The organism is Mesobacillus persicus, assembly GCF_900109925.1.
GTDB lineage: Bacteria > Bacillota > Bacilli > Bacillales > Cytobacillaceae > Mesobacillus_B > Mesobacillus_B persicus.
In genome coordinates this window covers 1-57,671 of the sequence record NZ_FOBW01000012.1, presented here as the reverse complement: position 1 = coordinate 57,671, position 57,671 = coordinate 1, and the positions used below count along the sequence as shown (strand labels likewise).

53 protein-coding genes and 1 riboswitch are annotated in these 57,671 nt (G+C 41.1%); of the genes, 19 read left to right on the top strand and 34 right to left on the bottom strand.

What is annotated here, in order from left to right:
* Nucleotides 1-14: 14 nt before the first annotated feature.
* From BMX30_RS16200 to BMX30_RS16160, 10 genes are all read right to left on the bottom strand, one after another.
* Nucleotides 15-452, bottom strand: a complete 438-nt coding sequence (locus tag BMX30_RS16200) for a YkvA family protein (protein ID WP_090748039.1) — start codon at nt 450-452, stop codon at nt 15-17.
* Between the two features lie 15 nt (nt 453-467).
* Entirely contained in the window at nt 468-620 is a 153-nt protein-coding gene (locus BMX30_RS23610; protein WP_170843913.1) for a hypothetical protein, read from the bottom strand.
* A 204-nt stretch (nt 621-824) separates the two neighbouring features.
* A complete protein-coding gene (locus BMX30_RS16195; RefSeq protein ID WP_090748036.1) occupies nt 825-1,289 on the bottom strand; it encodes a BsuPI-related putative proteinase inhibitor in 465 nt (154 codons plus the stop codon).
* 136 nt (nt 1,290-1,425) lie between these two features.
* Nucleotides 1,426-3,402 carry an NAD(P)/FAD-dependent oxidoreductase gene (locus BMX30_RS16190; RefSeq protein WP_090748034.1) on the bottom strand — a complete coding sequence of 659 codons (1,977 nt, stop codon included), beginning with the start codon at nt 3,400-3,402 and terminating at the stop codon, nt 1,426-1,428.
* A gap of 382 nt (nt 3,403-3,784) precedes the next feature.
* The gene (locus tag BMX30_RS16185) at nt 3,785-3,928 is read right to left on the bottom strand and encodes a FeoB-associated Cys-rich membrane protein (protein WP_090748032.1); all 144 of its coding nucleotides are present in this window, start codon (nt 3,926-3,928) and stop codon (nt 3,785-3,787) included.
* The gene (gene feoB, locus BMX30_RS16180) at nt 3,928-5,883 is read right to left on the bottom strand and encodes a ferrous iron transport protein B (RefSeq protein ID WP_090748029.1); all 1,956 of its coding nucleotides are present in this window, start codon (nt 5,881-5,883) and stop codon (nt 3,928-3,930) included. Before feoB ends, BMX30_RS16185 begins: the two co-directional genes overlap by 1 nt.
* 119 nt (nt 5,884-6,002) lie before the next feature.
* Nucleotides 6,003-6,218 (bottom strand): FeoA family protein, encoded by a 216-nt coding sequence (locus BMX30_RS16175; RefSeq protein ID WP_090748027.1) that lies wholly within the window; start codon nt 6,216-6,218, stop codon nt 6,003-6,005.
* A gap of 419 nt (nt 6,219-6,637) precedes the next feature.
* Nucleotides 6,638-6,940 (bottom strand): EthD family reductase, encoded by a 303-nt coding sequence (locus tag BMX30_RS16170; protein ID WP_090748024.1) that lies wholly within the window; start codon nt 6,938-6,940, stop codon nt 6,638-6,640.
* A 158-nt stretch (nt 6,941-7,098) separates the two neighbouring features.
* Complete coding sequence (gene kduD / locus BMX30_RS16165; RefSeq protein WP_090748021.1) at nt 7,099-7,854, bottom strand: 2-dehydro-3-deoxy-D-gluconate 5-dehydrogenase KduD; 756 nt, start codon at nt 7,852-7,854, stop codon at nt 7,099-7,101.
* Nucleotides 7,855-7,912: 58 nt separating this feature from the next.
* Entirely contained in the window at nt 7,913-8,422 is a 510-nt protein-coding gene (locus BMX30_RS16160) for a hypothetical protein (protein WP_090748018.1), read from the bottom strand.
* 361 nt (nt 8,423-8,783) lie between these two features.
* On the opposite strand from BMX30_RS16160, the gene BMX30_RS16155 reads away from it, so the two are divergent.
* Complete coding sequence (locus tag BMX30_RS16155; RefSeq protein WP_090748015.1) at nt 8,784-9,068, top strand: hypothetical protein; 285 nt, start codon at nt 8,784-8,786, stop codon at nt 9,066-9,068.
* Between the two features lie 163 nt (nt 9,069-9,231).
* On the opposite strand, the gene BMX30_RS23605 is transcribed toward BMX30_RS16155, so the two are convergent.
* From BMX30_RS23605 to BMX30_RS16125, 7 genes are all read right to left on the bottom strand, one after another.
* On the bottom strand, nt 9,232-9,378 hold the full coding sequence (locus BMX30_RS23605; RefSeq protein WP_170843912.1) for a hypothetical protein: 147 nt from the start codon (nt 9,376-9,378) through the stop codon (nt 9,232-9,234).
* Between the two features lie 596 nt (nt 9,379-9,974).
* Nucleotides 9,975-10,748 carry a TPM domain-containing protein gene (locus BMX30_RS16150; RefSeq protein ID WP_090748012.1) on the bottom strand — a complete coding sequence of 258 codons (774 nt, stop codon included), beginning with the start codon at nt 10,746-10,748 and terminating at the stop codon, nt 9,975-9,977.
* On the bottom strand, nt 10,748-11,323 hold the full coding sequence (locus BMX30_RS16145; RefSeq protein WP_090748008.1) for a LemA family protein: 576 nt from the start codon (nt 11,321-11,323) through the stop codon (nt 10,748-10,750). The genes BMX30_RS16150 and BMX30_RS16145 overlap by 1 nt, the downstream gene beginning before the upstream one ends.
* Nucleotides 11,324-11,512: 189 nt before the next feature.
* Complete coding sequence (locus BMX30_RS16140) at nt 11,513-12,991, bottom strand: DUF5667 domain-containing protein (protein ID WP_090748005.1); 1,479 nt, start codon at nt 12,989-12,991, stop codon at nt 11,513-11,515.
* Between the two features lie 75 nt (nt 12,992-13,066).
* A riboswitch (cyclic di-GMP riboswitch) is annotated at nt 13,067-13,150 on the bottom strand.
* Between the two features lie 186 nt (nt 13,151-13,336).
* Nucleotides 13,337-14,800, bottom strand: coding sequence for a flotillin family protein (locus tag BMX30_RS16135; protein ID WP_090748272.1), 1,464 nt, complete (start codon nt 14,798-14,800; stop codon nt 13,337-13,339).
* A 324-nt stretch (nt 14,801-15,124) separates the two neighbouring features.
* Entirely contained in the window at nt 15,125-15,940 is an 816-nt protein-coding gene (locus BMX30_RS16130) for a DUF368 domain-containing protein (RefSeq protein WP_090748002.1), read from the bottom strand.
* Between the two features lie 286 nt (nt 15,941-16,226).
* Nucleotides 16,227-17,009, bottom strand: coding sequence for a transposase (locus tag BMX30_RS16125; protein ID WP_090747999.1), 783 nt, complete (start codon nt 17,007-17,009; stop codon nt 16,227-16,229).
* Nucleotides 17,010-17,511: 502 nt separating this feature from the next.
* Between BMX30_RS16125 and BMX30_RS16120 the strand changes: the two genes are divergently transcribed.
* Complete coding sequence (locus tag BMX30_RS16120; protein ID WP_342028081.1) at nt 17,512-18,168, top strand: DsbA family oxidoreductase; 657 nt, start codon at nt 17,512-17,514, stop codon at nt 18,166-18,168.
* Nucleotides 18,169-18,224: 56 nt separating this feature from the next.
* On the opposite strand, the gene BMX30_RS16115 is transcribed toward BMX30_RS16120, so the two are convergent.
* The 5 genes from BMX30_RS16115 to BMX30_RS16095 form a co-directional block, all read right to left on the bottom strand.
* On the bottom strand, nt 18,225-19,190 hold the full coding sequence (locus tag BMX30_RS16115; RefSeq protein WP_090747996.1) for a carbohydrate kinase family protein: 966 nt from the start codon (nt 19,188-19,190) through the stop codon (nt 18,225-18,227).
* A gap of 82 nt (nt 19,191-19,272) precedes the next feature.
* Complete coding sequence (locus tag BMX30_RS16110; RefSeq protein ID WP_090747993.1) at nt 19,273-20,751, bottom strand: glycoside hydrolase family 32 protein; 1,479 nt, start codon at nt 20,749-20,751, stop codon at nt 19,273-19,275.
* A 136-nt stretch (nt 20,752-20,887) separates the two neighbouring features.
* Nucleotides 20,888-22,342 carry a sucrose-specific PTS transporter subunit IIBC gene (locus tag BMX30_RS16105; protein ID WP_090747990.1) on the bottom strand — a complete coding sequence of 485 codons (1,455 nt, stop codon included), beginning with the start codon at nt 22,340-22,342 and terminating at the stop codon, nt 20,888-20,890.
* Between the two features lie 226 nt (nt 22,343-22,568).
* A complete protein-coding gene (locus BMX30_RS16100; RefSeq protein WP_090747988.1) occupies nt 22,569-23,570 on the bottom strand; it encodes a LacI family DNA-binding transcriptional regulator in 1,002 nt (333 codons plus the stop codon).
* Between the two features lie 331 nt (nt 23,571-23,901).
* Nucleotides 23,902-24,096 carry a hypothetical protein gene (locus BMX30_RS16095; RefSeq protein WP_090747985.1) on the bottom strand — a complete coding sequence of 65 codons (195 nt, stop codon included), beginning with the start codon at nt 24,094-24,096 and terminating at the stop codon, nt 23,902-23,904.
* 459 nt (nt 24,097-24,555) lie between these two features.
* Here BMX30_RS16095 and BMX30_RS16090 point away from each other — a divergent pair, with 459 nt between their 5' ends.
* The gene (locus BMX30_RS16090; protein ID WP_170843911.1) at nt 24,556-25,518 is read left to right on the top strand and encodes a siderophore ABC transporter substrate-binding protein; all 963 of its coding nucleotides are present in this window, start codon (nt 24,556-24,558) and stop codon (nt 25,516-25,518) included.
* Nucleotides 25,519-26,188: 670 nt separating this feature from the next.
* Complete coding sequence (locus BMX30_RS16085; protein ID WP_090747982.1) at nt 26,189-27,859, top strand: peptide ABC transporter substrate-binding protein; 1,671 nt, start codon at nt 26,189-26,191, stop codon at nt 27,857-27,859.
* Nucleotides 27,860-28,009: 150 nt separating this feature from the next.
* Here the strand turns inward: BMX30_RS16085 and BMX30_RS16080 are convergent, their stop codons facing one another.
* The 10 genes from BMX30_RS16080 to BMX30_RS16045 form a co-directional block, all read right to left on the bottom strand.
* Nucleotides 28,010-28,501, bottom strand: coding sequence for a UPF0158 family protein (locus BMX30_RS16080; protein ID WP_090747977.1), 492 nt, complete (start codon nt 28,499-28,501; stop codon nt 28,010-28,012).
* A gap of 491 nt (nt 28,502-28,992) precedes the next feature.
* Complete coding sequence (locus tag BMX30_RS16075; RefSeq protein WP_090747974.1) at nt 28,993-30,144, bottom strand: hypothetical protein; 1,152 nt, start codon at nt 30,142-30,144, stop codon at nt 28,993-28,995.
* A gap of 329 nt (nt 30,145-30,473) precedes the next feature.
* On the bottom strand, nt 30,474-30,596 hold the full coding sequence (locus BMX30_RS24110) for a hypothetical protein (RefSeq protein WP_280139981.1): 123 nt from the start codon (nt 30,594-30,596) through the stop codon (nt 30,474-30,476).
* A gap of 266 nt (nt 30,597-30,862) precedes the next feature.
* The gene (locus BMX30_RS16070; RefSeq protein ID WP_090747972.1) at nt 30,863-31,636 is read right to left on the bottom strand and encodes a PRC-barrel domain-containing protein; all 774 of its coding nucleotides are present in this window, start codon (nt 31,634-31,636) and stop codon (nt 30,863-30,865) included.
* A 223-nt stretch (nt 31,637-31,859) separates the two neighbouring features.
* Nucleotides 31,860-32,342: a DUF305 domain-containing protein gene (locus BMX30_RS16065; protein WP_090747969.1), complete on the bottom strand. Its 483-nt coding sequence runs from the start codon at nt 32,340-32,342 to the stop codon at nt 31,860-31,862.
* A gap of 64 nt (nt 32,343-32,406) precedes the next feature.
* A complete protein-coding gene (locus BMX30_RS16060) occupies nt 32,407-32,877 on the bottom strand; it encodes a hypothetical protein (RefSeq protein ID WP_090747966.1) in 471 nt (156 codons plus the stop codon).
* 215 nt (nt 32,878-33,092) lie between these two features.
* Complete coding sequence (locus tag BMX30_RS16055; RefSeq protein ID WP_090747963.1) at nt 33,093-33,380, bottom strand: thiamine-binding protein; 288 nt, start codon at nt 33,378-33,380, stop codon at nt 33,093-33,095.
* 100 nt (nt 33,381-33,480) lie between these two features.
* Nucleotides 33,481-33,606, bottom strand: a complete 126-nt coding sequence (locus BMX30_RS24105) for a hypothetical protein (protein ID WP_280139980.1) — start codon at nt 33,604-33,606, stop codon at nt 33,481-33,483.
* A gap of 415 nt (nt 33,607-34,021) precedes the next feature.
* Complete coding sequence (locus BMX30_RS16050; protein ID WP_090747960.1) at nt 34,022-36,637, bottom strand: leucine-rich repeat domain-containing protein; 2,616 nt, start codon at nt 36,635-36,637, stop codon at nt 34,022-34,024.
* Nucleotides 36,638-36,783: 146 nt separating this feature from the next.
* A complete protein-coding gene (locus BMX30_RS16045) occupies nt 36,784-37,011 on the bottom strand; it encodes a hypothetical protein (RefSeq protein ID WP_211482081.1) in 228 nt (75 codons plus the stop codon).
* Between the two features lie 101 nt (nt 37,012-37,112).
* Here BMX30_RS16045 and BMX30_RS16040 point away from each other — a divergent pair, with 101 nt between their 5' ends.
* Nucleotides 37,113-37,937 (top strand): Cof-type HAD-IIB family hydrolase, encoded by an 825-nt coding sequence (locus tag BMX30_RS16040; RefSeq protein ID WP_090747957.1) that lies wholly within the window; start codon nt 37,113-37,115, stop codon nt 37,935-37,937.
* 52 nt (nt 37,938-37,989) lie between these two features.
* Here the strand turns inward: BMX30_RS16040 and BMX30_RS16035 are convergent, their stop codons facing one another.
* A complete protein-coding gene (locus BMX30_RS16035; protein ID WP_090747954.1) occupies nt 37,990-39,027 on the bottom strand; it encodes an NAD(P)/FAD-dependent oxidoreductase in 1,038 nt (345 codons plus the stop codon).
* 350 nt (nt 39,028-39,377) lie between these two features.
* Between BMX30_RS16035 and BMX30_RS16030 the strand changes: the two genes are divergently transcribed.
* The 6 genes from BMX30_RS16030 (at nt 39,378) to BMX30_RS16005 (ending at nt 45,592) form a co-directional block, all read left to right on the top strand.
* Nucleotides 39,378-40,223 carry an ABC transporter ATP-binding protein gene (locus tag BMX30_RS16030; RefSeq protein ID WP_090747951.1) on the top strand — a complete coding sequence of 282 codons (846 nt, stop codon included), beginning with the start codon at nt 39,378-39,380 and terminating at the stop codon, nt 40,221-40,223.
* A complete protein-coding gene (locus BMX30_RS16025) occupies nt 40,174-41,103 on the top strand; it encodes an iron-hydroxamate ABC transporter substrate-binding protein (RefSeq protein WP_090747949.1) in 930 nt (309 codons plus the stop codon). The genes BMX30_RS16030 and BMX30_RS16025 overlap by 50 nt, the downstream gene beginning before the upstream one ends.
* 257 nt (nt 41,104-41,360) lie before the next feature.
* A complete protein-coding gene (locus BMX30_RS16020) occupies nt 41,361-42,371 on the top strand; it encodes a FecCD family ABC transporter permease (protein WP_090747947.1) in 1,011 nt (336 codons plus the stop codon).
* Nucleotides 42,368-43,375: a FecCD family ABC transporter permease gene (locus tag BMX30_RS16015; protein ID WP_090747945.1), complete on the top strand. Its 1,008-nt coding sequence runs from the start codon at nt 42,368-42,370 to the stop codon at nt 43,373-43,375. The genes BMX30_RS16020 and BMX30_RS16015 overlap by 4 nt, the downstream gene beginning before the upstream one ends.
* A 316-nt stretch (nt 43,376-43,691) precedes the next feature.
* Nucleotides 43,692-44,612: a polyisoprenyl-teichoic acid--peptidoglycan teichoic acid transferase TagU gene (gene tagU / locus BMX30_RS16010; RefSeq protein WP_090747942.1), complete on the top strand. Its 921-nt coding sequence runs from the start codon at nt 43,692-43,694 to the stop codon at nt 44,610-44,612.
* A 158-nt stretch (nt 44,613-44,770) separates the two neighbouring features.
* Nucleotides 44,771-45,592 (top strand): ion transporter, encoded by an 822-nt coding sequence (locus BMX30_RS16005; protein ID WP_090747939.1) that lies wholly within the window; start codon nt 44,771-44,773, stop codon nt 45,590-45,592.
* Nucleotides 45,593-45,779: 187 nt separating this feature from the next.
* Here BMX30_RS16005 and BMX30_RS16000 read toward each other — a convergent pair whose 3' ends face one another.
* Entirely contained in the window at nt 45,780-46,151 is a 372-nt protein-coding gene (locus BMX30_RS16000; RefSeq protein ID WP_090747937.1) for a hypothetical protein, read from the bottom strand.
* Between the two features lie 859 nt (nt 46,152-47,010).
* Between BMX30_RS16000 and BMX30_RS15995 the strand changes: the two genes are divergently transcribed.
* From BMX30_RS15995 to BMX30_RS15960, 8 genes are all read left to right on the top strand, one after another.
* Nucleotides 47,011-47,982, top strand: coding sequence for a sugar-binding protein (locus tag BMX30_RS15995; RefSeq protein WP_090747934.1), 972 nt, complete (start codon nt 47,011-47,013; stop codon nt 47,980-47,982).
* Nucleotides 47,975-49,417, top strand: a complete 1,443-nt coding sequence (locus BMX30_RS15990; protein WP_170843910.1) for a sensor histidine kinase — start codon at nt 47,975-47,977, stop codon at nt 49,415-49,417. Before BMX30_RS15995 ends, BMX30_RS15990 begins: the two co-directional genes overlap by 8 nt.
* A gap of 2 nt (nt 49,418-49,419) precedes the next feature.
* Nucleotides 49,420-50,979: a response regulator gene (locus BMX30_RS15985; RefSeq protein ID WP_090747928.1), complete on the top strand. Its 1,560-nt coding sequence runs from the start codon at nt 49,420-49,422 to the stop codon at nt 50,977-50,979.
* A gap of 263 nt (nt 50,980-51,242) precedes the next feature.
* Nucleotides 51,243-52,319 carry a multiple monosaccharide ABC transporter substrate-binding protein gene (gene chvE, locus BMX30_RS15980; protein ID WP_090747925.1) on the top strand — a complete coding sequence of 359 codons (1,077 nt, stop codon included), beginning with the start codon at nt 51,243-51,245 and terminating at the stop codon, nt 52,317-52,319.
* Nucleotides 52,320-52,634: 315 nt separating this feature from the next.
* Nucleotides 52,635-54,164 carry a multiple monosaccharide ABC transporter ATP-binding protein gene (gene mmsA, locus BMX30_RS15975; RefSeq protein WP_090747922.1) on the top strand — a complete coding sequence of 510 codons (1,530 nt, stop codon included), beginning with the start codon at nt 52,635-52,637 and terminating at the stop codon, nt 54,162-54,164.
* Nucleotides 54,165-54,170: 6 nt separating this feature from the next.
* Nucleotides 54,171-55,331 carry a multiple monosaccharide ABC transporter permease gene (mmsB, locus tag BMX30_RS15970; protein ID WP_090747919.1) on the top strand — a complete coding sequence of 387 codons (1,161 nt, stop codon included), beginning with the start codon at nt 54,171-54,173 and terminating at the stop codon, nt 55,329-55,331.
* 158 nt (nt 55,332-55,489) lie between these two features.
* Nucleotides 55,490-56,482, top strand: a complete 993-nt coding sequence (locus BMX30_RS15965; protein ID WP_090747916.1) for a Gfo/Idh/MocA family protein — start codon at nt 55,490-55,492, stop codon at nt 56,480-56,482.
* Between the two features lie 623 nt (nt 56,483-57,105).
* Nucleotides 57,106-57,591 carry a sigma-70 family RNA polymerase sigma factor gene (locus tag BMX30_RS15960; protein ID WP_090747913.1) on the top strand — a complete coding sequence of 162 codons (486 nt, stop codon included), beginning with the start codon at nt 57,106-57,108 and terminating at the stop codon, nt 57,589-57,591.
* The last annotated feature ends 80 nt before the right edge of the window (nt 57,592-57,671 follow it).

The following is a 57,671-nucleotide window of genomic DNA, read 5'->3' as shown; positions in this document are numbered from 1 at the left end:
AACACGAGCAACGTTTACGAGAACTTCCCCTTCAACTTACTCCAAAGCCCGCTTCCTACCATCTTATCTGCCACTTCAACGATTTGCTTAATCACCTTCAACACATCTTCATCCCCAGCCCAGTAACTCCGGACGATTTCAGGATCCACATCATTGATCATATTATTTAAAACAAACGCCGCAACAGCTATATCATCGGCATATCCTACTGGTCCCAAGATAATTTCAGGCATCAGATCGACTGGAGAAACAAAATAGGCAATCGCACCAACTAGTTTTGCTTTGTGACCAGCCGGAACTCTTTCGTCCAAGGATAGCTTGCACAACAAGTGGAACAAATCCGGTCCAAATAACAAGATGTCCGCGAACTTATGCACTTTTCCATCATCACTCTTAATCCACGCATGCATTCTTGTCCGAAAACTTTGGTAGAAGTCTTCTTTATCTAACATATCATTGCCTCCTTTTTAGCTGTTCTTCTCTGCCTCTTTGCGTATCGTGCCAACTTTTTTATCACTTCTCGTATCTCTTCCATCAGCATTTCGAATCGTGCCAGGTGGTAGACCTAACTTCTTTTCTAACGTCCCTACTGTGCAATCACTTCGAATTTTTCTTGCCATCGAAACACTCTCCTTTAAAGGATCGAAACTACTTTTAGAATAGCATAATATTCCAATTACTAGTATCTATTTCCTAGCTAAAACTAGCAGATTGGCTCATTCATTAGCTTTTCGACAGGTCCGCATAAACACGGTGCCTTTTCTATTATTTTACCCGTAAAAAAATAGCGAAAACACCGGATATGGCGCTTCCGCTAGGTTCTATCATTCCACTGTAAATTCCTTCGTCACTTCAAACATCGGGCCATCTTGTGGCGTCATCCAAGCTTTCAGAACATATTCTCCCGGTTTAAGCTCTAAGTCGTGAAGCTTGATCTCATAGGACAAAGCCTCTCCCTGTTTCACTGTCTCTTCTCCTAACACCTGTAAAAAAGAGGCAACGCTCGAAAACAGAAAAACTTCTTCCCCATCTTTGGTTTCAACCGAGTAATCAAACCGCTGTGAGCTCGTAAACTCAAGAGTCACTTCCTCCTCCGTTTGATTCTTCACTTCGTACTGAAAAACTAAGGCACTTTTCTCCATTAAGCTAGGAAGCATCTCACCAGCCACAATTCCACTCCCCTCACCATTCGTCCCCTTATCCTCACCGTTAAACACCGGCTTATCACCTGTTCCACAACCAGCCAGTAACAACACTCCTAACAACAACACCATCCAAACCCTTCGCATAACTCCCACCCCATTTATGGTGATACTTTCAACTACTAATCATTATATTAGTCGCAAACGGTTTCTAAACGTTACATGCAAACAGGGGACGGTTCTTCTGCTTCCATTTAGGAAGCAGAAGAACCGTCCCCATGCTCTATACCCCTATCGACGCTGCGACTTTTTTTACTACAAGGTCCTCAATTACATAAGCCTTCTCAAATCCGTCCCTAATTGCATTGGTTATCGAACCAGGGTTGATGGCATCCCCGATGACAAAGACGTTGTCGAAGTGTTCGCGATAGGACGCTTCCAATGGGTTGTAGGACTCTGTTCCCATCGCGAAGACCACATGATCGACCGCTAGCTCGGATGATATTCCCAATTCATCCTCGACCACAACTGAATTGGGACGAACTTCGGCAACATTTTTATCAGTGACAATCTCGACTCCGGCATTTTTCATCCGCTTGTATAGCATCGCTTTCGTTGGCGCAGTTACCTTGCTGCCTGTCTCTGTTGGGACATCGATCAAAGTCACGTCATTCCCGGCCTTCGCAAGCTGACTCGTTACACTATAACAGACCATGCCACTTCCCACGACAATCACTTTTTGACCCACGAACTCCTTACGCTTTAGATAAACATCTTCATAATCCCATACATTTGCCAGATCATTTCCCGCTAGGTCTGGAACGATTGGTTTCGCCCCCGTTGCTAAAAATACTGCATAAGGGTTTAATGCTTTCACCTCATCAATCGTCGCAACTGTATTGAGGCGCACATCCACATTAAGTCGCTTCATTTCATTCGAGTGATAGTCAATCATCCAGTTCATTTTTTCTTTTGAAACTGGGGCGGTCACAAGGTTCAACTGGCCACCAAGTTTACTGTCCTTCTCAAAGATCGTGACGTCATACCCTTTTAATGAAAGAACTCGCGCGGTTTCCATTCCGCCTGGACCCCCACCGACGATGGTCACGTGGCGCTTTTCTTCTGTCTGCCTAAATTCTGTAAACTCTAGTTCCCGACCTGCTCTGACGTTCACCGAACACTGAAGATGAGATAGATTCATGACAGTTTTAATACAATGAAGGCAGTTAATGCACTTCCTAATTTCCTGTTCACGTCCTTCGATTGCCTTCTTTGCCCACTCAGGATCGGCAATGTGTGACCGGCCCATGGCAATAAAATCGGCGCGGCCGTCTGCTAAAATCTTTTCTGCAAATGCTGGGTCCCGGATAACCCCAACAGTGATGACAGGAATATCGACTACTGTTTTCATTTCCTCCGCAAGGTAAACTCTCCAGCCTTGTTCAAACATGGGCGATTCGATGATTTTATCCATTGAATGATAGGTACCCGCCGATGCATGGATCGCGTCCACTCCGATTTCCTCTAAATATCGGCTCATTTCCTTACTTTGTTCTATATCGATTCCACCATCTTCAAACTCGTCGACACTAAGCCGGACGGTTACAGGGAAATCTTGGCCGCATTTTTCTTTTATCCCTAGGACGATTTCTTTTAAAAATCGCATCCGATTTTCAAAGCTTCCACCATACTCATCATTCCGCCTATTAGAATTAGGGCTCAGAAACTGGTTGATTAAATAGCCATGCGCACCATGGACTTCAACCCCATCAACACCAGCGGTTTTACACCGTACCGCACCCATGATAAATTTATTCACTAGCTCTTTCACTTCTACCGTCGTTAATTCACGAGGTTCTTCTCCGACGGCTTTACAGGTTACTGGACTCGGCGCAACAATTTGCTTTCCACCGATTAAGCCAGAATTGGATTGTCTTCCTGCATGATGAATTTGCACAAAAATCTTCGCACCGTATTTTTTCACTGCATTTGCTAATCGTTGGATTCCTGGAATAAACCGATCTTCGTCAATCCTTAACTGATTCAATAATCCTTTCCCCAATTCATTGTCAATCGTCGTAAACTCTACAATAATCAATCCCGTTCCACCTTTGGCCCGCTCTTCATAATAGGCAATTTGGTGATCGGTAACCTCCCCATCAGGTCCTACTAGATTCGTGCCCATTCCAGGCATGACGAGTCGATTCTTCAACGTTAACTTACCAATTCTGCCTTCTTCAAATAAACGAGGGTAATTCAAGACGATGTCCTCCTCCACTCAGTTTGTTAAGTAATTCACAAATATAGATAAAAATGTACTTCCCACTCTCATTATAAACGAATAAACTACCAGCTTTTGTGAGGTAATAGTGACAATTAATAGAGCAAAGAATGATTTGTCTACGAAAGCTTTTTCCGTAAACAAATAAGTATTTAATCAAACGTTTGTATGAATTATGCTTGATAGGTTGAGGGGTTAATGACTATTTCTAAAAGTAAACTCAAAACTCGTTGTGGGATATTATTATTTCAGAATAAGACTTTCAGGTCGTGGAATCGAAATGTCTGATGGATTTAGGGGGCAAGATATAGGGACGGTTCTTCTGCTTCCTAAAAGGAAGCAGAAGAACCGTCCCCATGCATTATTCTTTCAAACTACATTTTGTTTGAGGGGAGCAGGCGCTGCTGCAACTGCATTTTTGGTTTTTGGCGTCTGAATATACTTTTTTAACAGCAAATAGCAAGATCATGGCAAAGGCTAACCCAACGACAATCGTTGCAACCATTACATTTCAACTCCTAATTGAGCTCTTTTGAAGTCTGCTCTCCGAATAATAACAACAAGAACTAGAACCAAACTAATCGAAATGGCGATGGCCGGGATGAATCCAATCGCTGGAGTTCCGTAAACCAACAGTGAACCGACTTGCGTAACCAACATTGCTAACGTGTAACCCACCCCAAATTGGAAAGCTAGCCCCTTGAACAACCATTTTTTCGAACCCATTTCCGAGTTCATCGCCCCAATTGCAGCAAAGCAAGGCGGCGTAAATAGGTTGAACACAAGATAAGCTAACGCTGTCACCGGCGTGAAAAACTCAGTAATCACACCGCCCGGCATATGCAGAGCGTCTTCAGAAGCAACCGCTAGGAGAACAGCGAACGTCGCCACGACATTTTCCTTTGCAATAAAACCTGTGACCGCAGCGGCGGCGAGCTGCCAGCCGATAAATCCAAGCGGAATCAAAATCGGCGCAATCACCGTCCCTAACGACGCGAGAATACTTAAGCTCTGATCCTCCACCGGCTTCAATCCCCAACTATACGAAGACGCAAACCAGACAAACGTATTACACACGAGAATGATGGTTGTCGCCTTATAAATAAATGCTTTTGCTTTATCGAACATCTGGATAATCGCATTTTTAAAGCTAGGAATCTTATATTCTGGAAGCTCCATAATAAAATGAGAGCTGTTCTCCCAAACGAAAATCTTCTTTAATATTAGGCCACCGAGTAAAATCATGATAATTGCTAGAATATACATACTCGGTCCAACCCATGTGCTCGTCGGGAAAAACACCGCTGCAAACAGCGCGATGATCGGCAGTTTCGCCCCGCATGGGACAAACGGCGTTAGGATCGTCGTCATTCGCTTCTCATTAATATCTTCAATCGTTCTCGTCGCCATAACACCGGGAATTGCACAACCCGAACCAACAATCATCGGAATAATCGACTTGCCCGACAGCCCGATTTTTTTAAAAAAGCGATCCATGACGATCGCCACTCTCGCCATATAGCCAGAATCCTCGAGTAGGGACAAACAAAAAAACAACACCATGATCAAGGGTAAAAAGCCAATCACTGCCCCCACACCGCCAATCGCCCCTTCAACAATCAGTGCTTGAAGGATTGGGCTAACACCTAACGCCTCAAAAAAACCATTCGCCGCATTCGGGACGATTTCTCCAAAGACAGTATCATTTAAGTAACCCGATAGATATCCACCAAGACCTTCAATTGAAAATGAGAAAATAGCCCACATAATTCCAAAAAAGATCGGCAAACCTAACCACTTATGTGCGACGATTCGATCGACCTTGTCAGTTAAGGTAATCGTGCTCGCAACGTTTTTCTTCACTTGGCACTTCTTTAAAATTTCTGTCACAACCCTTTGTCTGGTGAGACCTTCATCTACTACATCATCCTTTAAAAACTGAGGAGTAACCTGACGACTCTCTTGGTCAATAAGTTTAACCGCTACAGCAATTAACTCAGCTAACCCCTCCTCCAGTGCGGCTGCAATCGGAACAACCGGGCAGTTTAACTCTTTGCTTAATGCAGCTAGGTCGAGCTTGTCTCCTCTTTTAGCTAAAATATCACTTTTGTTGAGGGCAACGACCACGGGAATTCCCAACTCTAGAAGCTGAGTCGTGAAATATAGGCTTCGACTGACATTCGCACCATCAACAAGATTAATTATGACATCCGGCGCATCATCGAGGATAAAGTCTCTAGTGATTGCTTCCTCACTTGTAAACGGAGAAATCGAGTAAGCACCTGGTAGATCGACGATTTGAATCGCCCTGTCCATCGGTTGATACTTCTTCTTCAAGTCAGCTTGTTTTACAGAGACCGTCACACCAGACCAGTTGCCTACCGACTCCGATTTTCCTGTCAACCTATTAAACAATGTTGTTTTCCCTGAATTCGGGTTGCCTGCTAAAGCAATTTTCATCTTCATAGCTCCTTAGTTATATTAAGTTTATTGAGAATCATTATCAATATTAGACAAAATAGTAATATGCTAAATCGCTTAGCATATTAGGGCAGACTAGTATAAATATGTTTAGAAACCTACGCTTCAATCATGATTGATTTGGCCATCTTCGCATCAATCGCATAACGACTATCTTTAATATTCACGACATAATTCCCAGCTAGAACAGAGATCAAAGTAATTTCTTCCCCTTCATAACACCCTAATGAAAAAAGAAACTTCTTCATCTTATCCTTCCCCTCAATCCCTTTAACAACAACGGTCTGACCGATTTTTACCTTTGATAACACCATTACAGTCCCACCTACTTTTATAGTCTGGTCACACCACACGAACATCTCTATGTGATAAAGATTATCATTATTAAAACCCCCGTACAATGAACAAAAAATGAAGAATTTTCCAACACTGTGACACTTGTCACAGGAAGCAAGGGGACGGTTCTTCTGCTTCTTAAGTCCAGAGCCCAGCGGTACCCTCTATCAATTATTGACCTGCGGATTCTACTGATTTGTTCATTAAATGACCACATAAAGGATTTGTGGCTAAAATCTTAAAGCTTATTTTAACGCAGGAATAACTAGTTTCTGCTTTTAAATCTTGTTGCACGCTCGCTCATTCCCCATAAAAGAATCGTATTGTTTGGGGATAATTTGTTTTGAAAAAAGGGCCAAAAAAAAGAGAAGTGCATAAACACTTCTCCTAACATTCCTTAATCAACAAGCGCCACAACTGGTGGCTTGTTTAAATATTCCATTATGTTCTTAACATCTGCTTGAACAGCTTGGAACTCTGGTGTTGCAAGGGATTGCATCAATACCTCTGGACTCTCAAATACAAGCTCAGCGATCAAATACAAAGGTTCCTCTTTGTTCAACGTCTTCAAGACGTGATGAACATTCGCTCCTTGTACATTCGGTATTTTTTCCACCATCGGAATATGTACCTCATTATAATACTTCTCAAACCCATCCTTATCTTTCGGCTCTTCGTACATAACGATAAATTTTGCCAATTATTCTCCTCCTCAGGATCTTGTTTTCTGAATACTCTTTCATTATAAAAAACTAGGAGGTTGAAACATAGGAAAACTATTCGACAAACTGCTGAAAAGGAGATTCCCGATGTAGAAACTCTCACTTCCGCCAAGTATGGAAGCAAAAGAACCGTCCCTTATCTGCCCATCCAGCCGCCGTCAATGGTAATTGTTTCTCCGTTGATGTAATTGGAAGCATTGGAGGCGAGGAAGATGACGGCACCGACCATGTCATCTGGCTGTCCCCAACGACCTGCAGGGATTCTTTCTAAAATTTGACGATTGCGTGTTTCGTTGTTTAGGAGAGCCGTATTCATGTCGGTAGCCATATATCCTGGTGCGATGGCATTAACATTAATATTTTTAGATGCCCATTCATTCGAAAGGGATTTAGTGAATTGCGCAACTGCTCCTTTTGAAGCAGCATAGGCTGGAACGGTAATTCCTCCTTGAAAAGATAGAAGCGAGGCCAGGTTGATAATCTTCCCCTTGCCTTGTTCAATCATCCGCTTCCCAACCTGTTGGCACAGGAAGAACACGGCCTTAGAATTAACATCATTCACAAAATCCCAGTCTTCTTCAGAAAACTCAACCGCTGGGGAACGCTTTTGAACACCTGCGTTATTGACTAAAATATCAATCTTGCCAAACTGATCGACTACAGCCGCAACTAGGTCTTTTATTTTACTAGTTTCGGACAAATCAAATGAAAACACTTCACATTTTCTGCCCAAGCTTCTAATGCGCTCGACCACTTCTGTTTCTTCACTGGACCGTTGAACAATCGCAATATCAGCACCAGCCTCAGCCAGTCCATAGGCCATTGCACCACCTAGTCCTCGATTCCCACCTGTTACTAAAGCTACATTTCCTTCTAGATTGAATAAGTTCATCCTAAACACTCCAAGTCTTTTAGATTAGTTATTTAAGCCTAGCTTCCGAGGCTAAAGGTTAGTGTTCTTCCCTTGCTTGTTTGTTCATATAAACATAGATTAGGTCCTTAAAAATAGAATTTAAATCACTGGCCTTTTGATTTTTCAACCATTCTACTTGATCAATCGGCAAGGTTAATTTTAATGTGGCCTTTTCATTTGGCATTTCTACTTTCCTAATGTCCTCTAGCGTTATGCCTTCTTCAATATTCGGAAATACAGAATCATTTTCGCTTACGCTATGAAACCCTTCGTAATTCTCCGTTTCATCTAATTCACAGAATAAATTAATTTGCGGCAGTCTACCTGGCAACGTTCTGAGGTACATAAACGAACTGAGAATCCTACCATCATCCAATTCAATCTCTACGATTAGACTCTCCATATCCTTATATTTCTTAAAAGCGACTTCACTAACGATAAGACCCAACTCTAAAGAGCAAGAGGAAGCGGATTCAAAAAGATAAATAGCACTATTAAAAACATAGATACTCTCGCCATCAAGTTTTACCGACTTTACGCCAACCATGCTCCTTTCCCCCCACTAAAAGATTTGCCAATACCCACCAGGCATAGTTCAACTAATTATTATCATTTTACCACTTAAAAGGAAGCATGGGGACGGTTCTTTCGCTTCCGCTCCTTGGCGGAAGCAGAAAGAACCGTCCCCAAAGTGAACGATAAATTCCAGCAACTTATTGCAGCATCCCACCTGATTTGATAGTGGATTTCCTCAAAATTACTCAGTAAAGCTAGAGAAACGCCAGTTTTAACAGGAAAATGACGATGAAAAGGGTGCATCTTTTAAAAGGAATTGCCACCTGATATCTGGAATTACTAAGCACAGGGAAACAAAAACCCTAGCATCTTTTCGGAAAGGTAGTGATTGTATGATGTTAATTATGCTACAGCCAAAAGTTCCTGCAGGATCCAACACTTCCAAAGGAATCGAAGTCCGAAAGATTATCCAAGTGATGAAAGTGAAAGTAATGACGATGGTCAAAACAATGGAAAAGGTGAAAAGTGAGTCTAGGAAGCTTGAACAAGCCGGCTCCTTAATAGGCAAACAGCGAGACAGAGTTTCAAGCTTAATCCGAATACAAATCGAGGACGTGAAGAGAAAAGTGAGGTCATGTTCTCCGTCGAATTTATCCTTTATAGGTCCGGGTGATTAAGAATTAAATTCAACTAAGAAAGGAGGGATAATCAGATAGATTGGCACAGTTTAACGCTCTTTATAAAATTTCATATAAAAATATTACCTAATATTCATGCAGTCGCCTGCTGCATAAAATCAGCGCTTCTCGATGGGACGAGGAGCGCTTTTATACTTGCGTTTTATTTTCTTTCATTTTTTTCATCATAAGCAATTAACACGATATTTTCATTTGTTTGCTTACGAAGCTCGCTTTCGAGCGATTCAATCTGTTCAAGCTGACTTTCATCTAGGTTTGCAACCGGAAAATCTTTGTCCAAATTGGTCATAGGAGTCTCCTTTCAATTTGATGAGATTAGATTTCCCTTCGAGGGGACCCATATACATAGCGAAAGGGGCTTAGTTAGTGCCTTTACTAGTATAGTCATTAGGGCTTTAAAGCGAAAAGGACGCTGATTTTTGAATTTAAGGTGAATAAAATTCGCCGCCGATTAATGTTCGTTTTCAATGATACGGTACGGCGTATGGTATTTATTCCCTGTACTAGGAATAAACCTTGTCTAACCGGGAATATAATGTCCATTACAGGGAATAAAAAAGTCCTTAGTAGAAAATCACCTTCAAATAGGGGGTATTTCTAAATGAATTTCCCTTTAAATCGTGGCTTAATGGCCAAGCATATAGAAAAATACCCCCCAATAATGTCCTTTACTAGTATAGTCATTAGGTTTTTAGCAAGAACCGACTTATTTTCTGGATTTAAAGTTAAATAAAATTCATATCAGGTGGTGTTTTGTTGCACATACTGTATATGGTATCGGAACTTGTTCATTTTACACATCAAACTCGTTCGTTTATTTCAACAAATCTGTCCTATAGCTTGATTTGGCCGAATTAAACTTATAAGGGCAGGTAAGATTCCCCGTCACCAACCCCGGCTTGCGCCACCGCCACCTGAAGATCCTCCTCCGCCTCCGCGAGGGCCGCCACCCCCACCACCTCTTCCACGAGACAAGATGGTAAGTAGCAGATGAGTAAGAAAACCTCCAAAATACTTAAAATCTAAAACCACGACAATCACGATAATCGGTATTAATAACCATAGTGGAATTCCGAATCCCTCATCCACCGTTGTCTGCTGATAAGGTTGTTCGACCTGCTGTTGGCCTTCTTCAATCCCATATTCAGCCAAAACCTCATTGGCTAGTACTTTATAGGTTTCAATAATCGCGGTATTAACCTGATCATTCTGCAAGTAAGGAATCGTAATTTCATCAAGAATCCTACCTACTTTGCCATCCGGCAGCCGTCCTTCTAAACCATAACCCACTTCAATTCGCAAAGGTCTAACGTCCATCCCTGGCGAAGGGTTCATCCCAATGAGCAGTAAAACCCCGTTATCTTCCTCGGTACCCCCAATCCCATATTGGCGAAAGGCTTCATTCGCATATTCCTCAACCGTCGTCTCTCCAATGGAATCCACCGTTAACACCGCAATTTGTGCGGTCGTTTGGTCCTCAATCCATCTTCCAAAACTCCTAACTTCCATCTTCTCCTGCTCGGTTAAAACACCAGCAAAATCCTGGACATAAATATCCCCAACAGGAGCTGGAATTTCAGCATGTGATGCCGATGTCCCCACAAAAAGGAACAAGGTGTAAACCACCAAAACTATGCTGAAAACCCGTTTCACAGTCATTAGTCAGTGCCCCCAAAGTCAACCTCTGGTGCTTGCTGCGCCCTTTCATCTGCTTCGAAATATTCCTTTTCATTAAATCCAGTAATATTGGCGACAATTACACCTGGAAAACGTTTGACCCTGCTGTTGTATTCCGCTACTTGGTCGTTATAATCCTTTCGCGCCACCGAAATTCTGTTTTCCGTGCCCGCTAATTCATCCATTAGTTGAGCAAACTGCTGATTTGCTTTTAAATCTGGATAATTCTCAACAACAACTAGCAATCGACTTAACGCACCTGAAAGTTCTGCGTTGGCCGTGGCTTCCTCTTCAGGCGATCCAGCACCTGCAAGCCTAGCGCGTGCATCCGCAATCGCTGTCAGCACTTCTTCTTCGTGAGCCGCGTAACCTTTTACTGTATTAACAAGGTTGGGAATCAAATCTAGCCGCCTTTGCAACTGATTTTCAATCTGCGCATAGGATTTGTCGACATTTTCCTCTAAACTAACGAAATTATTATAGCTAGGGACAAACATAACCAATACAGCAATGATGATCGCCGCTATAATTCCGAGGCCTAAATAACTTTTTTTCATAAAAACACGCTCCTTACAGATATAGTATGTACACTCGTAGAAAGATATTGTAATTAACGTTGCCTTTATCATTCTTTCCTTTAAAATAATTTTGCAATCCACACTCTTTTTATCCTTAGATTGGACTAACCCTCTACTTTCAAAACCTAAAAAGGTCCATCACAAAAGTGATAGACCCTAACTATTTCCTCAATTTTCAGCTTTATCCTTTTTCTGTTCTTCCTGCTTTTTCGCTGCTTCTTGTTTTTGTTCTTCGGCTGTTTTACGAGTCTCTTCTTGTTTCTTTAAACCTTCACGCTGTTGCTCTTCTGCTTTTTTACGGGCCTCTTCTTGTTTCTTCAATGCTTCACGCTGTTGCTCTTCTGCTTTTTTACGGGCCTCTTCTTGTTTCTTCAATGCTTCACGCTGTTGGTCTTCTGCTTTTTTACGGGCCTCTTCTTGTTTCTTCAATGCTTCACGCTGTTGCTCTTCTGCTTTTTTAGCTTCTTCTCTCGCTTGCTCTCCAAGTTTTTTCGCTTCTTTACTTTCTTGTTCAGCAAGCTTCTGTGCTTCTTCTTCTTGCTTCTTTAAGGCTTCTTGCTGTTTTTTCTCATCCTTTTTAGTAGCTTCCTCTTGTTTCTGCACAGCTTCTAGCCTTTTTTCTTCTGCTTTACTGCCTTCGTCTTTTTTAGTAGCTACTGCATCGACACGATCTTCATCTTCATCAACGTCGTTTGCATCTTCAAGCGCCTCTTCTACAACTTCATCCACCTCTTCATTGAGGTCTTCAAGAAGTTCTGCTTGTTCTTCTGCTAACTCTTCATTTAGTTCAGCAAGCTCTTCGTTATATTTCTCTTCACTGATTTCACCAGCTGCTAACTTTGCTTCTAATTCAGCTAGCTTCTCTTCTGCCTCTTGCTCTTTTTCCTCAAGCTTGGCCAATTTTTTATTTAGTTTCTTTTCTAATTTCTCTTGCGCTTTAACGATATTTTTTTCAAGCGCCGCTTTTGCCTGCGGACTTTCTACCTTATCAAGAGCCGCTTGTAACGCCAGAATATTGGCAGAGAATTTCGCTTCCAGCTCCGCACGGATTGAATCAACAGGAACCTCTTCTAAGGCAGAGTCACCTGCACTCGCATCTTCTTCCTCAGCAGGTAGACCTTGCTCATATTTTGCTAAAGCTAATTCTTGTTGTTCAATCGCTTCCTGAAGAATTTCATTGGCCAACTCTTCTTCCCCTAGAGCAAGTAACGCTTCAGCTTCTTTAATCCGTTCCTCAGCAAATGAAGCAAGCAACTCAGCCTCTTTCACTTCATCAAACGTTAAAGCCAATTGAACATTCTCCATTAGCTTTTTCGCGAAGTAAAAGAAGTCATCAGGCAATAAGGAAGGAGGATCTTCTTCAACTACTTCCGCTTCTGGATCAACATCAGTTGATTCATCCGTGCTTTCCGTTGTTTCTTCATCCTGACTTGATGATTCATCCGTTGACTCTGTCGTTGTGTCAGTGGTTTCATCAAGTTGAACGGTTTCAACTTGCTCTACTTGAGTATCCGTCACTGTTTCATGCTCATGCTCATCCGCATACGCCGATCCCGTTCCAAACGAAAATGCAATAGCAGCAACTACAACACTTGTCGCAAGAACATTGCGAACATTTTTGTTAAAGATAAAGTGCTTTTTTGACATAAAAAAATCCCCCCATTATAAATAGGAAGAATAGAATCAACTCTAGCAAACTTTTGAGTTATTCTCCATTCCCCATTTGGTAGCCCAGCCGTCCTAGTAAAATACCTTAGACCTGTAACTTTGCGTCTCCACCTTTCGATAGATTTGCCTTTTTTCAAACAAATAACAGAGCCCTAACGGTTAAACTTCTGTTCGTCATTTACGTTCATTATACTAAAAAGAAAATAGTAAAACATGTGGATTATTTTGCCAATGATGCATAGGGACGGTTCTCTTGCTTCCTAATTGGAATGCAATTACAAAAAAAAGAAGCAAGAGAACCGTCCCCTTGCTTCCTGCTATTCTTTACTTTTGGGTTTCATCTTCTATTATTACTTCAGGGTCTGCGTTGCCATTCTGCGTTCTGTCTGTAATGGTCACGTGATTGCTGTTTCCATTTGACCTTGATGCATAGGACTTCATTAACTCTGCGACATCAATCCCAGTCATTTCTTTCAAAGGTTCTTGCATATCGACCATTGTTTTTGTGATGCTTTTCCCGAAAGATGGGATGCCTTGGCCGTTTCCGGAATCTATAATTTTCACAGAGTCGATATTGTTAAGTGGCTGAGCAATCTTTTCAGCGAAGATTGGCAGCATTTCAATTAGTTTTTCTGTGATAATGACGTCACCGTGTTTTTCCATTGCTTCCGCTAAAAGCTTACGAGCCTCGGCTTCCGCTTTCCCGCGTTCGCGAATAACGTCTGCTTCTGCGGAACCTTCTTCTCTGCGGATTTTCGCCTTCGCTTCCCCATCAATTTGAGCTTTACGGGCTTCGGCTTCCGCTTTACGTGTGGTTTCATAGTATTCAGCGTCCGCTTTTGTTTTACGAACCTTACTTTCCTCTTCCTCCAGCTTAACGGCGCGTTCACGCTCGAGGAATTTAAGGCGTAGTTCTTCTTCTTTTACTTCCTTCGATAATTTGGCTCTCTCTAACTCATAAGATTGCTCTGATTTCGCACGAGCACGTTCTGTTTCTTCTTTAAAAGCAGCGTCTTGTAGATCTTTTTCTTTTTTCGATTCAGCGACAGAAATTTGACGCTTATATTCTTCTTCTTTTGCTTCTTGCTCATTTTTCGCTCGGTGGATACGAGTTTCTCGTTCACTGTTCGCCTCAGCGATTTCCGCTTGCTTGCGAACCTCAGCGATTCTTGGTCGCCCTAAGTTTTCTAAGTATCCATTCTCCTCATCAGCATCACGAATGTCCGTCAAACCGAGCGAGGTAATTTTGAACCCCATTAAGTCTAATTGTTTTTGGGCGATTTCCGAGACATCATGATTGAATTTCTCGCGATCACTATTAATGTCCTCTACCGTCATCTTTGAAAGAATCGCACGCAGATTACTTCCAAGCACTTCAATAATTTCAGATTCAATCTCCTCTTGCTTTTTACCTAAAAATTGCTCGGCGTAGTTAGCGATTCCGTTGAGGGTGTCCGCTACTTTTACCATCGCAACAGCATCAGCCACAATCGGCACGCCGCCATTTGTGTACACTCTAGGTGTTGCTAGCTTTAACTGAAAAGATGTAAGGTTAACAGGCGTTGAAGTTTGAAAACGTTTGAGGAGATAACCGCCCCCTCTAATAATCTTCATCGAACGGCCTTCTGAATCAGTAAAAATATTCGTATCTTTCTCAGGGTCCCCTAACTTAGGGCCTGTAATAATCAAAGCTTCATTCGATTTCGCTGTCCGGTACCGAAACCTCACCCAAAAGAAGTAACCAACACCCCCAAGAGCCGCAATCACCAAAATCGGAATCAAAATCATAAGCACACCAACAAATTCAAACACTCGCTCTTCCCCCCTCGAAGTTTGGGGACGGTTCTTTTGCTTCCCAAAAGAACCGTCCCTGCATCTATAACTAGTTATATATTCTTATACGATTATAACATTATAAAGTTTCAAAAAATCTAAATTCATTGAATTAAATATTCAATTAGAGCGTATTCTGCTATCTGGAGAGGAACCTTTTTGATGGAAAATCTTCATTGACCGGGGTAAACACAAGATGCTTCTTATCGCATAAAAAAAGGCCTTTCCACTTTAGAAAGTGAAAGACCTTCGAATTTTATTTTATGAAAGGCTAGCTTCTTATTCCCTCTCTACCTTCCCAAGCAAATAAGCAGCTGCAAAACCGCAGATGAACGCAAGAACGCTAATCGTCATAAGCAGAACGTCAGCAGGCCAACCAGGGTAAACGACAAAAATCGAACCGACAACAAAGCCTGTCACAATCGCATAAGTCGAAGCCCGGTAATGAGAAAATAAATAACGAATCAGTTTACTGGTTAATAACAGACCAATGGCGACTCCCAAGCCGACAACAAGAATTATCGAGAAATTCAAGGATTTAATCGCTTCAATCACGGTCACATAAGCTCCCAATAATAAAAGCACCATCGAGCCACTTATTCCTGGCAAAATCATTGCTGAGCTCGCTAACCAGCCCGCAAAAAACAGAAACAGATAATCACTCAAAGCCAAATTGGTCATGACCACCCCTTGCTCGTCCCCTACAAGACCCGTCGCAGCCACAGCTATTGTAGCGATTAGTAACAATACATACTGTCTAGCGCCAAAGGTTTTTTTATAATCAGCCTCAACCAACAAAGTTGGGATAATCGCAAAAATCAATCCAAGAAAAAAGAAGAAGGTCGGTTGGGGGAAGACTTCAAGCAGCCAGCTCAATAGATGGCTTAATGATAAAATCGCGATACCCACGCCTAATCCCACAGGAATTAAGAAGGTAACATGCTTTTTCCATTCCTTCGTTAACACACCGTTTATTGCTTCAATTAACCTTTCATAAATCCCTACTAATAATGCGATAGTTCCACCGCTAACACCCGGAACAACATCACTCGCACCAATCATCATGCCTTTATAAATATTTCGCCACTCAAACACACGCTCAATCCTTTCACTACGAAATCAATCTTTCATTAGATTACCACAAATGTTGGAGCATGGGGACGGTTCTTTTGCTTCCAAATTGGAAGCAAAAGAACCGTCCCTATTCATCTTCGACATCGGCACCTTGTTTCAACCGTAGTTGATAGACATAGTATACCGGGAGTTAGCCTACGGATCGAAGGGATGGCCCAAATTAGATGATTTCGGTCTGGCCATAGCCATAGTCTCGTGTAATAGTGAGCGAACATTTTTAAAAAAAGGACGTAGAAAATCCCCGTTCCTAAGCTTTATAAATAAGATTAACTGAAACACCTACAATTCTCGAAGCCTGACGTTGCGTCACTCCTTTTATCTTTTTAATTTTACGTAACGCTTCATCCCTTTGTAGACGCGGTAAGCCCTTGACTTGAGCTATCTCAACCAAACCTAAAACATTCTTTATCTCTATCCGCGCCTCATCATCTGTTAACCTCTTCTTGACCCCTTCATCGAGGAATGAATCATCTTGATTAGATGGTGCCAGCTCATTAAATTCTTTAAACTTTTCCTTAGCAACGGTTGGCTGATCTGAAAACAGCTCGTAAACGAAATCCCGATCAACCAATTTTCGAAGTCCATTTTTAAAGTCGTAATAATCCTGACAGCTACTCCATTTCCAGTCATCAACCCGGTTGATTAGACCTGCTTTTACTGGATTTTGGTGTATATAGCGGATGACTCTTAGTAAGTAGCCAACATCCTCGACTGCCCTACTTCGATAGCGATCTTGAAAGAGATGCCCGGTTGTGTCATATTTCCGGTTATAATACAAGACATAGCTAACACCCAACCGTTTCAAAGTCACTGCTAAGTCTTCATTGCCTTCTTTTAATAAGAGATGTACATGATTACTCATAAAACACCAAGCAAAAACCTTCAACTCCGCTCGAACCTTATACTTTGCGATAAAGTTGAAAAACACAACACTGTCTTCTTCATCATGAAACAATTCCTGCCTATTCGCCCCTTTCCAAATAACATGATAAATTCCACTCTCACTTTTCACCCTAGGCCCACGAGCCATCAAACATCACTCCCCGGAAGCATGGGGACGGTTCTTTTGCTTCCGCGTACAAAGACAGAAGTAAAAAAACCTTCGCCTACGCTTACTCTTTTTGAATTGAAATTGAAAATTTGAATTTGGACACACCTTGAAATGATAGATTTTTAACTAGGAGATAAAACACACTGTAGGATTGTAGAAGAGATAATAGAAGTGTTACAGATATAAACATTCGACAACATCATACAAAATCCTCTTAAGTTCATCAAGAAACTTATCCAAGCTGGAGGCGACATTTTCCCTCTATAGAAGTACAACCTTTCCGGTGCAAATTACCTCCATGGCCCCTGAGTTATTCGGCAATCCAAATATCCCCAATTGAGGAAGCAGAAGAACCGTCCCCAAACCAATTATTAGTGAAACAAGGGAATAATAGATATACTAGAGGTGATTAATTGATTGGAGGGAACAGATCATGTTGCAAATTGAAATGTGGACTGATTTTGCTTGACCATTTTGCTATATTGGCAAGAGGCGTCTGGAGGACGCCCTTAAGAAAATAGATCACCCTTTCGAGGTTACTTATCGTTGCTTCGAATTGGACCCGAACACGCCGAAAAACGTGAACAAAAACATGTATGAAGCCTTAGCTCAAAAGTATGGGATGAGTATCGAACAGGCGAAAGCTAACACCCAAAACATGGTGCGTATGGCAAAAGAAGTTGGGTTAGATTATCAGATGGATACCCTCATCTTAACCAATACTTTTGACGCCCACCGTTTGACGATGTTCGCGAAAACCAAAGGGTTAATGATCGAGATGACCGAACGAATTCTACAAGCGTACTTCACAGAATCCAAACATATTGGCGACCATGAGACATTAACAGAGTTGGCAGTAGAAGTTGGATTAGAGCGTGAAGCTGTAACTGCAATGCTTGCAAGTGATGCGATGACGGATGAAGTCCGTGCGGATGAAGAGCTAGCGAAGCAGTATCGCGTTACCGGCGTTCCGTTCTATCTCTTCAATAATAAATACGCCCTTACAGGTGCACAACCTACCGAAGTATTCGTAGAAGCACTACAAAAAGTCATCGCAGAAGCAGACGAAGTCACCGTCCTTAACGGACAAGACAACGCCGTCTGTGACGATGACGGCTGCGAAATTCCTAAGAAATAAAAGTAGGGACGGTTCCTCTGCTTCCTAGAAGGAAGCAAGAGAACCGTCCCCAATCATCACCCAATCAATGCACGAATTTGCTCTAGGGTTGGTAGGGCGGATATGGCTCCTTTTCCTGTTGTGGTGAGGGCTCCGCTGGCGTTAGCGAACTGGAGGATGTTTGCTTGATGATTCTGCAGTACTTCCTCGACGTTGCCTGGGTTTGCCTGTAATTCTAGCAATTGATACAACAACCCGCCGATGAATGCATCGCCTGCACCGGTCGTGTCAACGGGTTCAACAGAAAAGCCACTAGACTCGAACTTATCCCCCTTCAGGTATAAATCTGCGCCGTCAGCGCCTTTCGTGTAGACAACCGCCTTCACTTTCCCAACAAACAATGATTGAATCGCTTTCCCCTCATCTTTTATCCCAGTGATAAATTCAAGCTCTTCATCAGACACCTTTACAATATCCGCTAACGGTAAAAATTCCAAAATCGCAGAACGGCAGTCCTCCGCTCGCTTCCATAATGGCAGACGAACGTTAGGATCAAACGAAACAAGCCCTCCTGCCTCCGACACAGCCGCAATCGCTTTTTTATGCGCCTGCTTCATCGGGCTCTCAACTAAATCGACTGAGCAAAAGTGGAGAAGATCCCCTGCTTCAAACCACGCAGAATGAACTTCTTCCTCGTCTAAAAGCAAATCTGCCGATGGGTTGCGATAAAAGGAAAAGTCTCGCTCTCCATTTTCCTTCAACGAGACAAAGGCTAAGGCCGTATTCGCTTCCTCCGTGCGGTAGATTTTATCCGTCTCCACACCAGCCTCTTCAAGTTTCTCAACTAAGAAGTCACCGAACGCATCTTTCCCTAATTTAGATATCATCGCCGATTTCTGACCGTACTTGGCAACCGCAGCAGCCACATTGGCCGGCGCCCCACCCGGAGCTCGCTCAAACGAGACTACGTCCTTTAAGGCCACCCCTTTTTCATGAGGGATAAAATCAATCAATACCTCACCAATTGAAAACAGTTTTCCCATTTCTAACACCTCACATCTTGATATCCGGACGAGGGGAGCGACCCCTATCTTAACCGGAAAGGGCAGCTAAACTCAGCTAGCCCTATTTCTCCATGTCCCACTTAACAGCTTTCACATTTGTTTCGCCACCATGAGCAAATATGCGAATTCCTGTACTATTTTTACCAGGAAAAATCCTTCCTGTAAAAACTTCCTCGCCATCGTTGACAAACACTTCAACGGAAGAGGCGTCAACAAAGATGCGGAACGAAATCGTCTCAGCTTCTAAGCTACACTTACGTACGGTTCCATACTCCTCAGCAAAAGCTTGCCCAGAATGGGTACGGTCAAACACGACTTTCTTCGCAACGGCATCATATTTAATCACCGTCTTTTCGCCCTCACCAACTCGTAGCTCCACGCCAAACTCAGCGGCACTGCTTCCAGAGAATTCAACGTTCAGTTCATACACTTCCCCTTCAAAGCCTTCAAGTGGAAGATAATCATTCGCCAGAACGCCACTGCCCTCGACCTTTTCACCACGAAGCAACTCTAGCTCAGCAACCGGCTCTTGAATCAATTTTCCGTCACGCACAGATAACTCGCGGGGCAACGTCAAACAATGGGCCCAGCCATTTTTATCAGTCGGATAATCAATCTCCGGCAAGCCCATCCAACCGACTAAAATCCGGCGTCCCTGAGCATCTACCGTCGTTTGCGGTGCATAAAAATCAAAGCCACGATCCAACTCATGAAAAGCCCCATGAGAGAGTTCACCAGTCTCTAAATCTAGCGAGCGACCAACAACATAACCAGATTGATAAATATTTTGATAAAAATCACCTTCAGGTTCCAACCCTTGCGGTGAAAAAACAAACACCCCTTGACCATCGAGCTCAAAATAGTCTGGGCACTCCCACATATAACCGAAGTCTTCGCCAAGCTCAGTCTTCATTTCACCAGCAAACTGCCAATCTCTTAAATTGTGCGAACGATAGAAAACCACGCACCCCGTCTCATTCTCTCTTTGAGCACCAATCACTGTATAAAACTCATCCCCAGCCTTCCAAACCTTAGGGTCACGAAAATGCTCGGTATAGCCCTCAGGAACATTTGCAATCACCGGCGCATCCAATTTCGTCACCTTTCCATCTTCATCCATCACCGCTAAACACTGGTACGGGTGCCGATTCCAATTTTCATCACGAGTATTTCCCGTATATAGGAGAAACAACTTGCCATTATGCTCGATCGCACTGCCAGAATAAGCCCCATGGCTGTCGAACTCATTCGACGGCTCAATCGCAAGGCCAACGTTTTCCCAATGCACAAGATCCTTGGACTTCGTATGATACCAGTGCTTTAACCCATGGACCGGTCCAAGCGGAAACCACTGATAAAACAAATGATATTCTCCGTTAAAATAAGCAAAACCATTTGGGTCATTTAAAAGCCCCGTCACCGGCTGAATATGAAAAGTCTGACGCCACGGACATTGGTCTACCAATCGGGCTAAACCCTGAATCTCCTCGTCTGTAACATCATCCATGCTCCTGTATCGTTGCTCTTTTGTCCATTCCATGCTGTCTCACTCCTATTTGAAAAGCAAAAGGGCCATTAGACGCCTTAGCTAATGCTAAATAAATCAAGGAGAACCCTAAGATTCTCCTCTTCTTTATAACCTTAAACTTTGTTTCAGACTTTTGGGAAACAGCCTTTTACGCGGCTGCCTGTTCTGACGCTGATTGTTTCATCGCTTTTTTTGCATCTCTTTTAGCTAAAATAATCGTGACCACAAAGGCTACCGCAAAAGCAATGGCCATCCCGATAATATATGAAACAATTGTATCTGGACGAATCGAGATAATTCCTGGAAGACCTGCTGCACCTAGGGCGGTTGCTTTTACCTTGAAGAATGTGACAAACGCAGAACCGACGCCGGAACCAATGATGGCCCCGATGAATGGATAGCGCAACTTCAAGTTCACACCAAACATCGCTGGTTCGGTAATCCCTAATAAGGCGGAGATTCCAGCAGCAGAAGCCGTTCCTTTTACCTTTGCATCCTTTGTTGTTTTTAAAACAGCAAGTGTCGCAGCTCCCTGAGCGATATTCGACATCGCGGCAATAACGAAGATGAACGATCCGCCCGTCTTGGCGAGATCAGCAAGGAGCTGAGTTTCAACAGCAATGAAGCTATGGTGCATCCCGGTGATAACGATTGGCGCATAAGCCAAACCAAAAATCAAACCACCGACGGCGCCAGTTGTGTCATACATCCAAACGATTCCACTCGTCAGTAAATCACCTGCTGAACGTGTTAATGGACCGACAAATGTAAATGTTAGAAGACCTGTGATAAAAATTGAAAAGAGCGGTGTTAAAAGGTTATCTAAGGCAGATGGGACCTTTTTACGCAAGAAAGTTTCAATATTTGCTAGAATGTAAGACGCGACAAGGACAGGAAGCACAGACCCTTGATAGCCTACCTTTTCAATTTCATAGCCAAAAATGTTCCATACTGGTACAGAATCATCAAGCACCGCAGCCGCGTAGTTGTAGCCATTCAATAAATCTGGGTGAACCATCAACATCCCGAGTGTCGCGCCAAGGAATGGATTTCCTCCAAACCGTTTCGTGGCTGAAAAACCAATTAGTATCGGTAAAAATACAAAGGCAGCATTGGCAAATGTATTTATCAGCGCCGCTAGATCCGCCATTTCAGGGTTGGCATCAACCAATGACTTTCCTTCAATAAATAAATCTGGAGCGGTAAGGATATTATTGATCCCCATTAACAAACCGCCGGCAACAATCGCTGGAATGATAGGTACGAAAATATCCGATAGCATTTTTACAAAGCGTTGAAGCGGGTTCAATTTCTTCGAAGCCGCATCCTTAACGTCGCTCGTCGACATTTCGGTTTGACCAGAGAGCTCGGCAAAATGCTTGTAAACCTCATTCACCGTTCCTGAACCAAGAATCACCTGAAACTGACCACCTGTCGAAAAGGTCCCTTTCACAACATCCATACTATCAAGCGTTGCTTTATCCACAATACTTTCATCATTCAATACAAGCCGCAAACGAGTCGCACAATGCGCCGCAGCCGCAACATTCTCCTGACCACCAAGCGCCACCAACAACTCCTGCGCAATCTTTTTATGATCCATTATGATCCTCCTCTAACTGGGGACGGTTCTTTTGCTTCCTTCTTAAAAAGCCCTGCCCCACATCCAGTTTCTAGTTTTTGCGGAACCGGTTCCAACAGCGAGTAAAAAATAAAACCCACATTATAGGAACCGGTTCCACTTTTATCTAAAAAAATATCTCGGTTATAGAGAAACCGATATCAATTGAAAGTATTCACCTCAATTGGAACCGGTTTCGTTACCTGTATTATATGCCATGTTTTAAATTTATGTCAACGCTTTCTCGCTCGATAATTTTAAATTTAGAGATGGTTAATTTTTCTACCGAGCGTTCATTCACAAGCTCTACGATATGCTTTGCGGCTGTTTCACCAGCTTCCTGGTAAAAAAACTTCGCGGTCGTTAAGCTGGGATGAATGATTTCCGTGACCTCGTAGCCTCCAAACCCCGTGACGGCTAGATCCTTTGGAATCGACAATCCCTCAGCATAGGCAGCTTTCAGAACCCCCAGAGCGATATTATCCGTTGCACAGACAAAAATCGGCGGCTGGTGATCATGGATAATCTCACGCGCCTTAGCTTGCGCAGCTGGAATGTTAAACTCAGTCTCATAATAGTGAACATGACAATCCTGCTGAACCTCTTCCATCGCTTTCTTGAACCCATGCTTCCGCTTCACCCCTACGGCAATATCCCTCTCCGTCACGCCCAAATAGGCAATGTCGCGGTAGCCTTTCTCAAGAATATAATGCCCCATCGCATAGCCCGCATGGAAATCATCATGGATCACACTATGAATTTCAGGATGCTCCTGGCCAATCAATAGGACCGGCACCTTAACTGCTTCAAAAGCCTCGATATGTTGCTCCGTTATCTCCGTTGCCAATAAAATAATCCCCGCCATCTTTTGATTGGCGAAGCTATAAATGCTTTCAATTTCGCGTTCTAAACTTTGACTCGTATTGGAAATCAGCATCTGATAATTCAATCGCTTTAATTGCTCATCAATGCCGATTAAGGTTTGTGAGGAAGCATACGAATCAAGGCGCGGGACAATCGTGCCAATAATATTTGTTTTCTTAGCTTTCAAGCTCTGTGCAAACGGGTTGGGCGTATATTTCGCTTCCTTGATGGCCTGTTCAATCTTCTTCCTCGTCTTATCCCCAACTGAGCCGCCATTCAAATACCGCGAAACCGTACTCTTTGCCACACCCGCAATCTTAGCAATATCCGAAATCGTACTACTCATCAGCTTCAACCTCATAACATTGATTTTATAACACGCTTTACTCTAATTTTATTGCATTTTATTAAGCTGATTACTACCTGTCTAGGGTATTTAGTTATCTATACCCATAAAATAGCCACCAATTATTAGAAAAGAGCTTACAAATTTCCATTGTAACAGACAGAATTGCTTTTCTTACGTTAAAATCGGCCTCAGAATTTCACCAACAATAGATGCGAAAACAGCCTTTTATAAACATCCCTATCATACCACATCATCATAGGAAGCAGGAGAACCGTCCCCACGAACTAAAAACGAGTCACTCCAAAAGGAATGACTCGTTTTAACTAGTTTAAAATTTCATTGAAAAAAGCTTTAATAACGGATGCTTTTTCTTATCAATAATTTTTAGTTCCTCCATTACTAGATCATGTTCGTGTTGGCTGATCCAACTTTTTAGTTCATGTTTATCATGACATTGGGTTAAATAGGTTTGCCCGCCTTTACCTAAAGCATTAACTACGTACCTACAAGATGTTTTTCCCATTTAAATCACCCTTTTCATATGAACTAATATCAACAAAAAACAAGCTAGTAATCTGGAAACTTTATAAGAAACGGAGATAAATCTCACCAGATATTTAGTTTATGAACCTCATAATAATCCCCCCCTCAGGTTCTTGTCAATCGAAATTAATAAGCTACAAAAAAATGGAAGCGAGGGGACGGTTCTTCTGCTTCCTCACAACTTGTTAATACCAAAATTTATGGCAACGTATCAACCAACCAGCCCCTTAAGTTAAGCCACCGATTTGACCTTTTCTTCCACCAGTTACCCTCTATATTAAAATAGGAAGCAAGAGAACCGTCCCCAAGATAATGTGTCTTAATTGTTAACTTTCAAAATTTAAAATGAGATTTTTCTAAAATATTGTTGACAGATGATACTGAAAATCATTATCATTTAGTTATTAAGTTATTAAATAACATTCATGAGGTGAAAACATTGAAAAGAAAATGGCAAGCAATCCTACTTATCCTAATAGTGGCGCTCTTCGCTACTGCGTGTGGTACAACAGACTCAGCAAGCAATGCTAGTGAGACTGAGAAAGAAACAGCGAAAGAACCGGAAACATTAACGATTACTCACCAATTAGGGGAAACGACAATTGAGAAAAATCCACAAAAGGTTGTTGTTTTTGATTATGGTGTTCTTGATTCATTAGATAAGCTTGGTGTTGAAGTTGTGGGTCTTCCAAAACAATCGTTACCAGGTTATCTTGAAAAGTTTAATGATGAGAAATATGTCAATGCTGGCGGACTGAAAGAGCCTGACTTTGAAACAATCAATGAAATGGCACCAGATCTAATCATTATTTCTGGTAGACAGCAAGACTCATATGAAGAGTTCAGCGAAATCGCTCCAACTATTTTCATGGGACTTGACACAACTAAGTACATGGATTCTTACAAAGAAAATGCAAACCTACTTGGAGAAATCTTTGGTAAGGAAGCAGAAGTAGAAACTGAGATTGCTAAAGTTGAAGAAGCAATTACTGGCTTGAATGAAAAAGCAACTGCGAGCGGCAAAAATGGTCTTATTGTTTTAGCAAATGAAGGAAACATCAGTGCCTATGGTCCTGGATCAAGATTTGGAATCCTTCACGATGTCTTTGGAGTAAAACCAGTAGATGAAAAAATCGAAGTATCAACTCACGGACAAAATATTTCATTTGAATATCTAGTTGAGAAAGATCCAGATTACTTATTTATCGTTGACCGTGGTTCAGTTGTAGAAGGCGGACAATCATCTGCGAAGTCAATTGTTGAAAACAAGCTAGTTGAAAACATTAGTGCTGTTAAAAACGACAATGTCGTTTACCTAAACGCTGACTTCTGGTACCTATCCGGTGGCGGACTTACATCAGTGGCGGAAATGGTAAAAGAAATCGAAGCTGCAATTCAATAATTAGAGTAAAAGGCCGTGACTCCCCCCTTTGTCACGGCCTTTTTTTATGGGGACGGTTCTCGCGCTTCCTGGGAATCTGAATCTCCCCCCATAAGCGCCTAAGCTTATTCCCCTCCCCCATAAATATTCGCTATTACACCGTATTAACTAAGAAGAATTACACCCTCCTGCCCATCTCAGAGTAAGAAGTTTCTTCAATAAGGACCAATAGAATACCGTCTGGCCACCTGAGTTAATAGTATATGGACTACCCATTCCATTCGACATTGCCTAATTATCGACCTTACATTATAGCACCATTAATGAACCAGTTAGACTAGTATCTGTCGACAAAGTTCTTCATATATTATGTGATAAATTTTTAGATTCTATTTTCTTCTCCCCCCTCATATTTTGAATATGGGTTTGATGTTCCTTAAAGATGTTTGATTACATCCGCCGAAACCCTCAGCATAAAATCAAGTAAATCTAGTTAGTTATCCAAATCGTTTTGCTATTTTACAATAGGAAGCAGGAGAACCGTCCCCGAAACTATCAAAAAATTTGAAATCACCTAACAAATCACTTTACAAATGTGCTGGCTAGTGAGTATAATCAGGTTTATAGTTTTTGAGAATTCTATATAGGGATAATATTCAGAATTAGAAAAAATTAATAGGGGGAAAAGGAATTGAAACTTAAGAATTGGTTTTTAGTTTTAACATTTGGAATGCTGCTAAGTTTATTAGCTGCATGTTCCGGTGATGAGCCTGCGGATACGCCGGCTACAGATGATGGAACAAAAGAAGAGGCTGCATCGGGGGAAAAGGTTCTTAACTTTACAAACCCAGAAGCGATTCCTTCTATGGATCCATCACTCGCTACAGATGAATCTTCATTCGTCTACTTAGCTGCAACAATGGAAGGTTTATACCGCTTAGATGAAAAAACACAACCGTCTCCAGGGATTGCGACTGAGCACAGCGTAAGTGATGATGCTCTAACTTGGACTTTCACATTACGTGAAGACGCTGTTTGGTCAAATGGTGACCCTGTAACAGCTCATGACTTTGTCTATGCATGGCAGCGTGCTGTTAATCCAGACGTAGGATCAGAATATGGTCCATATATGATGAGTGGCGTGATTAAAAACGCTGGAGCTGTAAGCAAAGGCGAACTTCCTGTTGAAGAACTAGGAGTAAAAGCAGATGGCGACTACACATTAGTTGTAGAATTAGAAAACCCAACACCATACTTTGAAACATTAACTACATTTGGAACATTCTTACCATTAAACCAAAAGTTTGTTGAAGAACAAGGTGACCAATTTGCAATCGGTTCAGAAAACCTAGTTGCAAACGGACCTTACACAATTGAAAACTGGGATAGCACAGGCAACTCTTGGGAGCTTGTGAAGAACGCGGATTATTGGGATGCAGAAACAGTTGCAATGGATAAATTATCTTTCCAAGTTGTAAAAGACCCACAAACCGCTCTACGTTTATATGAAGAAGGCACAGTTGATCGTATTGACTTAACTTCTGACCTTGTAGACCAGTATTCTACTGATGAAGATTACCTAGTATCAGCTGATACATTCGTTTATTTCTTGAAGTTTAACCAAGAATCATCTGATGCTTTAGCAAATAAAAATATTCGTGCTGCGATCAGCCGCGCATTCGATAAAGATGCTTTAGTAGGCGAAATTTTAAACAACGGATCAATTGCTGCAAACGGCCTTGTTCCAGCAGACTTTACACCAATGCCTGAAACAGGTGAAGACTTCCGTGCTGTAAGTGGTGACCTTAGCGCTTATGACCTTGAAGCAGCAAAAGAATTCTGGGCTAAAGGCCTTGAAGAGTTAGGCACAGATGCAGTGGAACTTGAGTTCCTTGCAGATGACGATGAAACAACAAAAACACTCGTTCAATACGTAGCAAACCAGCTTTCAACGAACTTAGAAGGCTTAACGGTTAACATCAAACAAGTTCCGAAAAAGCAACGTCTTGACCTAGACGATAGCATGGAATATGAACTTCAATTAACAAGATGGGGCCCTGACTTCCTAGATCCATTCACATTCATGAATCTATTTACAACAGATAGCGGGAACAACTGGACTGGATACTCTAACCCAGATTATGACAAACTAGTATTTGACACAGCTTCAGTTCTTGCACAAGACAACGTAGCACGTTACAACAACTTCTTAGAAGCAGAGAAAATCCTACTCGATGATGCCGTAATCGCACCAGTTTACCAAGCATCAAGAGCACAATTGGTTTCTCCAAGAGTCGACGGAGTATTTGTAAACCCATTCGGTGCAACATACGAATATAAATGGGCGAACGTAGCTGAATAAAAAAAGCCTCAAAGCTAGGGCCTTTCACTAGGATAAGTGAAAGGCCCTTTTTTAATTATCTCACCAATAGCTAATCAGTGAGCATGGACTAGCCGCATCTCTTCCAAGTTCAATCTGGAGAAATAGAGACTAGCCCGCTACCCATCCATTTTATTCGCCTTGTACCACCCTTCCTTCCCTATACTCAACCCCATTCTCCTCACACCACTCGATTGCGATTTCTCGATATCGACCATTCCGATACTGATACCATTCATCCAACATCCCCAGCCAGGCTACCCTATCTTTAAACCGTCGAAAGGCACCTCTTCCCTGAATCGCATTCAACAGGTCATTTTTAGCTCGCTCATCTTCAACTAAAAAACAAAAATCCCGCATAAATTCATACTCATTAATATCATAGCTTGAGGGCAGCTCAAGATAGTCTTCAAAGTTTTCAACTACATCAAACGCTATCTCCAAATCTTCTTGCTCCCATTTTTCTAGATCTTCATAAGACTCTACTTCCTCCGCCTTATTTAGCTCTCCTTCTTGAATAAAAATAACCTCACCAGTCTTGAGACTTAAGAAATGGCTCCAACCATCCATGGCTGTTTCCATGCCATCTATAATATCCGCTAGGTTTGCTATCGTTTTACTCATGTTTTTCCTTCCTTTCCTACAACACGCTTCATTAATAGGGGTTTCCTCAATTGTACCGATTTTCCATTTCTCTACCTCATACTGAAAAAGGATATATTCTTAATTTTATAGTCTTTCCACATTGATTATAAATATACCAAAAGACGGGCGTTGGTAATAAGGTGACTCTCATGTTAACTATTATGAAAATATTTAGCGACAACTCGACGCAATTTACAATTAGTTACCAACCGCACCTAGGTGCCTGCTATGTTAGAATGATATAAAACGATTTAGTATCCGGGAGGATCCTATGAAAAAAGTACTGATCATTTTATTATCACTCTGCTTATATTCAATGTTTTCCCCGCCAATTTAAACTTCATCTCCGATATAGAATATATGAGTATAGATAGAAAAAAGCCCCTCTGTCTCTAGGTAGCTATCCAAATGGATGCTAGTTAGAGGCAGAGGGGTTTTCACAATGGAAGCACTAGAACCGTCCCCATGCTTCATAAAAACTCATCAAGTGCAATATGCAAGGCATAACAGATATTAGTAAGATTCAATTTAAAGCTAGAATAGTCCATTTCCTTCCCAGCCTTCAACCCTCGGATTTGCTCCTCGATTGTTTTCCAATCCCGCATAAGTCCTTCAGAGAGCTTGTCTTCATTGGACCTTACCGATTTAAGCGTCTCTAGATGCCGATCAATTATCGTCTGATAATCTATCTTCGCAGGTGGGGCAATCGGCCTGGATGGTACAACCATCCTACCAGTCTTTAAAGTTGACCCACCAGATGAAGCCCAGGAACTCTGATTTCCGTCGTCAATGATAGATCTTCTCTTTACTTTATATTGTTCCCACCGATACTCTCGAATCCTTTCATAATGTCGCTCCAACAAAGGCAAGCCTGCAGAGTAAAATAGAATGACTTCTTTATCTATAAACCCTGAAGGGAGCTCGGTAAACGTATTCTCTTTATCATTGGAAAGCTTTTGGATGATTTCATGTTGATCGGTACTCCCTAAAGCCTGAAAGACTTCCTTTTGATAGGAGTCCATTTTGCTAAGCACACGTTCCAAAAGTTGTTCTTGCTCATAGACCTTCTTAAGACGTAAAACTTTTATCCGTTGATTATCGGTTAAGGGTAGATCTAGCCTGTCCTGCTCCAAAATCTCATATGGAATGGTTTCGATATGAAGAAATGGCTTAAGATTCCAAAAGTCACCCTGAAAGTATTTAATCAAAATTTCATCCCGTTCTAAGTCGACGGAGTGAAATCCTTTTAAGATATCTTTGATTAGGTTGGGTGCAAGATTGGTATGATGTTCAAAACACGACACACCATACCCATATACTTTTTCTTCTCTTTTATGTAAAACTCGGTACTGATAACGCAGGGCCCGTCCACATTCACAACGGTAATCCCTATTTCCAAACCCGCTGTCTAGCACATCCACAAGGACCCAATCATCAATTAATGGCTCGATCTCTTCATAAGCAGTTTCCTCGGTGATGACAATCCCCTTGCGCCGAGCAATCGCCTCAATCCATTTACTTTTCTTGCTTTGTTTACTGTACTTTTCAATAAACTCACGCTGTTCAGGATCCAATAAAGACATCAGTTGATGGACTTCGCTCTTAGATAACGGCTGCAACACCCTGCATTCCCCACCTTCCAAAACTCTTTGTCTTTATTATAGCAAAAGCATGGGGACGGTTCTCCTGCTTCCTAGAGTTACTCAAGCTTAGCATCCCCCCTTCGCTCGACCCCTAGGCACCATGAGGCCATTGAATGTACCCAAAAAAATAAGCTGGCCAAGTGGCCAGCTTACCAAATAAGAGGTTTGTTTCAAAGCTTACACATTATTCCTAATCGTTAGTGCTTAAGTGCTTCCGCCAGTTAGCGGTCGCAAAAATCGAAGGTCCCATTATTACCGATTTTTCGGAAGACAGGGTTTTCCGACCCTGAATATATAAAAACTAATTGTTAATTAGGTAATGAAGACCTACCAAGTGTTCGTTTCAACACCTCATCTTCTTCTTGTCCTAAGAATACTAAACTCTTATGTAGATAGGAGGAAGCAGAGGGACGGTTCTTCTGCTTCCTCACACAAGAGACCACCATCATTTTTGCACAATACTTTTCCTTATTTCTTCCACCTCTTATTAATCAAACGTTTAATCAAACTCAACTTGATAGAACAATCGAAATCCGACCAAATCCAAAAGTAGAACCAACACTAGTCCCTTTCCTTCACTATCTTAACCTATACTAGAATAGGAAGCAGCAGAACCGTCCCTATGCTTGGCCATTTGCTCGGGGCCTATACTTGGGCCTTTGCTCGGAGCCTATGCCCGGAGAAAGCGGTAGAACCGCTATTCCCAATACTTAGGCTTGTCGTACTTCTCGAACAGCAGTCTTTCGTATTCTGCTGTAATGTCTTGCATTGGCATGTATTCGGGGCCATTTTTAATTTGCTCTTTTGTTAAGTCCATCGTTACGGCTCGATCGGTCCAAAGGATGTCGGTTATCCAGTCTGGGGAAAGGATAACATGTTTTCCGGGCCATAAATTTTTGGTATCAACGATGATGTAACGAACCGTCCATGTTCGATCACAGATAATGAAATCCTCGACATGACCGATTCTTCCGTCTATGGCGTGAATGTCATACCCGGTCACCTCTTTGAAACTTCGTAAATGAGACTCCTCACCAGCTTCAACCGGAACACCGACATTTGGGTTAGTATTTTGGACCAATTCACCTGGGGTTGCATATAGCCCCCAATTTCCAAGCCCCGCCGGCCCCCAATATGGAGCATAACCATAGTAATTGCCAAATTGGAGTTCATACTGCCTAGAAACCGGTTGATCTGCATCCAAGTCAGGACTGTTCTTAATCTCTTCTTTCGTTAAATTAAGCTCAAATTTCCACTCTTCATAATCGACTTTTTTTATCGACATTGGTGAAATCAGGACTTTCTTGCCTGGCAACCACTTCATCGTATCAACGACTAGATACCGAACTGTCCATTTTTGATCGTCTATTAATATATCATTCACCGTTCCAATATTTCCATCTGTCGCATGAATATCGTATTTCTTTACATCTTTACCATTATTAAAAATAACTATCTTCCTCCTTTTCATAGTTGAAAAAATGGAATCTATTATTTGTCTACCCGGATCCTATGTCTCTAAACGTAGAAAGGTTGGAACTCTCTTTCAACGTCAACTCATCCTAGAAAACTAGTTTTATAATGAATTGGATAGACGAGTATTTCCGTTTTACACCAGTAGCATTCACATTCAATGCATATGCATATCCAACTTATATCTCATCCCTTTTCAAGTCAGAGTCTTGAGGATTTCTTCAATCAACCCCAAACGAAGCAAGACCATTCCCCTGCTCCTCTTCAAGGTCTTCAATCAATGCCTTCATCTCTTTAATCTCTTCCCGCTGTGTCTCAATAATTGAGTTAGCCAATTCACGGACACGTGGATCGGTGATTTCCGCGCTTTCACTAGTTAAAATCGCAATCGAGTGATGCGGAATCATCGCTTTCATCCACGCCGTGTCCTCAACGGTTGTTTGACTTCGTACTAAAAACAGCGAAAGTGCAAAAACGACGGCACTGCCGGCAAAAATGGCGATATTAGCCTTTCGGTTGGTATACATTTTCCGCATAAAGGCCAGCATGACAACCGCCATCGTTGCCCCCATCATAATTGCCATATAGACCCTTGTCTCACTAAAAAACACATGATCGATTTGGTACGTATTTAAATACATCAGCCCCAACATCACAAGTGTTGAGGTGAGAATCATCATCCCAAACCGAATATAATTCTTCATAAAAATCACCTCATAACTACATTCATGCTAAAAGGGCTACTGGAACAGCACTGCCCTCTAGCTTTTATGAGCTAGATACTTGTTCAAGAAACTCCGTTGGGATATACCCCTCTTGCCCATTGGATTGGATACTTACCTTAGATTTAATGACGTCGACATCAAGTACATCTACTTTCGTATCCTTCTCAACATACATGACTTTATCTGCTTCTCTCATATCTTCAATTTTTGTATATTCAGGTTGCTCTAGATAAGCAAAAAGTTGATCATAGGCTTCTTCATTGACAGGAAACAGGATATCTCTCTCAATAACCGCTTCCTCTCCTTCAGCTACAATCACCTGATCGAAATCTTCAACGGTTTGATCAATTTCTTGATTCATATTTTCAACCACTTGTTCTGTTTCTGCTTCAATTACCTCACCGGTTTCTTCAATTTCTGCCCCAAGCTCATCTGCTTGTTGTCCCACTTCTTGACTACAACCAGCAATAGCAAGGAAAACGATTGTTATAAAAAAGAATAGTATTTTTTTCATTGTTATCCCTCCCTAGTTTTCTATTAAACGAAACTTCTAGTGATTAAACAAAATTCACGGTAAAAAACCACACCAGTTGCTTCCAGAAGAAAACAGAAGGCCTACCATCATAAATGATAGACCTTCACTTCTGTTGTTCTAAATGACAAATTCCGTCATTTTGCAATCTAACCTAGCCTAGTGTATTGTCCAAAGACTGCTACCAAATAATTGAGTTACGTAACCACTTTATCTTCTATAGCGACACCATTCGGTTTATAATGTATTTTTATATTCGTTATACATTCATCGGCACCGGTGTTTATCCCCACCCGTTGTGCCTTCTCTATTAACTCGAAGACTTCATGTAAATTCCCTTCAACGACTGTTTCCATCGGACCAATCTCATATTTCAGACCTGAGTCTTTGACGACTTCAATCACCTCTGGGATCATTCCATCTGTATTCATATCCTTCCCATCTGGCAATACTTGAAATCCGGCAGTAACTGTTGCGTTATGCATAATCGACCATCCTTTCGGTTGACTCGTTTAAGGTTTCTTTCTTCAAGTTTTCCTTCCGGCAGCTTGCAATCTCTTTTTTATCAGCCAACTTAATTTAACATCATGACCTACTTACTACGGACATTTGCTCATAATGCTGATTTGGGAGAAGTCGTGAGTAAGGCACAGTAGCCCCAACGGCCGCTCCAACAACAGTACCAAGTACAAGATTCATCTGCTTGTCCATTACTATCAACTCTCCTTTCATCGTGTATATTAGACTCTAACCTTTTTTCCTAGCTACTAAACATGGGGACGGTTCTTCTGCTTCCTTCTGAAGAATTAAAAATCCCATCCCAGCGCCGTTCACGTCCCTTTAAAACTATTTAAATTTATTACTAGATGATGGTTTTGGCACTTTGCCTCCCCCAAATAGAAAAGGAGAATCTCCAATGGTAGATTCCCCTTCTCTTTCATATATATTACCTAAAACTAAATATGGTTTCAGGTGATAGGCCCACAGCAAATAAGTTGCATGGACGGAGTGACGGCTTTTGGATCCTTAGGTTTTCAACGAAAACCAACGAGGAAACCCTAATAAACCAAATAAAAAATGATGTTTATTTATAAGTCGATTGTAACATGATAAAGACCTCGTTTACTTACATCATCTTTCTTCGTTGAATAATTAGTACTGACATTCCTAAGACTAGTAGGATAGCACCAAATACTAGACTATTATAAAGTGAGGTGGAAGTATTAGGTAAATTAAAACCTTCATGGTCTTCACTGGATTTGACCTTTTCATTCTTAGACGTCACCTTATTCAATTCTTGCTGGGCATTATTTAGAACTGGTTCCATTTCTGGATTAGTCTCTGTTTCTACCTCTATTTGTGTTTCAGTTCCTGTTTCTTCCTCTACCTCTACTTGTGAATCAGTTCCTGTTTCTTCAATTACATCAGCCGAATCAACATTTTCACTAGGAGATTCATTAGAAACCTTATGAGGCTCTTCTGCAGTGATTTCATTATCTTCTACTTCAAATACAGTAAAAATGCTAAAATGGTCTGTCTCAGCAATTACTTTTCCATCACTATAAACAGCTCCCGGAACAAGCTCCCACACCTTGGTCTCTACATTATAATAAAAGACTTTCAGATTATCAGTGTTCTCAACCTTGCTTCCGTCGACATGAAAGACTAATGTAATAGGTTCATCAAATTGATGAACCGATTCTCCATCCGCATAGATGGTAAAGTCGTATACATCACTTACTGCCTCTTGAATTGGGTCTAATTTTACCACGTCTGTCGAAATTGTTTTCCCATCCGGTAGATTAGATAATGGAATGTTTAGCTCTACCTTGGTGTTTTTAATATTCAGGGAAGCATCCTTTTCCTTTAAGACGGCAACTTGTTCCTTTGTAAAGGTAACGACCGCTTCTTCCACACCTAAATCCAAAACGAGTATGTCCCCAATTTCAACTTTCTCAATATCACTATCGGCAACTATAGCTTCCCCATTTTCTACTTTTGGTTGAGAAACGACAGATTTCTTAATAATTTCCTCAACATTTTCTACAGGTTTTTCAACCTGCTGGTTATCCAGTGTTGATACAATTGTTTCATCAGAAAAATCCATGCTATTTAAATCAGCAAAGCCTTTAACTTCGATATGGTATATGGTTGACGGCAATAGATTCTCAATCGTAAAGGCCGTTGTATTCCCATCAAAAGCCGCTACCTCTTCGCCATCCACATAAACCCAATAGTTATTAAAGTAATACTCTTCGTGCCCTTCCCAACTAATCTCGAGCTCTGTATCGGATATTCTATCTACAGCCATCGTAACAAGCCATGGGAGTTCCTCTACAACCATTACATTGTTTTCATGCAGCTGCTGAATCGTTTTCATTGCAGATGAATCTTCTCTACGATCTAGAGGGAGGTCATTTAGATTAACCTTTTTAAGGTTAGGCAAAGAGGTTAAAAATTGAATATCGGTAACATAATTCATTTTTAAATTTAGCTCTTCAAGCTCCTGTAAATCTTTTAAAAGGTCTGCATTTTCAATAAGATTGTCCCTTAAATTTAGTGATTTAAGGCTTTTTATGTTGCTAAGTTCGGTAATATCCTTTAAGCCACTATACATCAAATCAAGTTCAAAAAGATTCGGCAATTTAGTTAATGGTTCCAAACTTTCAATGTTGGTATATCCTAAATCTAGTTTCTTTAAATTGGTTGCATATTCGATTCCTGATAAATCAGTGACCCCTCTATTACGAAGTGAGAGCTCAGTTAACCCCTCTAGATCACTCGGCCTAAGCTCTCCGTCACGTTTGTTTATTGCGCTGCGAATATTTGATTCTAAGCCTTCATCCTTGATTATTGATATACGAGTATCCTCTTTAACTTTACTATCTTCAGGTAAAAGGAGATCCTTTGTCTCTTCTCCAATTGTGTGGTGAAGGTGGATTTCCTCCATCTCCGTTCTTTCGTTCCCTATGACCACATCATATTCTTGAATACCGTCTTCCTTTGGAAAGCTATATGTATATACCCACTTAGAATCGATATATGGTTGAACTTCAGTTCGTTCGAATACCAAACCACTTTCCACATCATTTACTACTATAGAAAAATGCTGGGCTCCCTCTTCATCACCTTCAATCAGCCATTTTACTTCTATATCCCAGTATCCCTCTACTATCGTGTAATCCAGAACTGTAAAAGATTTATCACTTTCATCGGGTGCAGCGATTACTTCCCCATTTTCGGTAATAATCAGATTCGTTAACCCGTGTAAATCACTCTCAGTTAGTCCCCGATCAAAAATGCCTAGTTCATTTCGTACTTCCATTTCCAGATTTTCATCTGCAAATGTAAGAATGGCTGGAGCGTAGTGAAGGTGTATTTCCTCCATATCGCTTTTTTCATTACTTATGACCACATCATATTCAAGGACATTCTCTTCCTTTGGAAAGGTATATATATACCACCATTTAGATTCATCATCCGGTTGAACCTCAGTACGTTCATATACCATGTCACTTTCCACACCATTTACCACTATAGAGAAATATTGACGTTCTGGCTCCTCACCCTCAATTAGCCATTTTGCTTCTATCTCTCTGCCCCGCTCTTTTATCATTGAATCCACAACTGTGAAATTAGAACGATCACTTTCGTCTGTGGTTTCAGCTATTACTTCAACATTTACGGGAATAAACAGTTGAAAAATCAATACCAAAGAAAAAATCACATTTACTAGTCTCATAGGCTTCCTCCCAATAGGTCTAAAATTTTACAGTGCGATTTATATAATACTATATTACTATATTTTAGTAAAATAGTAGGACCTTGGTCGAAGCAAAGGGACGGTTCCTATGCTTCCGTGACCACCCCTCCCCTAAAACTTCACTATTATTTACGCCAAATCCTATCAATCCGTACGAGCTCACTCCACAGAGTCTGTAGCCCACGATGGTTCATAAACTCATCAAAAGGCTGACAACTTTCCTCTTTAATGGTACGCCCATCCAACCAAACCGTATCGCATTCATCACAAATATAAATGGTGAGAGCTATTTTTTTAACCTCAGCCCGACAAACAATCCCTTGCCCATCACAAAAAGGACACTCGATCATCATTAACCAACTCCCCCAAAAACTGGGACAAAGTATCTGCCCTATAATCTCTCCCTTTATAGTAAAATAAAAAACATGTTACAACTAGAAGGAGTTAACATTACATGTCATATAAAATGATTGTTTTAGATTTAGATGATACCTTGCTTCGTGATGATCACTCGATTTCGGCTCGTACGAAAGAAGCCTTGATGAAGGCGCAAGAACAAGGAGTAAAAGTCGTACTTGCTTCTGGTCGTCCAACGTTTGGAATGCTCCCTATTGCGGACGAGCTATCCTTAGCCAAATACGGAAGTTTTATCCTTTCATTTAATGGAGGGAAAATCATAAACTATGAATCAAAAGAGGAATTGTTTAGCAGTACATTGCCGCTAACGGCCGTTAGGAAGCTTTACGAGTTAAGCCAGCGTGAAGATGTGGATATTCATACGTACGTGGGTAACGAAATCATCACCGAAGTAGATAACCCCTATACAAGGATCGAATCCCAACTCACAAAGTTACCTATTAAACTAGTAAATAACTTCGTTGATGGAGTAAAAGAAGAAGTCGTAAAAGCGTTAATGGTTGGCGAACCTGATAAAATGAAAATCGTTGAGGCAAAGCTCCAAGCGGAATTAGCGGAGGAGTTTAGTGTGATGCGTTCCAAACCGTTCTTCCTTGAATTCACGGAAAAGGGCGTAACAAAAGGAACGAGTCTAAACCACTTAATCCAAGAATGTGGAATCAAACGCGAAGAAGTAATTGCGATTGGCGATAGCTATAACGACCAAGAGATGATTGAATTCGCTGGCCTAGGCGTTGCCATGGGCAATGCACCAGAGGATATCAAGGCAATCGCCAACCATGTCACAGATACCAATATGAACGACGGCGTTGCCAAGGTTGTAGAGGAATTTGTGTTACGAGATTTATTAGTAAATAAATAGGAAAGAACTAGGGACAGTTCATAATCACTGTCCCTAGTTCCCCATTTCTCCCCTACTTTGCCATCACCCTGCCACGCTGTTGAAGAACTTTATTATGTGATGAAACCATAGCAAATTTGTTGGCAGTAGGTTGGATATATTGTTTGGCTTTGTTAACAGCATTGGCCGCATCTTGAAAGCAACCGGCGATTAAATTTACTTTTCCTTCATAATTGACAATATCCCCTGCCGCATAGATCCCTTCAATCGAAGATTCACTAGTCGAATTTCCAGCGATATAAAAATCATCCACCATCTTGATATCCAATCCACCATTTTTCAGCAAACCAGCATCTTGATCATAGCCATGATTGACAATGACATCATCAATCTCAATGCAGGAAACTTCCCCTGTGACTTGGTCAGTTACTTCCACGCTGTCAATTTTTTTATGATTCTCGCTAGCTAACAGCTTGGTAATCTTTGTTTGCGGAAGACAAACAACGGAACTGTTCACCAACTTTGACACCTGCGCTTCATGACCTGCAAGGGTTTCTTTTCTATAAGTGATAAAAACCTGTTTCGCAATCGCTTCCAACTCATTGGCCCAATCGACGGCCGTATTTCCTCCGCCAGAGATGATCACCGTTTTATCTTTAAAATCCATCAGCGATTGAACGGTGTAATGAATATTCGTGACTTCATACCGTTCTGCGCCCTCAATTTCTAGTTTCTTAGGCTTCAAGATTCCACTTCCGACAGAGATAATCACCGTTTTCGAATAATGCTTCCTCCCTGAGGATGCTTCTAACACAAAGAATCCATCTTCATTTCTTGTAATCGTTTCTATTTTCTCATTCAACACCACTTCTGGGTTGAAGGTTAATCCCTGCTCAACCAACTGCTCAATCAACCTTGCTCCAGTTATAGGTGATAATCCGCCAACGTCCCAAATCATTTTTTCTTGGTAGACTTGGAGTTTCCCACCTAATTTTGGCTGATATTCGATCAATTTTGTTTTCATTTCTCTAAGGCCACTGTAAAAGCTAGAATATAACCCAGCTGGACCTCCACCAATGATTGTTACATCGAATAATTCCTGATGATCCATCTCCGTCCACTCCTAATCGTAATTGATTATCATTATCAATAAGAATAATCGATTCCATCACAATTGACAATACGAATTTTTATAAAATTCTTTTCAATCTAAAATGTGGCTACTTTATGACACTGAAATCGTTCCCAAAACGTACATGGGACAAGGATTTGAAGTTTTAAGCTCTCCAATCATCATTTTTAAAATTTTATTTATCTGAAATTTGCATTGACATTACCCATGTTGGGCATTTATATTTAAGTCGTAAACGACATTGATAATCATTATCACTAACTTGCAGTCATGATCATCACTTACTGCAAAGCACTCTTTTTCAACTTTTAACAGGGAGGTCATTCAGGATGGTTCGCCTATATACAGATGACTTAAGCATTGGATATGGTGAACGGTTAATTGTCAAAAACCTTAGTGTCGCGATTCCCGATAAACAAATCACAACCATTATTGGATCCAACGGTTGCGGGAAATCCACATTATTGAAGGCGATTACTCGTATTATTTCCCAACAATCAGGCGCAGTCCTGCTCGATGGAAAAGATATTTCCAAAGTACATACGAAAACCCTTGCTCATAAAATGGCCATCCTCCCTCAAACGCCAGAAAGTGCAAGCGGTTTAACGGTCGGAGAGCTCGTTTCCTATGGGCGTTTTCCCTACCAAACAGGCTTTGGAAGATTAACGAAAAAAGATTATGAAGTGATTGATTGGGCCCTTGAAGTCACCGGCACCATTGACTTTAAATTTCGCCCTGTCGATGCCTTATCAGGTGGTCAACGTCAACGGGTCTGGATAGCCATGGCCCTCGCCCAAGAAACAGAAATTATTTTTCTTGATGAACCGACAACCTACCTAGATATGGCGCACCAACTTGAAGTTTTAGAATTATTACAGAAATTAAATCGCGAACAAGATCGAACCATCATTATGGTTCTTCATGACTTAAACCAAGCCGCTCGCTTCGCTGACTATATTATCGCCTTAAAAGATGGGGAAATTGTCAAAGCAGGTGCCTGTGAGGAGGTCATCGTCCCAAAAGTCCTCCGCGATGTGTTCCAAATCGATGCGGTCATTGGACGAGATCCGCGAACAAGCAAACCAATGTGTGTCACATACAACCTACTAAAAGGAGAAAATCAACATGAAAAAACTATTACTCCCGTTTATGCTACTGCTAGTTCTTATTATTAGTGCTTGTGGACAAAAAGAAGCAGCAACAGACCAGCCTGAAAACACCGAGCCTAAGGAAGAAACACCTGAATTCATTACCTACGAATCTGAAACAGGTCCAATCGAAGTTCCAGCGGATCCACAAAGAGTCATTCTATTATCTGGTTTTACTGGTAATGTTATAGATTTAGGCGTCAATGTCGTTGGCGTAGATGTATGGTCGAAAAACAACCCGACCTTTGCTGAAGAGTTAAAAGATGTTGAAGAAGTTTCCGATGAAAACTTAGAGAAAATCATCGAATTAGAGCCAGATTTAATCATTGGATTATCCAATATTAAAAATGTCGATAAGTTAAGCGAAATTGCTCCAACGGTTACTTACACATGGGGTAAAGTCGATTATTTAACGCAACACATCGAGATTGGTAAACTATTAAACAAAGAACAAGAAGCAAAAGCATGGGTTGAAGACTTCCAAGCACGTGCAGCAGCTGCTGGAGACGAAATCCGCGCTAAAATTGGTGAAGATGCCACCGTCTCTGTTATTGAAAGTTTCGGAAAAGACCTTTATGTATTCGGCGACAACTGGGCACGTGGAACAGAAATCGTATATCAAGCGATGAAATTGAAAATGCCTGAGAAAGTAAAAGAAATGGCTTTAGAAACAGGTTACTATACTTTATCAGCTGAAGTACTTCCAGAATACGCAGGAGATTACATCATCCTAAGCAAATACTCAGATGCAGACACTGCTTACCAAGAAACAGAATCATACAAGAACATTCCAGCCGTTAAAAACAACCGCGTATTCGAAATGAACGGCCAAGGCGCATCATTCAGTGACCCAGTAACACTAGAAAACCAACTAGCATTTATTCAGGAGTCATTTTTGAATAACTAAAATAATTGGCTGTGTTAAAGGACAGTTTTGATTTTTGCTAACCGTTGATTGGAGCGGAAGGCACTCGACTCCTGCGGGAGTACGGGGCTGGGGAGACCCCACAGGCGCTTCTGGCGCCGAGGAGGCTCCCCGGCACGCCCGCGGAAAGCGAGTGCCTGGAGCGGAAATCAACAGCTACGTTAACACAACAAAAAAAGAGGAATTCCTTCACAAGGATTCCTCTTCCCTATTCCATCAAAAGAAAAGATGAGCGACGAATGAACACTAAAAACCTTCAATCCATCAAATTCATACCGAAACTAATCCTTGCTGTTCTATTGTTTGTCGGCATGTTTGTCGTCGCGATGGTTTTTGGTGCAGCAGAGATCACGATGAAAGATGTATGGCTAGCCCTTACCTCTTCTGCTTCCGGCGATAAAATTTCAATCATCCGTGAAATTCGTTTACCACGGGAAATCGCAGCAATCATGGTCGGCGCCGCGCTTGCGGTTTCTGGTGCAATTATGCAAGGAATGACAAGAAACCCTCTTGCAGACCCAGGCTTACTTGGTTTAACTGCGGGTGCCAATGCCGCCTTGGCGATTACGATTGCCTTTATCCCATCAGCGAACTACTTCATGACAATGGTTGCTTGTTTTATCGGAGCCGCCCTTGGCGCAACGCTCGTTTTTGGAATTAGTGCGGTAAAAAGAGGCGGATTCTCCCCTCTTCGGATTGTGTTAGCCGGAGCCGCAATTTCCGCTTTTTTATATGCAATTGCTGAAGCTGTCGGTCTTTATTTTAAAATTTCAAAAGATGTCTCGATGTGGACGGCAGGCGGAATGATTGGCACAACGTGGGGTCAGCTCCAAGTCATTGTTCCCTTTATCGTCATCGGAATTTTGATTGCTATATTTCTATCAAGGCAACTCACGATTCTCAGCTTAAACGAAGAAGTCGCTGTTGGATTAGGTCAAAATACCACACAAATCAAAGCGGTTCTTTTCGTTGTGATTATCATTCTAGCAGGTGCATCGGTGGCACTCGTTGGAAACATGGCCTTTATTGGTCTGATGATTCCACATATCGTTCGCGCCATTGTTGGAACAGATTACCGGTTTATTTTACCGATGTCAGCAATTATTGGTGCCACATTTATGTTATTTGCCGACACGCTGGGTCGCACCCTTAATGCACCTTATGAAACACCCGTCGTCGCGATTGTCGCAATACTTGGTTTGCCCTTCTTCCTGATTATTGTTCGCAAAGGAGGAAAAGCCTTCTCATGATACATCCAGGATTAATCAAAAAACAGCGAATGATCGTCTCAATCTCTCTACTATTAATCTTAATTACCATCATCATCAGCATGGGAATGGGCTATTCTAGTGTATCGTACAACAGAATCATTCCAACTCTCTTAGGTCAAGGGACGTTTAAAGAAGAATTTGTTTTGTTTTCTGTCCGCTTGCCACGAATTGTTATTACCCTTTTAGCTGGTATGGCGCTTGCTTTATCGGGAGCGATTTTACAAGGAATTACTAGAAACGATTTAGCGGATCCCGGCATTATCGGGATAAACTCAGGTGCAGGTGTCGCAATTGCCGTATTCTTTTTGTTTTTCCCAATCGAGGTCGGAACCTTTGTCTATATGATTCCTCTCGTTGCGTTTGGAGGCGCGATTCTCACTGCTATTTTCATTTATTTATTGGCTTATAATAAAAATACAGGCCTGCAGCCAGTAAGGTTAGTGCTCATCGGGGTCGGATTCTCCTTGGCCCTTTCGGGAGCAATGATTGTCCTGATTTCATCTGCCGACCGTACAAAAGTGGATTTCATCGCCACATGGTTAGCGGGGAATATTTGGGGAGACGATTGGCCGTTTATCTGGGCACTATTACCTTGGTTAATCATCCTCATCCCTTTTACGTTGTATAAAGCTAACCGGTTAAATCTATTAGGACTAAGCGAACCAGTCGCGATTGGCGTTGGAGTTTCCATAGAAAGAGAACGGATAGTCTTACTATTAACAGCCGTTGCCCTAGCCGCTTCAGCCGTCTCGGTCACAGGAGGAATTTCCTTTATCGGACTCATGGCTCCACATATTGCAAAAGCTTTGGTAGGACCTAGAAATCAACTATTCATTCCCGTCGCCATTTTACTCGGCGGCTGGTTACTATTATTCGCAGACACCATCGGACGAAACATCATCGAACCAAGCGGAGTCCCCGCCGGCATCATGGTCTCCCTCATCGGCGCACCGTACTTTGTGTATTTATTGTTGAAGAAGTAGGGACGGTTCTCTTGCTTCCTAAAGGAAGCAAGAAAACCGTCCACGTTCATATTACAGCGGGAAAGGCCGTCACCAATGAAAGGAGAAGGGAATTTCCGCTAATACGGGAAATTCCCCTCTCCTTTATTAATTTTGAGGTAGCCTAGTTTCACCAAAACCTAAACATCCTTCCCCCCTTGTCAACATCCACAGGTATACTCTCCCTAGCTCCCCCCTTAAACCACTCCGGACAGAATGCCTGTCCCCAGGGCCCAAAATTTGTTATCCTTAAAGAGTGAACGCAGAATTTGTCTAATCATGGAGGTTCATTTTTTATATGGTGAGAAAAAAGAAGAAACGCATAGGATTACGGATATTCGGAATAACAATGCTTCTTCTATTAATTGGCGGCGGTGCCTACGCCTATTCCTTTTATCAATCCGTCACCCAAACAACTGAAAAAATCCATCAACCTATTGAGCGGGAAAAGTCGGAAAAGAGAGTCGAAGAGGTGGAAGTCGTTGAGAAGGAGCCCTTTTCGATGTTAATGCTTGGCGTCGATGAACGCGAAGGCGACCGTGGACGTTCGGACACAATGATTGTCGCGACAGTCAATCCAAATAACAACTCAGTAAAAATGGTCAGCATCCCTCGCGACACCCGGACAGAAATCATTGGCAAAGGTTATAAAGATAAAATTAACCATGCTTATGCTTTTGGTGGCGTCGAAATGTCGATGGACACAGTTGAAGACTTCTTAGACATTCCGATTGATTATTACCTACAAATTAATATGGAAGGTTATAAAGATGTCGTTGATGCAGTCGGTGGTGTGACGGTCGCAAATGACCTTGAATTCTCCTATGGCGGAAGTCACTTTCCTGAAGGGGAAATCACCTTAGATGGAGAAAAAGCTCTAAATTACTCTAGAATGCGCTATGAAGACCCTAGAGGCGACTTCGGAAGACAGCTCCGCCAACGTCAAGTCATCAAAGCTGTAATGAAAGAAGGAGCAAGCATCTCCTCGTTAACAAATTACGCAGACATCTTCACAGCCCTAGATAAAAATATTAAAACAAACCTAACCTTTGACGAAATCCTAGAAATTCAGAAACATTATAAAGATGTTGTAAACGACATCGAACAACTGAAAGTAGAAGGCAGTGGAACACAGATCAATTCCATTTACTACCTACAGGTACCAACCGAAGAGCAAAACCGAATCCAATCAGAACTGCAAACACATTTAGAAATATGATGCAAAGGGACGGTTCTCTTGCTTCCATCCAAGGATGGAAGCAGGAGAACCGTCCCTGATTCGCCCAAGCCTGAACCCATAAACTCCGGGACAAACGGCCCGTCCCCTTGTCCCTTGCTAAAAAATAAATGTTGAAAAGGGAGTGTGAGTTACAAAAGATGGAATCTAATCTAAATAACGATGAAAATCAAAACAAAAGTTCATTAAGAAATCAGATTCGCCAGTTGGTCGTGCATAAGAATTTCCAGCAGGTTTTAATTGCTATTATCCTATTTAATGGGTTCATTATTGTCGCTGAAACTTATTTTACAGGCAATCGCCTATTACTCATGTTAGATTTAATGATTGTCTGGATTTTCGTGGCGGAACTAATTTTAAAAATAATTGGGTTAGGGTTTAAAGGTTACTTCTCTGATAGATGGAATGTTTTTGATTTCACGATTGTCATTGCAAGCCTAATCTTTTATACCACCCCTTTCGTGAGTGTATTGAGATTAATAAGGGTATTGCGATTGTTAAGAATGATCCCAGCCATTCCTGCATTAAGAAAAATCATCGACTCATTAATGAAATCTATACCTGCCTTAACAGGGATTTTAGGATTATCCGTACTGATTTTTTCCATTTATGCGATTATTGGAACGACCTTTTTTAGTGAAGTCCTTCCTGATGAGTTTTTTGGAAGTTTTCATACCTCTCTCTTCACTTTGTTGCAAGTCGTGACCTTTGAATCATGGGCTAGTCAGGTTGCAAGGCCAGTTATGGAAGCAATCCCATGGTCATGGGCCTACTTTGTTAGTTTTATCATTATAGGATCCTTAGTCATATTAAACCTTGTTGTCGCCGTCATATTAAGCTATTTGGGACAAGAAGACGAAGAAAATCGTGATGAACAAATGGAACGGTTATACAAGGAAAATCAAGAACTAAGGAAGGATATTCAAGAAATTAAACAATTAATTCTTAACAATAGGAAATAACCGGTTTCGAGACAGTGCCCTTCCGAAAAAAGACCTAAAATCTTGCCAGCTAAAAATAAAGGAACACCACCCTGAAAATCATCATTGATGGGAAACGTTGAACTTCATAAAAACATAGAAAAAGTCTTCATCCATTCGATGAAGACTTTTTCCTTTGTCTTATACGCTCCCTAAATGAAGCAATCCATCAACTAGTAGGAATACCCTCTGTTGACCTTAGGCTGTTTATGATGATTTTCCTAAGAATATCCTTTGTTAACTCAAGGGGCTCTAATTGGGCGTCTTTTAATAATTGCTTCGTGTTGGAATCATCGAACTGGATGGATCGCTCACAATGATTGTAAAATATGCGGATCGGTTCATTGAACTTTTGTTCTTCTAGTGTCAGCTCTCCTTGATAATCGGTAGGAACCATTTCAAGGTTCGTGAGATGAAGAGACTCCTTTATTAAGTCAAAAACCAGTTGATTTGTGGGAGGATTTGAATTCGTAAGATGGTAAATGGTATTTTCCTTAGCATAGGCTAAAGCAGCTATTAATCCATTGACCACATAATCCACGGGGACAAAATTCTGTGTAATGTATTTATTGCATAAAAACTTAAAGTTTTCGGGTAAGCCTTTTTTTCGCTCTGCTCTTCTTTTCAGAAGTTCAAAACTTCATGAAAATCTTACACCCTCGAACATTAGACCCATTCTACCATAGGAAGCAAAGGGATGCTTGTCCCCTTTCCCAACATTTCCTCAGATACAAACGCCCACGTCTATGGAACCCCCCCTCTGGTAGGACTGCGCACACTGCAACCTACTGCACACTGTCTGGGCCAGCCATTTTGGATGATTCATATGATCGACTTGGCTTATTATAATTTGTAGGTTATGAATCTGATTTTCTTCTCCGAAATTAGCATAGGAAAATACCAAAGGGTGCACTTTACAATGACATTAATTCGCTGGTCTTGTGTTGCAATAGGCAATGCTCCAGACGATATAAAGAATAGCCAACCATGTCATAGATACCAATAAGGATGATTGTTGAAGAATTTGTGTTAAGTGTTAAGAGACTGGTGAAAATCTAATAGCCAAAGAAAGTGCTAGATCCCCAGCACGATTTTTAGCGCAAGAGTACACGATTCCCTTGAACATCCCGATAAGGCCCCCTTGTCCCTCCCGCCTCTCCCCTCTATACTAAAAGAAGCAGAAAAATATGTAGAAGGACAATAGTCATGAATATTGTCACAAAAAGAAATGAAACCGCTCTTTTAAGTAAGGGTCCATTGGCAATAGCGTATCTGGAGACCCTTTAGGAATAATGAACCTCTTTTCCTAGGGAAACGGGTGCAGGTTCGGCAGCGGCAAATAAACAAAAAGTGCTATAAAATAAATGGGACAAGGGACCTGTCCCTGAAGGCGGACATGTATGAAGCAAAACTATTTTATTCTTGCGTTATTTGTCACCGTGTTGTGTATTTCTTTGATTTTCTCTTTTTATTTTTTTAAGAAGACCGTTCATATAGAAACACCTATGAATAATAATGATATGGCGGGACAGGCTGATATGCATTTTGTTCTTATCATACAAGAGTTGGAAAGCCCTTACTTGCAGGACCTTTATGCGGGGGCAAAAGCGGGTGCTGGGAAGAACGGTGTTACCATTGAATACTGGGGGACAGAACAAACAAATGTTGATGATCATATTAAGCTAATCGAAATGGCGATCGCTTCGAAGGTAGATGGGATATTAACACAAGGGCTTACCCAGGAATTTGAGCCTGTTATTAATAAAGCGGAAGAAAAAGGGATTCCTGTTATCTTTGTTGATTCAGATTTAGAAAATAATGATGAGCGGACTTATGTGGGAACGGACAATTATCAGGCCGGTTATGAAATGGGGTTAACCGTGCTTGATGAAACCTCTGGTAAAATAAAAGTTGGGATTTTGAACGGAAATTTAATTAATATCAATTTGGAAGAAAGAGTACAAGGCTTCCTTGATGCGATAAGTACTGATAATCGAATGGAAGTTGTCGCGATTGAGAGTTCCAATATGAGCAAAATTCAAGGAGCTGAAAAAACATATCAAATGTTGAAGAGCCACCCAGACATTTCCATCCTGTTTGGGACAAGTGCATTAGACAGCTTTGGCATTGTTGAGGGGATTAAAAAGGCTAAACCTTCCTCAGAAGTACGAGTTTACGCATTTGATGTATTTGAAGAAACGTTTGATTTATTAAAAACAGGGGGAATTCATACTGCACTTAAACAGGAACCCTATCAAATGGGCTATACAGGAGTAAATTTACTGATTGATCTTATTCAAGGGAAAGAGATTGAGAAGAATATCTATACGCCCATAAGCATTTTAACGAAAGAAGATGTTGAAAATGACTAATTTTTCCATTCCCATCAGAACGAAATTCATCGTCTTTTTCATCATTTTATTTTTAATCATGATTAGCTTTTCCCTATTTGTTATTTACAATAATAATCAGACAATCCAGCAATATACAACTATTCAGGAACGTTTTTTTATGCTAAACGATGTTTCACAAAAGTCAGCAAAGACGTATGAAGCGATGGAAACTTTCTTAATCAGGCAGCTTCCAGCCGATTTAGACCAATACCAGGCTAGTCGCCAAGACCTTATTAATGCAAAGAGATTGTTAGAAACAAACTTTCAAAATGAAATCAACTTTATCGACACGAAAAATTTCCAGAATATCATTGATAGCTTTATTGAGGAAAGCGATGCTGCAGTGAATTCGTTTTTAGAGGATGATATCGAGGCTTATTCTTCGAACCAAAAAGAAGCCTACATGCTAATTGGTTTCATTCAGGATCAGACCTTAACCCTGTTAAATGAAGACCTGTCTATGTTTCAGACTTATTATGATGCCATTAACACAAGAAATGACTATATGCAGGTAACCTTGGTGTTTATGACCATTGCGGCGTTGTCTTTTGGCTTATTGATTACTTACTTGTTCAGTCATAACATTACTCGTCCAATCTACCAACTAACACGGGCCTCCCGCGAAGTAGCTAGGGGAAAGTTGGATGGCCCAACCCTTCCTGAATCGAACGACGAGATTGGTTTTTTATCGAAAACCTTTAATAAAATGCGCACAGATTTAGAACATAATGTACGTCAACTAAAGGAACAATCGGAACAAGAAAAACTTTTAAAAGAAATGGAATTGAAAAGTCTCCAAAGTCAAATCAACCCTCATTTCTTATTTAATACACTAAACACAATTTCAAAATATGCCCTAATCAATGGGTCCGAACAAATTTATAGGCTTATTAACTCGATTTCAAAATTACTAAGATACAATCTTGGGGCAATGGACAAACCTGTCACTCTCTCAGATGAAATTAGTGTGGTTCAAGAGTACTTTTACATTCAAAAGACAAGGTTTCAGGACCGTGTGGATTTCATTGTAAACGTTTCCGATGAATGTTTGTCTCTAAAGCTACCGATTCTTACCCTACAGCCTTTAGTAGAAAATGCATTTATACACGGGATTGAACCTTATGAGCAAAAAGGAGTGATTGAAATCGAAGGTTACTCCCAAGGGGAATCCATCATTCTGAAAATCCGTGATAATGGAATTGGGATGGATCGAGATACCATTCATATGCTTTTAGATAAATCTACGACAACGTCCCGATCAACTGGGCATTCTACGGGTTTAGGGGTCAAAAATGTGTTTAGGAGACTGGAATTATTTTATCAATCAAAAGAACGGATTTCGATTGAATCGGAGATTGGAACAGGAACCATCATAGAGTTAATATTACCTAAAAACTTCACATCGGAGGGCTGACTATGTATAGAATATTAATCGTTGATGATGAAGCAATCGAACGAAAAGGACTAGAAATGATCATAACAGAGAACTTCCCCTCCGTTTTAATCGATGAAGCAGACAGCGGACGGACCGCAATCTTAAAAGCGGAGGAATTTCGCCCAGACATCATCTTTTTAGATATAAAAATGCCTGGAATTGATGGAGTAGAAGCGGCAAAGGAAATTAAAAAGACAAATGGGTCCATAAACATTTTTATGTTAACGGCGTTTGACAAATTCGAATACGCTCGTCAGTTGATGAAGATTGGTGTGCGTGACTACATTCTTAAACCATACAACCGAGAAGAAATTATTGAGCCCTTAAGGAATACGATACAGGAAATCGAGCAGGAAAAGGCTAAAAGAACAGAAGAACTCACTTTAAGGGACAATTATCGGCGTGCGTTATCCATCGTCCAGTCCCGAGTCATCACTTCTATGATCATGCAAGCCTCAACGAAACAAAATTTAATCGAGTCAGATTTAGAAGGAACATTCCAGAAAGAAAGCTTTGTAATGGTCTTTGAATGGATGAAACTGAATGAAAACCCCATTCAACAGGAGCCAGGAGAAGTTATTTCTTTTGTCCAAAAAGGGTTGAGCGCTTATTTTCCCAACCATTTTGTTGGCGAGGAAACGATGGATCGAATCCCTATCTTAATTCAGGTAGATGAAAAAAACACGGACAATAAAACAAAAGTCAAGGAGTTGGCAATGACTTGTGGCAGGGACATGATTTCTAAGCTACGACAGGCCTTTCCAGACTTCCAGTTTTCGATTGGAATTGGGCGTTTATATGATGAGGTGGAAAAATTTGTACAATCGTACCATGAGGCCCTTTATGCACTTTCTTCTATTCAACGTCCTTACCAAGTTCATTACTATAATCAACAAATCACAGAAAAGGCAGATCATCAAGGGAGAACCTATTCCTACGAGTTAGAGAAGAAATTATTGGAGGCGGTTACTTCGGGGCTCGTAGATGACGTACCGATGCATTATAAGAAGTATATGGATTCCCTCGTCGCCTATTGTAAAAATACAAAAGAGATGGAAGAAAAGGCCTCTGAATTTTTGGTCCTATTAAGCCGCCAAATTATGGACTCAGGCATCTTGATTTCCGTTAACAGAAATCTAGTAGAAAGTAACGGCGTATTTAAACTTCAAGATGAACTAATGAATATTGCCAATCACATCCACTCGATGTATTACTCACAATCCAAAGATATCATGGCAATCGCAAAGGAGTATATTGCGGAGCACTTTGACAAGGCCCTTACCCTTGAAGATGTGGCGGAGGTCGTAAATCTAAGTCCTCAATATTTTAGTAAAATATTTAAAGAGCGTGCTGGAAGTTCCTTCATCGATTATTTAACAGAAATGAGGGTTGAACGAGCCAAAGAACTCATTCGTTCAAAACAGAAAAGTGTAAAAGAAGTCTGTTATCATGTTGGGTATAAAGACCCTAATTACTTTAGTCGTGTGTTTAAAAAATACACGGGGATCTCACCAAGTGATTATCGGCAATCCATTCACTGACTATTCTCTTGGAGAAAGGTTCAAGTTCTAGCATTTGGCTAGAACTTTTTTTTGTAACACGAAGGTCAAATTAAAAAAGTGCTATTGACTTAAAATAGTCCAGAAAAGATCGAATGTTAGGATAATTCCTATTTTTATAATCTAATATTTTTAAGAAAGACATATTAATTTGCTATAGTTTAAGATTTTATATAAGACCAATGTACCATACAATTAAGACTGTAAGCGCATTCATCATAAAACTACAAATAGGGGGAAAGAACATGAAGAAACTAAGTCTATTATTGATCGCAGTTTTGATAGCTACAGTCTTAACAGCTTGTGGCGGAGGCGACAAAGCTTCTACAGATGGTGGAAGTGGTGAAGCAGGATTCATCGGTGTATCAATGCCTTCTAAGTCTCTTGAAAGATGGGTTCACGACGGCGACAACATGGTAAAAGAACTAGAAAAAATGGATTATAAAGTAGATTTACAATATGCAGAAGATGTTGTTGAAACGCAAGTGTCTCAAATTGAAAATATGATTACTAAAGGCGTTGAAGTTCTAGTTATTGCTGCCATTGATGGAGAAGCGCTAACAAACGTACTTCAAATGGCTGCTGATTCTGAAATTCCTGTAATCGCTTACGACCGTTTAATCAAAGGTTCTGAGCACGTTTCTTACTATGCAACATTTGATAACTTCAAAGTAGGTGTAACACAAGGGAACTACCTTGTTGAAGCATTAGATTTAGAAAACCAAGCAGGTCCATTTAACATCGAATTATTCGGCGGATCTCCAGATGATAACAATGCATACTTCTTCTATGATGGTGCAATGTCTGTATTACAGCCTTACATTGACGAAGGTAAATTAGTTGTTAAGAGTGGCCAAGTTGGCATGGATAAGGTTTCAACTATGACTTGGAGTGCTGCAAACGCACAAGCAAGAATGGATAACCTTTTAAGCACATACTACACAGATGATAAAGTAGATGCTGTTTTATCTCCAAATGACGGACTTGCTATTGGGATTATCTCTGCCCTTAAAAACATTGGGTACACTGACCTGCCATATATCACTGGTCAAGATGCTGAGCTTCAATCATTGAAAGCAATCATCGCTGGCGATCAGTCTATGACAGTATTCAAAGACACTCGTAAATTAGCAGAAAAAGTAGTAGAAATGGTTCAAGCGATTGTTGCTGGTGAAGAAGCTGAAGTGAATGACACTGAAACTTACGACAATGGTAAAAAAGTAGTTCCTTCTTTCCTATTAGAGCCAGTATACGTAGATGCTGAAAACTACAAAGAAGTCATCATTGACAGCGGATATTATACAGAAGATCAGCTTCAATAATTTGTTCGTGAACAAAAGGATAAGATGGAGTAATTAACCTGGTGGTTATTACTCCTTTTTTTCAATAAGAACTCTTAACGGCCACACTTTTATAAAAAAATGCGATTAAGCTAACTTCATTCGAAAAGAATCGGAAAAACCAACAAGGTAAGAAGACGCACTTTTTTACTATCATTCATTATTTTTTAAAATTACTTAAATATATTCCTATCAAATGTAACGGATTCATAAATTATGAATTTCCACTAGTAACCGTTCAATCTTACTAGTTGCGATATAGACTACTATTTCTCATATGACAAAGGGTGTGACGAAATGAAATCGGAATCAATCATTTTAGAAATGAAAAGCATCACTAAAGAATTCCCCGGAGTAAAGGCATTAGATAACGTTAATTTAAAAGTTGTTGAAGCTGAGATCCATGCAATCTGCGGGGAAAACGGTGCTGGTAAATCCACATTAATGAAAGTGCTAAGTGGGGTCTACCCTTATGGAACGTATGAGGGGGATATTCTTTTTAAGGAACAACTTTGTGAATTTAAGGATATTAAACAAAGTGAAGATTTAGGGATTGTTATTATCCATCAGGAATTAGCGCTTATCCCTGAACTTTCTATTGCTGAAAATATCTTTTTAGGGAATGAACAAGCGAAAAAAGGTGTAATTAACTGGAATGAAACAGTAAGTAAAGCTAGAGATTTATTAAACAAAGTTGGCTTGCAGGAATCCCCAAACACGTTAATTAAGGATATCGGGGTTGGGAAGCAGCAGCTAGTTGAAATCGCGAAAGCTCTATCGAAAAATGTAAAGCTGCTCATTTTAGATGAGCCAACAGCAGCCCTAAACGAAAACGATAGTGAAAATCTCTTAAACCTATTGATGGAATTACGAAGTCAAGGGATGACATCAATTATTATCTCACATAAATTAAATGAAATTAAAAAAGTAGCAAATTCCGTTACCATTATCCGCGATGGACAATCAATTGAAACCATCGATACCGCCGATATCACTGAAGATCGGATTATTAATGGGATGGTTGGTCGGAGCTTAACGAACCGCTATCCAGAAAGACAGCCAAACATAGGCGAAACCTTCTTTGAAGTCAAAAATTGGAGTACTTTTCACCCAGTCCAAAATGAACGACAAATCGTTAAAGACGTCAATCTCCATATTAAAAAGGGAGAAATAGTTGGGATTGCTGGATTAATGGGTTCCGGAAGAACGGAACTTGCGATGAGTATTTTTGGTAAATCCTATGGCAAAAAGACAACGGGTGAAGTCTATAAAGATGGCAAACCATTAAATCTAACAAATGTGACGAAAGCGATTAACGAAGGAATTGCCTATGTGAGCGAGGACCGAAAAGAATACGGGCTAATTTTAATGAATGATATAAAAGAAAATATCTCTCTCGCAAGTTTAAACAAGATCGCTAATAACCATGTCATCAATGACAACAAAGAGTACGTCGTTGCTGAAGAATATCGTACGAAAATGAATATTAAAACCCCTAGCGTTACGCAAAAGGTAGGGAATTTAAGTGGAGGAAATCAGCAAAAAGTTGTTCTTAGTAAATGGATGTTCTCGGAACCAGACCTTCTTATTCTAGATGAACCTACGAGAGGGATTGACGTTGGAGCAAAATTTGAAATTTATACGATTATGAATGAGTTAGCGAGTCAAGGAAAAGGAATTCTCGTTATTTCATCGGAACTTCCAGAAATTATCGGCATGTGTGACAGAGTCTACGTCATGAGTGAAGGCGAGATTACTGGTGAAGTGAAGAAAGCTGATGCAACACAAGAAGTCCTCATGAAGTATATGACAAATAGTAGGGGGTAACTCATAATGAATTCAATTACTACTTTATTAAAAAAGAATCTAAAGCAATCTAGTATGGTCATTGCTTTAGTGTTAATTACCTTATTGTTTCAAGTTTTAACAGACGGTACGCTATTAAAGCCATTAAACATTACCAACCTTATTCTACAAAATAGTTACATTCTAATTCTAGCAGTTGGAATGGTGCTCGTAATTATCACCGGTCATATTGACTTATCCGTAGGTTCGGTTGCTGCATTTATTGGAGCGATTTCAGCGATTTTAATGATTAACATGCAGATGAATCCTGTTCTTGCAGTCATCATCTGTCTTGCTGCTGGCGCATTAATCGGGGCATGGCAAGGTTTTTGGGTTGCTTATGTTGGAATACCAGCATTTATCGTAACCCTTGCTGGGATGTTATTATTTAGAGGTTTAACATTAGTCGTATTACAAGGTCAATCAATTGCTCCATATCCTGAGTCATTCCAAAAACTCAGCAATGGGTTCCTACCCGATTTATTCGGCGGTACAGACATTCATATCTTTTCAATCGTCATTGGTGTTGCCGTTTCGCTTATCCTGATTGGTCTAGAAATAAATGGTCGAAACAACCAATTGCGCTATAACTTCGAAGTGGGTTCTAAAGGGTTGTTTTATGCAAAGTTAGTTGCTATTTTTGCTGTAGTCAATACGTTCACATACGTATTAGCAACCTATAGAGGACTTCCTAACATTTTAGTTATCTTATTTGTGATTATTGTCGCGTATACGTTCGTTATGAAAAAGACCATTATTGGTCGTCATGTTTACGCTGTTGGTGGAAATTTAAAAGCTGCCTCATTATCTGGTGTTCAAACGAAAAAAGTAACCTTTGGTGTTTTCGTAAACATGGGTGTTTTAGCTGCTTTATCAGGTTTAATCTTCGCTGCCCGTCTAAACGCAGCAACTCCAAGAGCTGGTAACCTATTCGAGCTAGACGCCATCGCAGCCGTATTCATCGGAGGTGCTTCTGCCTACGGTGGTGTCGGTACAGTAGTTGGCGCCGTGATCGGTGGTTTGGTAATGGGTGTCATGAACAACGGGATGTCCATTCTAGGTCTAGGAATTGACTGGCAACAAGCAATCAAAGGTCTAGTCCTACTCGCAGCCGTAGCATTTGATATTATTAATAAGAAGAAGTCTTAGGGACAGGTCCCTTTTCCCAGCTAAAAAAGAAGTGTTGATAGCACTCCACTCCCCTACAGTCCTTTCCGACAGGGTTAGTATTGACTTTTAGTAGTATTACGTTCTTTGAAACAACTGGGACAGTAAACCTGTCCCTTATAAAAAAGGAGGAGATTTCGTTGGATAAAATAAAATGGGGTATTTTAAGTACAGCACATATTGCTAGAACTCAGTTGATTCCTGCGATTCTCAGAGCTGACCAGGCTGAGGTTGTAGCGATTGCGAGTCGAGGCAGTAAAGTACATGATGTTGCTGCAGAGCTTCAGATCGCCAAAGCGTATGAAAGCTACGAGGAATTATTAGATGACGCTGAAATCGATGCGGTATACATTCCGCTTCCTAATCATTTACATAAGGAATGGGTTCTCAAGGCTGCGCAAAAAGGAAAGCATGTCCTATGTGAGAAGCCAATTGCGCTGTCAGCTCATGAAGCCGAAGAAATCGTTCAAACTTGTGAGGAGCATGGCGTGAAATTTATGGAAGCGTTTATGTACCAGCTTCATCCACAACATCAACGCGTGCGCGAAATCATTAAATCCGGTGAAATCGGCGAGGTTAAATTGTTTAAATCTAGCCACTCCTTCTTCCTAGAAGACCGAGAAGGGGATATCCGCATGAAGAAGGAGATGGGCGGAGGCGCACTTTATGATGTAGGATGCTATTCACTTCATGTGCTTCGTTCTGTTCTCCAGTCCGAGCCTGTTCAAGTCAGAGGAATCGGGCAAATTGATTCCCAAACGGGAGTGGATCTTTCATCGTTCTTGCATCTAGAGATGGCTAATGGAATTCCCGCTGTGATTGACTGCAGTTTTGACATGGTTGGCCGCAATGAGTATGAAGTGGTTGGAACAAAAGGAAGTATTAAAGTACCTTACGCATTTCGTCCGGATATTAATGGTGGAATCGGCAATGTAGTGGTCCATCATAATGGCATGACCCGTGAAGAAAGAATTCCCGGAGATATTTATCGATTGGAAGTGGAACATTTTTCACAAGCTATTATAAATGACCTTCAACCCGTTCAGACTGGCGCTTCATCGATTCAAAATATGCGAGTCATCGAAGCATGTTACAAAGCCATTCAGACGGGAGATAAAGTTATCATTCAATAGGACTAGGCACTTGTCCCAGACTTTTTGGCCACGGTGCCAAGGGGCTCTCCTAGAGCTCAAGGCCCTAAATAAGCAATGGGTAAGCAATGGGGACGGTTCTTAAAGCCGACAATCGGAAGTTTTGAATGTAAAAAGGCACAACTAGCGAGAATGAGCTGGTTGTGCCTTTGATGTTTTTTAGGCTGAAGATCCAACGTAAAATTTGTGATTGCCAGATAAGAATGAAGTGGCGGCCCCTGGTCTAGGAAATTCACCCTTTCGGTTTCATTTATTCTTTTCGCCTTTGATCCTCTTCCTAGGCCTGATAGTTTAGAATCCCCTGATTTTTACTGGTTTGAGTATACTTTCCCTGTCCCCTACACAGCCCTTAGACTCACTCTCCCCCCACTTCAGATGTCTAATTCCTACCTCAAAGTACTATACAGGGGAAACAATTCACCCTAAAAACAGCTTAAATAGTGAAATCGCCACTTATAAATCACATTTGACCGCAAAAATGGCCGTTTAGGGTCCTATTTTCGATAAAAAGTGAACTTGGTAGATTCGCTCCATTCTCATTATCTAGCTATCTTTAAGGTACCCGGGAATACAAGAGCAAAGCGCGCTTTCTGAAGGAAAGCAAAATGGAGAGTTTCGAACAAGTCGCCGAACAATACACACCGATGATCTATAGCATTATTCGCTCATTAAATATCTATAAAAACAAGGATGATTACTTCCAAATCGGCCAGATTGGACTTTGGGAAGCCTATGAGCGCTTCGACCCAGAAAAAGGTCAGTTTCTCAACTATGCTTACACCTACATCAAAGGAAAAATCCTTACCGAACTCAAGAAGAGCAAAAACTATGAAGACCACACATGTCCAGCAAGTGAAGAGTTTTGGGGAGCCATCGAAGATCCTTGGACGACATGTCCGCTCGAGGAAGACATTCTCCTCTCCTTCTGTAAAAGCAATCAACTCACCGAAAACCAAACAAAATGGGTTCTCTACTACTGCCTAAAAGGCTTCAGCATCAAAGAAATAGCAGAAATTGAACACGTCAGCCCCTCAGCCGTCAAAGCCTGGCGAGCAGGAGCAAAGAAAAAACTAATTGGGGACGGTTCTTAAAGCGGACAATCGGAAGTTTTGCATGTAAAAAGGCACAACTAGTGAGAATGAGCTAGTTGTGCCTTTGATGTTTTTTAGGC

Coding starts and splice junctions, on each gene's coding strand:
- BMX30_RS23605 (WP_170843912.1), bottom strand. CDS start 9,378: ATGACCAATTTGGACAAAGATTTTCCGGTTGCAAACCTAGATGAAAGT.
- BMX30_RS16115 (WP_090747996.1), bottom strand. CDS start 19,190: ATGGGAAAACTGTTTTCAATTGGTGAGGTATTGATTGATTTTATCCCT.
- BMX30_RS16195 (WP_090748036.1), bottom strand. CDS start 1,289: ATGCGAAGGGTTTGGATGGTGTTGTTGTTAGGAGTGTTGTTACTGGCT.
- BMX30_RS16145 (WP_090748008.1), bottom strand. CDS start 11,323: ATGAAAAAAAGTTATTTAGGCCTCGGAATTATAGCGGCGATCATCATT.
- BMX30_RS16070 (WP_090747972.1), bottom strand. CDS start 31,636: ATGAAAAGGAGGAAGATAGTTATTTTTAATAATGGTAAAGATGTAAAG.
- BMX30_RS16020 (WP_090747947.1), top strand. CDS start 41,361: ATGAACACTAAAAACCTTCAATCCATCAAATTCATACCGAAACTAATC.
- BMX30_RS16200 (WP_090748039.1), bottom strand. CDS start 452: ATGTTAGATAAAGAAGACTTCTACCAAAGTTTTCGGACAAGAATGCAT.
- BMX30_RS16015 (WP_090747945.1), top strand. CDS start 42,368: ATGATACATCCAGGATTAATCAAAAAACAGCGAATGATCGTCTCAATC.
- kduD (WP_090748021.1), bottom strand. CDS start 7,854: ATGAACTTATTCAATCTAGAAGGAAATGTAGCTTTAGTAACAGGTGGG.
- BMX30_RS24105 (WP_280139980.1), bottom strand. CDS start 33,606: ATGGACAAGCAGATGAATCTTGTACTTGGTACTGTTGTTGGAGCGGCC.
- BMX30_RS16030 (WP_090747951.1), top strand. CDS start 39,378: ATGGTTCGCCTATATACAGATGACTTAAGCATTGGATATGGTGAACGG.
- BMX30_RS16035 (WP_090747954.1), bottom strand. CDS start 39,027: ATGGATCATCAGGAATTATTCGATGTAACAATCATTGGTGGAGGTCCA.
- BMX30_RS16110 (WP_090747993.1), bottom strand. CDS start 20,751: ATGGAATGGACAAAAGAGCAACGATACAGGAGCATGGATGATGTTACA.
- BMX30_RS16155 (WP_090748015.1), top strand. CDS start 8,784: ATGATGTTAATTATGCTACAGCCAAAAGTTCCTGCAGGATCCAACACT.
- tagU (WP_090747942.1), top strand. CDS start 43,692: ATGGTGAGAAAAAAGAAGAAACGCATAGGATTACGGATATTCGGAATA.
- BMX30_RS16185 (WP_090748032.1), bottom strand. CDS start 3,928: ATGGTTGCAACGATTGTCGTTGGGTTAGCCTTTGCCATGATCTTGCTA.
- mmsB (WP_090747919.1), top strand. CDS start 54,171: ATGAATTCAATTACTACTTTATTAAAAAAGAATCTAAAGCAATCTAGT.
- BMX30_RS16025 (WP_090747949.1), top strand. CDS start 40,174: ATGAAAAAACTATTACTCCCGTTTATGCTACTGCTAGTTCTTATTATT.
- BMX30_RS16140 (WP_090748005.1), bottom strand. CDS start 12,991: ATGTCAAAAAAGCACTTTATCTTTAACAAAAATGTTCGCAATGTTCTT.
- BMX30_RS16175 (WP_090748027.1), bottom strand. CDS start 6,218: ATGGTGTTATCAAAGGTAAAAATCGGTCAGACCGTTGTTGTTAAAGGG.
- BMX30_RS16160 (WP_090748018.1), bottom strand. CDS start 8,422: ATGGTTGGCGTAAAGTCGGTAAAACTTGATGGCGAGAGTATCTATGTT.
- BMX30_RS16060 (WP_090747966.1), bottom strand. CDS start 32,877: ATGAAAAAAATACTATTCTTTTTTATAACAATCGTTTTCCTTGCTATT.
- BMX30_RS16040 (WP_090747957.1), top strand. CDS start 37,113: ATGTCATATAAAATGATTGTTTTAGATTTAGATGATACCTTGCTTCGT.
- BMX30_RS16055 (WP_090747963.1), bottom strand. CDS start 33,380: ATGCATAACGCAACAGTTACTGCCGGATTTCAAGTATTGCCAGATGGG.
- BMX30_RS23610 (WP_170843913.1), bottom strand. CDS start 620: ATGGCAAGAAAAATTCGAAGTGATTGCACAGTAGGGACGTTAGAAAAG.
- BMX30_RS16150 (WP_090748012.1), bottom strand. CDS start 10,748: ATGACTGTGAAACGGGTTTTCAGCATAGTTTTGGTGGTTTACACCTTG.
- BMX30_RS16125 (WP_090747999.1), bottom strand. CDS start 17,009: ATGGCTCGTGGGCCTAGGGTGAAAAGTGAGAGTGGAATTTATCATGTT.
- BMX30_RS16135 (WP_090748272.1), bottom strand. CDS start 14,800: ATGATTTTGATTCCGATTTTGGTGATTGCGGCTCTTGGGGGTGTTGGT.
- BMX30_RS16065 (WP_090747969.1), bottom strand. CDS start 32,342: ATGAAGAATTATATTCGGTTTGGGATGATGATTCTCACCTCAACACTT.
- BMX30_RS15985 (WP_090747928.1), top strand. CDS start 49,420: ATGTATAGAATATTAATCGTTGATGATGAAGCAATCGAACGAAAAGGA.
- BMX30_RS15960 (WP_090747913.1), top strand. CDS start 57,106: ATGGAGAGTTTCGAACAAGTCGCCGAACAATACACACCGATGATCTAT.
- BMX30_RS16005 (WP_090747939.1), top strand. CDS start 44,771: ATGGAATCTAATCTAAATAACGATGAAAATCAAAACAAAAGTTCATTA.
- BMX30_RS15995 (WP_090747934.1), top strand. CDS start 47,011: ATGAAGCAAAACTATTTTATTCTTGCGTTATTTGTCACCGTGTTGTGT.
- feoB (WP_090748029.1), bottom strand. CDS start 5,883: ATGAAAATTGCTTTAGCAGGCAACCCGAATTCAGGGAAAACAACATTG.
- BMX30_RS16050 (WP_090747960.1), bottom strand. CDS start 36,637: ATGAGACTAGTAAATGTGATTTTTTCTTTGGTATTGATTTTTCAACTG.
- mmsA (WP_090747922.1), top strand. CDS start 52,635: ATGAAATCGGAATCAATCATTTTAGAAATGAAAAGCATCACTAAAGAA.
- BMX30_RS16045 (WP_211482081.1), bottom strand. CDS start 37,011: ATGATGATCGAGTGTCCTTTTTGTGATGGGCAAGGGATTGTTTGTCGG.
- BMX30_RS15990 (WP_170843910.1), top strand. CDS start 47,975: ATGACTAATTTTTCCATTCCCATCAGAACGAAATTCATCGTCTTTTTC.
- BMX30_RS16105 (WP_090747990.1), bottom strand. CDS start 22,342: ATGGATCATAAAAAGATTGCGCAGGAGTTGTTGGTGGCGCTTGGTGGT.
- BMX30_RS16095 (WP_090747985.1), bottom strand. CDS start 24,096: ATGGGAAAAACATCTTGTAGGTACGTAGTTAATGCTTTAGGTAAAGGC.
- BMX30_RS16080 (WP_090747977.1), bottom strand. CDS start 28,501: ATGAGTAAAACGATAGCAAACCTAGCGGATATTATAGATGGCATGGAA.
- BMX30_RS16100 (WP_090747988.1), bottom strand. CDS start 23,570: ATGAGTAGTACGATTTCGGATATTGCTAAGATTGCGGGTGTGGCAAAG.
- chvE (WP_090747925.1), top strand. CDS start 51,243: ATGAAGAAACTAAGTCTATTATTGATCGCAGTTTTGATAGCTACAGTC.